41 protein-coding genes and 2 pseudogenes are annotated in these 45,898 nt (G+C 63.8%); 23 read left to right on the top strand and 20 right to left on the bottom strand.

The annotated features are described in order from the left end of the window. Window positions 1-420 precede the first annotated feature (420 nt). Window positions 421-1,083 (bottom strand): HTH-type transcriptional repressor FabR, encoded by a 663-nt coding sequence (fabR, locus tag ACVOLI_RS08210; RefSeq protein WP_282266051.1) that lies wholly within the window; start codon window positions 1,081-1,083, stop codon window positions 421-423. Window positions 1,084-1,176: 93 nt separating this feature from the next. Between fabR and ACVOLI_RS08205 the strand changes: the two genes are divergently transcribed. After that, a complete protein-coding gene (locus ACVOLI_RS08205; protein ID WP_481534217.1) occupies window positions 1,177-2,229 on the top strand; it encodes a ferredoxin reductase in 1,053 nt (350 codons plus the stop codon). Between the two features lie 3 nt (window positions 2,230-2,232). Continuing rightward, window positions 2,233-3,360 carry a fatty acid desaturase family protein gene (locus ACVOLI_RS08200; protein WP_481534216.1) on the top strand — a complete coding sequence of 376 codons (1,128 nt, stop codon included), beginning with the start codon at window positions 2,233-2,235 and terminating at the stop codon, window positions 3,358-3,360. 70 nt (window positions 3,361-3,430) lie between these two features. On the opposite strand, the gene ACVOLI_RS08195 is transcribed toward ACVOLI_RS08200, so the two are convergent. Continuing rightward, on the bottom strand, window positions 3,431-4,633 hold the full coding sequence (locus ACVOLI_RS08195) for an acyltransferase family protein (protein WP_481534215.1): 1,203 nt from the start codon (window positions 4,631-4,633) through the stop codon (window positions 3,431-3,433). 154 nt (window positions 4,634-4,787) lie between these two features. Here ACVOLI_RS08195 and ACVOLI_RS08190 point away from each other — a divergent pair, with 154 nt between their 5' ends. The 4 genes from ACVOLI_RS08190 (at window position 4,788) to ACVOLI_RS08175 (ending at window position 10,208) form a co-directional block, all read left to right on the top strand. Next, window positions 4,788-5,693, top strand: coding sequence for a LytTR family DNA-binding domain-containing protein (locus ACVOLI_RS08190; protein ID WP_481534214.1), 906 nt, complete (start codon window positions 4,788-4,790; stop codon window positions 5,691-5,693). A gap of 79 nt (window positions 5,694-5,772) precedes the next feature. Next, window positions 5,773-6,555: a hypothetical protein gene (locus ACVOLI_RS08185; RefSeq protein WP_481534213.1), complete on the top strand. Its 783-nt coding sequence runs from the start codon at window positions 5,773-5,775 to the stop codon at window positions 6,553-6,555. Between the two features lie 150 nt (window positions 6,556-6,705). Beyond that, window positions 6,706-7,026 carry a hypothetical protein gene (locus tag ACVOLI_RS08180; RefSeq protein WP_481534212.1) on the top strand — a complete coding sequence of 107 codons (321 nt, stop codon included), beginning with the start codon at window positions 6,706-6,708 and terminating at the stop codon, window positions 7,024-7,026. 287 nt (window positions 7,027-7,313) lie between these two features. Further along, window positions 7,314-10,208, top strand: a complete 2,895-nt coding sequence (locus ACVOLI_RS08175) for a VIT domain-containing protein (protein WP_481534211.1) — start codon at window positions 7,314-7,316, stop codon at window positions 10,206-10,208. A gap of 171 nt (window positions 10,209-10,379) precedes the next feature. On the opposite strand, the gene ACVOLI_RS08170 is transcribed toward ACVOLI_RS08175, so the two are convergent. Next, window positions 10,380-11,726, bottom strand: a complete 1,347-nt coding sequence (locus ACVOLI_RS08170) for an ABC transporter substrate-binding protein (protein WP_282266029.1) — start codon at window positions 11,724-11,726, stop codon at window positions 10,380-10,382. Between the two features lie 109 nt (window positions 11,727-11,835). Then, entirely contained in the window at window positions 11,836-13,008 is a 1,173-nt protein-coding gene (locus tag ACVOLI_RS08165) for a PPC domain-containing protein (RefSeq protein ID WP_481534210.1), read from the bottom strand. Window positions 13,009-13,166: 158 nt separating this feature from the next. Between ACVOLI_RS08165 and prfB the strand changes: the two genes are divergently transcribed. Together prfB and lysS are read left to right on the top strand one after the other, a co-directional pair. Continuing rightward, window positions 13,167-14,292, top strand: a protein-coding gene (prfB, locus tag ACVOLI_RS08160) for a peptide chain release factor 2 (RefSeq protein ID WP_481534209.1) whose coding sequence is annotated in 2 segments (ribosomal slippage) — window positions 13,167-13,241 and window positions 13,243-14,292 — 1,125 coding nt in all. Because the reading frame shifts where the segments join, the coding sequence is not laid out codon by codon here. Window positions 14,293-14,392: 100 nt separating this feature from the next. Further along, a complete protein-coding gene (gene lysS / locus ACVOLI_RS08155) occupies window positions 14,393-15,913 on the top strand; it encodes a lysine--tRNA ligase (protein ID WP_481534208.1) in 1,521 nt (506 codons plus the stop codon). A gap of 242 nt (window positions 15,914-16,155) precedes the next feature. On the opposite strand, the gene ACVOLI_RS08150 is transcribed toward lysS, so the two are convergent. Further along, a complete protein-coding gene (locus ACVOLI_RS08150; protein WP_481534207.1) occupies window positions 16,156-17,184 on the bottom strand; it encodes a YeiH family protein in 1,029 nt (342 codons plus the stop codon). A gap of 127 nt (window positions 17,185-17,311) precedes the next feature. On the opposite strand from ACVOLI_RS08150, the gene ACVOLI_RS08145 reads away from it, so the two are divergent. The 4 genes from ACVOLI_RS08145 (at window position 17,312) to ACVOLI_RS08130 (ending at window position 21,730) form a co-directional block, all read left to right on the top strand. Continuing rightward, window positions 17,312-18,217: a LysR family transcriptional regulator gene (locus ACVOLI_RS08145; RefSeq protein WP_481534206.1), complete on the top strand. Its 906-nt coding sequence runs from the start codon at window positions 17,312-17,314 to the stop codon at window positions 18,215-18,217. 35 nt (window positions 18,218-18,252) lie between these two features. Continuing rightward, window positions 18,253-20,142: an ATP-binding cassette domain-containing protein gene (locus tag ACVOLI_RS08140; protein ID WP_481534205.1), complete on the top strand. Its 1,890-nt coding sequence runs from the start codon at window positions 18,253-18,255 to the stop codon at window positions 20,140-20,142. 86 nt (window positions 20,143-20,228) lie between these two features. After that, window positions 20,229-20,657 (top strand): VOC family protein, encoded by a 429-nt coding sequence (locus tag ACVOLI_RS08135; RefSeq protein WP_481534204.1) that lies wholly within the window; start codon window positions 20,229-20,231, stop codon window positions 20,655-20,657. Window positions 20,658-21,202: 545 nt separating this feature from the next. After that, a complete protein-coding gene (locus ACVOLI_RS08130; protein ID WP_481534203.1) occupies window positions 21,203-21,730 on the top strand; it encodes an SRPBCC family protein in 528 nt (175 codons plus the stop codon). Between the two features lie 3 nt (window positions 21,731-21,733). Here the strand turns inward: ACVOLI_RS08130 and ACVOLI_RS08125 are convergent, their stop codons facing one another. Together ACVOLI_RS08125 and ACVOLI_RS08120 are read right to left on the bottom strand one after the other, a co-directional pair. Next, a complete protein-coding gene (locus ACVOLI_RS08125; protein ID WP_481534202.1) occupies window positions 21,734-22,180 on the bottom strand; it encodes a barstar family protein in 447 nt (148 codons plus the stop codon). Continuing rightward, window positions 22,177-22,641, bottom strand: a complete 465-nt coding sequence (locus ACVOLI_RS08120; RefSeq protein ID WP_481534201.1) for a guanyl-specific ribonuclease — start codon at window positions 22,639-22,641, stop codon at window positions 22,177-22,179. The genes ACVOLI_RS08125 and ACVOLI_RS08120 overlap by 4 nt, the downstream gene beginning before the upstream one ends. A gap of 261 nt (window positions 22,642-22,902) precedes the next feature. Here ACVOLI_RS08120 and ACVOLI_RS08115 point away from each other — a divergent pair, with 261 nt between their 5' ends. Then, window positions 22,903-23,514, top strand: coding sequence for a superoxide dismutase (locus tag ACVOLI_RS08115; protein ID WP_303746572.1), 612 nt, complete (start codon window positions 22,903-22,905; stop codon window positions 23,512-23,514). A gap of 223 nt (window positions 23,515-23,737) precedes the next feature. On the opposite strand, the gene ACVOLI_RS08110 is transcribed toward ACVOLI_RS08115, so the two are convergent. Continuing rightward, complete coding sequence (locus ACVOLI_RS08110; RefSeq protein WP_481534200.1) at window positions 23,738-24,547, bottom strand: endonuclease/exonuclease/phosphatase family protein; 810 nt, start codon at window positions 24,545-24,547, stop codon at window positions 23,738-23,740. 178 nt (window positions 24,548-24,725) lie between these two features. Between ACVOLI_RS08110 and ACVOLI_RS08105 the strand changes: the two genes are divergently transcribed. Both ACVOLI_RS08105 and ACVOLI_RS08100 read left to right on the top strand, forming a co-directional pair. Then, entirely contained in the window at window positions 24,726-26,294 is a 1,569-nt protein-coding gene (locus ACVOLI_RS08105; RefSeq protein ID WP_481534199.1) for a POT-type proton-dependent oligopeptide transporter, read from the top strand. Between the two features lie 2 nt (window positions 26,295-26,296). Next, entirely contained in the window at window positions 26,297-26,917 is a 621-nt protein-coding gene (locus ACVOLI_RS08100) for a rhomboid family intramembrane serine protease (RefSeq protein ID WP_282270348.1), read from the top strand. Window positions 26,918-27,049: 132 nt separating this feature from the next. On the opposite strand, the gene ACVOLI_RS08095 is transcribed toward ACVOLI_RS08100, so the two are convergent. Next, window positions 27,050-27,214: a hypothetical protein gene (locus ACVOLI_RS08095; RefSeq protein ID WP_481534218.1), complete on the bottom strand. Its 165-nt coding sequence runs from the start codon at window positions 27,212-27,214 to the stop codon at window positions 27,050-27,052. 199 nt (window positions 27,215-27,413) lie between these two features. Between ACVOLI_RS08095 and ACVOLI_RS08090 the strand changes: the two genes are divergently transcribed. The 7 genes from ACVOLI_RS08090 (at window position 27,414) to ACVOLI_RS08060 (ending at window position 33,669) form a co-directional block, all read left to right on the top strand. Then, on the top strand, window positions 27,414-27,707 hold the full coding sequence (locus ACVOLI_RS08090) for a GNAT family N-acetyltransferase (RefSeq protein ID WP_481534198.1): 294 nt from the start codon (window positions 27,414-27,416) through the stop codon (window positions 27,705-27,707). 60 nt (window positions 27,708-27,767) lie between these two features. Continuing rightward, window positions 27,768-28,595, top strand: a complete 828-nt coding sequence (locus ACVOLI_RS08085; protein ID WP_282270353.1) for a DUF3298 and DUF4163 domain-containing protein — start codon at window positions 27,768-27,770, stop codon at window positions 28,593-28,595. A 17-nt stretch (window positions 28,596-28,612) separates the two neighbouring features. Further along, entirely contained in the window at window positions 28,613-29,728 is a 1,116-nt protein-coding gene (cfa, locus tag ACVOLI_RS08080) for a cyclopropane fatty acyl phospholipid synthase (protein WP_481534197.1), read from the top strand. Window positions 29,729-29,818: 90 nt separating this feature from the next. Further along, a complete protein-coding gene (locus tag ACVOLI_RS08075) occupies window positions 29,819-30,313 on the top strand; it encodes a MarR family winged helix-turn-helix transcriptional regulator (RefSeq protein ID WP_296246596.1) in 495 nt (164 codons plus the stop codon). A gap of 7 nt (window positions 30,314-30,320) precedes the next feature. Then, window positions 30,321-32,465, top strand: coding sequence for an FUSC family protein (locus ACVOLI_RS08070; RefSeq protein WP_481534196.1), 2,145 nt, complete (start codon window positions 30,321-30,323; stop codon window positions 32,463-32,465). Then, window positions 32,455-32,652, top strand: a complete 198-nt coding sequence (locus tag ACVOLI_RS08065) for a DUF1656 domain-containing protein (RefSeq protein WP_481534195.1) — start codon at window positions 32,455-32,457, stop codon at window positions 32,650-32,652. Before ACVOLI_RS08070 ends, ACVOLI_RS08065 begins: the two co-directional genes overlap by 11 nt. Before the next feature lie 9 nt (window positions 32,653-32,661). Next, the gene (locus tag ACVOLI_RS08060) at window positions 32,662-33,669 is read left to right on the top strand and encodes an HlyD family secretion protein (protein WP_481534194.1); all 1,008 of its coding nucleotides are present in this window, start codon (window positions 32,662-32,664) and stop codon (window positions 33,667-33,669) included. A 357-nt stretch (window positions 33,670-34,026) separates the two neighbouring features. Here the strand turns inward: ACVOLI_RS08060 and ACVOLI_RS08055 are convergent, their stop codons facing one another. Beyond that, window positions 34,027-36,198, bottom strand: coding sequence for a M3 family metallopeptidase (locus ACVOLI_RS08055; RefSeq protein ID WP_481534193.1), 2,172 nt, complete (start codon window positions 36,196-36,198; stop codon window positions 34,027-34,029). Between the two features lie 154 nt (window positions 36,199-36,352). Here ACVOLI_RS08055 and ACVOLI_RS08050 point away from each other — a divergent pair, with 154 nt between their 5' ends. Next, window positions 36,353-36,835, top strand: a complete 483-nt coding sequence (locus tag ACVOLI_RS08050) for a glutathione peroxidase (RefSeq protein WP_481534192.1) — start codon at window positions 36,353-36,355, stop codon at window positions 36,833-36,835. A 16-nt stretch (window positions 36,836-36,851) separates the two neighbouring features. Here the strand turns inward: ACVOLI_RS08050 and ACVOLI_RS08045 are convergent, their stop codons facing one another. The 10 genes and pseudogenes from ACVOLI_RS08045 to sigJ form a co-directional block, all read right to left on the bottom strand. Continuing rightward, a complete protein-coding gene (locus tag ACVOLI_RS08045; RefSeq protein ID WP_282270369.1) occupies window positions 36,852-37,145 on the bottom strand; it encodes a HigA family addiction module antitoxin in 294 nt (97 codons plus the stop codon). Beyond that, a pseudogene (locus tag ACVOLI_RS08040) lies at window positions 37,145-37,421 on the bottom strand (type II toxin-antitoxin system RelE/ParE family toxin). The gene ACVOLI_RS08045 and the pseudogene ACVOLI_RS08040 overlap by 1 nt, the downstream one beginning before the upstream one ends. Before the next feature lie 114 nt (window positions 37,422-37,535). Then, window positions 37,536-38,204, bottom strand: coding sequence for an ATP-binding protein (locus ACVOLI_RS08035; protein WP_481534191.1), 669 nt, complete (start codon window positions 38,202-38,204; stop codon window positions 37,536-37,538). A gap of 340 nt (window positions 38,205-38,544) precedes the next feature. Beyond that, window positions 38,545-38,919: pseudogene (locus tag ACVOLI_RS08030) on the bottom strand (AAA family ATPase); the annotation flags it as partial. A gap of 1,135 nt (window positions 38,920-40,054) precedes the next feature. Beyond that, window positions 40,055-40,843, bottom strand: coding sequence for a ferredoxin--NADP reductase (locus tag ACVOLI_RS08025; RefSeq protein WP_481534190.1), 789 nt, complete (start codon window positions 40,841-40,843; stop codon window positions 40,055-40,057). Between the two features lie 186 nt (window positions 40,844-41,029). Next, window positions 41,030-42,889 carry an ABC transporter ATP-binding protein gene (locus tag ACVOLI_RS08020; protein WP_481534189.1) on the bottom strand — a complete coding sequence of 620 codons (1,860 nt, stop codon included), beginning with the start codon at window positions 42,887-42,889 and terminating at the stop codon, window positions 41,030-41,032. Window positions 42,890-42,958: 69 nt separating this feature from the next. Continuing rightward, window positions 42,959-43,276 (bottom strand): BON domain-containing protein, encoded by a 318-nt coding sequence (locus ACVOLI_RS08015; RefSeq protein WP_481534188.1) that lies wholly within the window; start codon window positions 43,274-43,276, stop codon window positions 42,959-42,961. Between the two features lie 331 nt (window positions 43,277-43,607). Continuing rightward, window positions 43,608-44,252: a trimeric intracellular cation channel family protein gene (locus tag ACVOLI_RS08010; RefSeq protein ID WP_481534187.1), complete on the bottom strand. Its 645-nt coding sequence runs from the start codon at window positions 44,250-44,252 to the stop codon at window positions 43,608-43,610. Window positions 44,253-44,329: 77 nt separating this feature from the next. Beyond that, window positions 44,330-44,779, bottom strand: coding sequence for a carboxymuconolactone decarboxylase family protein (locus ACVOLI_RS08005; RefSeq protein WP_296246569.1), 450 nt, complete (start codon window positions 44,777-44,779; stop codon window positions 44,330-44,332). A 36-nt stretch (window positions 44,780-44,815) separates the two neighbouring features. Then, window positions 44,816-45,712 carry an RNA polymerase sigma factor SigJ gene (gene sigJ, locus ACVOLI_RS08000; protein ID WP_481534186.1) on the bottom strand — a complete coding sequence of 299 codons (897 nt, stop codon included), beginning with the start codon at window positions 45,710-45,712 and terminating at the stop codon, window positions 44,816-44,818. Window positions 45,713-45,898: the final 186 nt, after the last annotated feature.

Genomic DNA, 45,898 nt, shown 5'->3' with positions numbered 1-45,898 from the left:
CACACCCGTGGGTTTTCCCACCCGGTACCACCGCGTTACCCGCCGGTGCTTAAAAGGTTCGGGCCGCCCATGCGGGGGCGGCGGGGTAACCTATACCCATATTTTTGGCGCGGCGGCCCCCGCGAAGCCGACGCCAATGAAGTGCAGGGAGAGCTGCGATCTGGCAGATCATCAGCTTCGCGGCTGACGTCGCTCCCACAAAATCCTGGTCCACGCGTCAGCTTGATGACCGCTACGGCCAAGGGCGCAGCGTAGTGCCGAGCCACGCTCGGCAGGGGCTTTACCGATACACAGTCTGTAGGAGCGGCGTAAGCCGCGAAGCCGACGCCAATGAAATTGCAGGAGTAACCGTGATCAGATGGACCACCAGCTTCGCGGCTGACGCCGCTCCTACAACCGCGCAACATCGTTTGGCTTGCTTCAGGCCTTGACCGGGCGCCGTGCCAGTGCGCGGGCGCCGGTGATGATCATGCGGATCATCTGCGACATTTCCTCGATCAATTCAGGGTCGCGTTCTTCGGGCAGATCAATCGCGCTGCCGCCCATCGCGAACACCAGCCGGGTGATGGCTTTGGCAGCCAGCGCGGGCTCGTGCAGGGTTGCACCGTCCAGTGCAGCCAGTCGCACCAGGTCGGCTTTCAGCTCTTCCTCGAAGTACCCCAACTCGCGGTCCACCGCATGCTTGAACGCATCCGAGCCGGCCGTGCCTTCACGCAGCAGCACATGCATCAGCCGGTCGTCGGCGCGCAGCTGCTCCATGAAGGTTTCCACCGACAGGCGGATCACGCCGCGGTTGCTGTCGGCTGCGCGCAACCGCGCCTGACCGATGATGGTGCGCAGCGAACGGCCGGCCAGGTCTATCAGGGCAACCGTCAGTTCATCCATGTCGCGGAACTGGCGATAGAACGAATTCGGGGCGATCCCGGCCTCGCGGGCGACCTCGCGCAGGCTCAGTGTGGACACGCTGCGGTGCGGGCCGATAAGGGCGAGGGCGGCGGCCAGCAGGTCGTCACGCGAGATGGAAGCCTTGCGCGCCGGGTGCAGGTCGTCTTGTGCGGGCAGGGGCTGTTCGCGTGCTGTCATGGGGCTCGGGCCGGTCAGGTGCGTGAATCATAGCCTGTACTGGCAATATACAACTGTATACACAGTCGTATGCTCGGACGTATAGTGCGCCCCATGAGTGCTGTCTACCGCAATACCGCACCGCCACCGATCCCGTGGCTGAGCGAAGGTTTCTTTGATTTCTGGTCCACCCGGGTGCATCCGCTGTGGACGCTGCGGCGGCCAGTGGCCCGGCTGGTGGCGCGCCACAAGGCCAGCGCCGACGCCGTCACCCTGGAATTGCAGCCCAATCGCCACTTCCGTGGCCTGCAGGCCGGGCAGCACGTCAATCTGGGCGCGGAACTGGATGGCCGCCTGACCACGCGCAGCTACAGCCCTGTCCTGCTTGAAAATGGTCGTCTGGCGATCACGGTCAAGCGTATTGCCGGTGGCAAGCTCAGCCAGTACCTGTCTGAACAGGCGGTCATCGGCGAGGTGTTTGCGCTGGGGCAGGCCTTTGGCGAGATGCTGCTGCCAGCAACGCCGCCGCCGAAGCTGCTGATGCTGGCTGCAGGCAGCGGTATCACCCCGATGCGCGCCTTGCTGCGGCAGTTGGATGCACAAGGCATGCCGGGCTCCGTGGACCTGATCTACTGGGCACGTCAGCGCGAGCAGTTGTGCTTCATCGATGAGTTCAATGCCATCGCTGCCCGCCACCCGTCGTTCCGTCTGCATCTGGCGGTGACCGGTGAGGGCGCCGCGCGCGTGGGCAGTCATGATCTCGACTGCCTTGGGGATCTGCACGCAGCGCATGTGCTGGCCTGCGGCCCGGGCGGTTTTGCCAATGCCGCCCGCGCACGTCTGCAGGACCAGGTGGCGCATTTCGACAGCGAGGCGTTCAGCGTGCCGCAGCTGGCCGAGGTGGAGCAGGGCAGTGTGCAGATCCAGCTGCTGAATACCGGTCGCACGCTCACCGTGCCGCGCGGGCTTGCCTTGCTGCCTGCGCTGGAAGCGGCCGGCATCAAGCCAGCCAGTGGCTGCCGAATGGGCATCTGCAACACCTGTGTCTGCGGCAAGGCCTCGGGCATCACCCGCCACACCGTGACTGGTGATTACACCAGCGAACCTTCCGTGCCGCTCAAACTGTGCGTCAGCAGCGCCAGTACCGATCTGACCCTGGAGCTGTAAGTCATGTCTTCCGTGCACAACCGCGTGCTGTCAGCTGCCGAACTGCAGACCTTCGGTGATGAACTCGACGCCGTAAAAGCCCGCCATCAGGCCTTGCTGGGTGCCAGCGATGCCCGCTACATCCGCCGGATCGTCGCGGCGGTGCGTTGGACCGGTGTCGCCGGACGCGCCCTGTTGTTCCTGGGCGCATTCGTGCACAGCGTGCTGGTGCCGGCATGGATTGCCGGCGTGCTGCTGCTGGCGCTGTCCAAGATCCTGGAAAACATGGAGCTGGCGCATAACGTCATCCACGGGCAGTACGACTGGATGGGCGACCCGCAGCTGCAGGGCAAGACCTACGAATGGGATATCGCCGGCACTTCGGAGAACTGGCGCAAGACCCATAACTTCCGCCACCACACCTATACCAATGTGCGCGGGCTGGACGATGACATCGGCTACGGTCTGCTGCGGATCTTCCCGGAGCAGCGTTGGCATCCGTTTTTCCTGGCCCAGCCGTTCGTGGCGGTGGTGTTCGCGCTGCTGTTCGAGTGGGGCATCGCGATACAGGATCTGCGCATCGGTCGCGTGCTGGTCGGCAAGATGACCCTCCAGCAGCTGTGGCACCAGGCCCGCCCGGTTGGTCGCAAGGCGATGCTGCAGGTCCTGAAGGACTACGTGCTGTTCCCCGCATTGGCCGGCCCGTTCTTCCTGCCGGTGCTGCTGGGCAACGTGGCGGCCAATATCATCCGCAACGTCTGGACCTACGTGGTGATCTTCTGTGGTCATTTCACCGCCGATGCCGAGACCTTCCCCAAGGAATGCATCCGCAACGAAGGCCGTGGCCATTGGTACCTGCGCCAGCTGCGCGGATCGTCCAACCTGACCGGCGGCAAGTGGATGGACGTGATGACCGGCAACCTCAGCCATCAGATCGAGCACCATTTCTACCCGGATATCCCCGCGAACCGCTACGCGGCGATGGCGGTGGAGGTGAAGGAGATCTGCGCGCGTTACGGCCAGCACTACAACACCGGTTCGCTGCCGCGCCAGTTCGGCCAGGTGATGTGGCGCATCCTGCGCCATGCCTTCCCGAGCAAGCCGGCACCGGAACGGCCGTTGGTTGCTGAGCCGCGCGCCGAAGTTGGCTGAGTTGCTTGCACCCCCGGCAGGCACGCGGCATGGGTCGGACGAAAGCATGGTTGTCTGGTATGAGCGCCGATCAGTCTCCCAGTTCGCTCACGGCCTTGGCAGGTGTTCGGGAGGTGCGGACTGTCGGCTGGTCGCGCAAGCCAAACAGTGGCCGCAGTAGCCCGCTGCGGCGGATCAGTTCATAGGCGCCAAGGCATAAAGCGAACGTCACTGCGATCAGGATGGCTGCCTCGATGCCAGGGCTCAGCTGCAGCGGCTTGAGATCGTGTGCCAGCACGACAATCACTGTCTGGTGCAGGATGTAGAGCGGGAACACCGCCAGGGTGAGATAGCGCAGGATCGGGCTGTCGGCCTCGCGCCAACGGTAGGCAAAGCCCAGCAAGGCGGCGATCGCGCACCATTGGTCCACCGCCCAGGCAAGCCGGAGCGCAAGGCGAAGCGCCAGCGGCGGCGGTTGCGCGTCGTTGTAGCCGGCGAAGTACCAGGTGTGGATCAGCGCTGCATAGCAGACGCCTGCCAAGGTCAGTGACAGCCAGCGCAGGCGCTGCAGCGACTCCCAGAAGCGGCTGCTGAAGGCGGCGAGATAACCGATCAGGAACACGCTGCCGTACTGGGCATGGTTGTACCAGTCATCGGTCAGCGCATGGGTCTGCTCGAAGCGGTTGACCAGCAACAGACGCGCGATGGCCAGAACCGCCACCGGGACAATCAACGCGCCCCAGCCGTTCAAGGCTAGGCCGGTCCATTGGCGCAGGCGCTGCAATGCGGAGCTGGGCAACAGCCGCCACAACAGCCAGGCCAGAACGGTGTAGCTCCACAGATAGGGCAGGAACCAGAGGTGGTTCCAGGTCGGGACGCGCAGGCAGCCATCGCTGTCGCAGAAACCCTGGTAACCGCTGAGATACTTGCCGTAGAACGCCCAGTAGGACTCGCTGTATCCGCCGGGTAGTTGCTCGACCACCTGGTAGTAGGCCTGTGGTGGCACGATCACCGCCATCCCGAACAGCAATGGCAGCAGCAACTGCCATGAGCGGCGGCGCAGCAGGCCGGCAGACTGGCGTTCGAACATGAAGGCGGTGGCGACACCGGAGATCAGGAACAGCAGCGACATCCGCCATGGCGAGGTCAGCAGCATGAACGGCTCCGGCGCAATGCCCGCGGCCGGGCTTTTGACGTGCCAGTCCCAGCTCACGTAGTACATGCCAACGTGGTAGATGACCAACAAGCCAAAGGCGATTACCCGCAGCCAATCCAGGTCGTGGCGTCTGTGCATTGCGTGTCCAGTGGATGAAGAAGGGCGTCATTGCAACCCGGGACGCGTTCCCGCGGTGCCGGAAGGGCCGATCTGCGGGGGTCTGGGGACGAGTGGCGGCGATCCGGGGACGGGCAGCGACGGCTGCGGCGGCCTCGCCGTCTAGAATGCGCAGATGAATCAAGCTGCGTCATCGACCTTGTTGAATCGCTCCATCCCCTGGCGCCAAAGCATGGAGCTGCTGTTCTGGTTGCTGCTGGTGTTGATCAACTGCAGCGGCAATGCGATCACCACCTGGATGGATGCCAATCGCACCGGTGCGCCCACCATGGAATGGTGGGAACCCTGGGTCTGGGAATTCTCCAGTGGACTGGTCTGGCTGCTGTTGCTGGTACCAGCGATCGTCTGGTTCAGCAGGCGCTGGCCGCTGCATCTGGACAACTGGCGACGACGCCTGCCCTGGTACCTGCTGGCCAGCGTGCCGATCTCCCTGCTGCACGTGCTGGCGATGTTCGGGCTGAGAATGCTCGCTTATGCACTGGTGGGGGAGCGCTATCAGGTCGGCTCCTGGCTGGACGAGCTGCTATACGAATACCTCAAGGATGTGCGCACCTACGCCGCCATCCTGTTCTGCATCGATGGCTACCGCTTTCTGCTTCGCCGTCTGCAGGGCGAGGCACAGCTGCTGGCCGAGCCTGATGAAGGGCCGCCGGTGGAGCCCATCGATCATCCGGAGCGGCTGCTGGTCCGCAAGCTGGGCCGTGACTTCCTGATCGCAACGGCCGATATCGAATGGGCGCAGGCCGCCGGCAACTACGTCAACCTGCACCTGCGCGGACACGACTACCCGCTGCGGATCACCATGGCTGCACTGGAGCAGAAACTGGATGCGGCCTGTTTCGTCCGCGTCCATCGCAGTTGGTTGATCAACCTGGCACATCTGGTATCGATCGAACCGCTCGAAGGCGGCGAGGCCTTGCTGCATATGGCTGATGGCAAGCAAGTCGCCTGTAGTCGGCGTTATCTGTCGGCGCTCAAATCAAGGTTGAGCAACCGCCGGGAGGAAGCTGCCTCGGCTTGAGCACGTCTGGGGCGGGGCTCTTGGCGCGCTGGCAAAAAGCGGCACAATGCGTTCATCCGGTCCACACGAAGCCATCACGATGCAGAAGTCGGTTCTTGCAGCAGTATTGGCGGCAACGGTTTCGCTCGCTGCGCTTGTCGTCCAGGCGCAGGAGACACAGCCCTTGTTGAACGAGATGCAGGTGATGGCGGAGGCAGATAAGGCGCTGAACGCAAGGTTTGGCCGCGCTGACTCGATGGTCAATGGACCGCGTTTTGACTCAGCCAACAACGCGTGGACGCTGTTGATCGAGCGTGGTGAGTCCAGTGCGCTCCACCGTTACCAGATATCCGTCAACGAAACCTCGGGTGAGGTCTGCGTGCGCGAACTACCAGCCACCGATTGCGTCACCAAGGGCAACGCGGAAGCTGCATTGCAGGCAGCACGTGACAAGCGGCAGGCGCTGGCAGAGGCAATGCTGCATCCGGCGCCTGATCTGCAGGGCGTGATGAAGGCGGTCTTGCGGCATCAAACAGCGCCCGGAGGCTATCTGGCAAGCAACCGCATGCCGGTTTATGTCTCCATCCGTTCACCCAAGGGCGAAAGCGCAATTGACCTGTCGCCCGAGTCGATCCGGGACCTTGGAGACCTCGGCGTCAAGCTGATGCCGGGCTCGGCGTGGCAATCACCGAGAGAGGACGCGCGTGTAGACACTTCGATGACGATGGGCTTGGGCATTCCTACCCGGCGTCCGGATGGCGATTACGACCTTGGCTTTGGGTTCTGGTGCGGCGGAACCTGCGGATCGCAGCACGCTGCCGTGCTGCGCCGCGACGCGTCAGGTTGGCGTGTTCTCTCTTCGACGATGACCATGATCTTCTGAGCTGCGTTTGTTCATGCGCGCTTCGCATATACGTGAGTAGTGCGCAACTTGGCGCATGTTGGCTTTACTTGGGCAAGAGGGATTTTCATGAGGCATCAGCGTGCACGTGCAAAAGCCGACTTGGCACCCTTGGATGCAAGGACCATTGGCATGGTGGTACGACCGCTGTTCCGGCGCCGTAATGACTACAGCCAAGCCACTCTCGATGAGCTCCCTTCTGAACTCAGCAGGTTTGGGGTTCTGACCGTCAAAGATCTGCGGCTCCTCATGAAGAAGCACAGACGGACCCTCCTGGAAAACGAGAAGACCAGAATGCGTCATGCGGAGGTGTCATGGCTGGGTCAGCAGGCGGATTCTGCCGATTTCGATGCGTTTGCGGGGAAGTCCTGGTACGCCCTTCCCGGCCTCGTAAGGCAAGCCATGGAGCTGGAATATGGCGAGGAAGCTGCGGTGTATGTTCTGGAACGCTAGTTCCAGCAACTTTGTACGTAGTCACTCCGCAACGGCCGGCTAACAGTGTTCTGGCCTTCTGTGTGGATGCACGCCATCGGATGATGTTCATGTAATGTCAAGACTGTTGCCGGAGGACAGGTCTCACTGGATTTTTTACCGCCAAATCCCGGCGCAATGCCGAAAGGGGAACTTGAGTTGGGCAGCCCTGTGAGGGAGGCTGGCGCCAGGAGCGGAATGATCGATCCGCCAACCCCGTTGCGGCTGTTGGTGCGTTTGATCTCCCAACCCTTGGACGGAGTGCTGCGATGAGCCTGGTTATCTGGCGGCGTTGTTGGATGGTTTTCCTGGTGCTGGGCGGGGTAGTGACGCCGGTCGCCGCGCAGCAGGGCAGGGAGGTGACCCAGCCGCCGGTACTGATTGCCATCTCCAAGGACGAGCAGCCGATCCAGCTGCAACGGGCGATCATCGACGGCGAAGTGCAGGCCGGTGTCGCCCAGACCCGGATCGAGCTGGTGTTCCACAACCCCAATCAGCGGGTGATGGAGGGGGAACTTCAGTTCCCCTTGGCCGATGGCCAGCAGATCAGTGGCTTCGCCCTGGATATCGATGGGCAGCTGCGTGACGCTGTGCCAGTGCCGAAGGAACGTGGGCGGCAGGTGTTCGAGGCGATCACCCGCCAAGGCCAGGACCCGGCGCTGCTTGAGCAGACCGCCGGCAGCCAGTTCCGTCTTCGCGTGTATCCGTTGCCTGCTGGCGGCAGCCGTCGGGTGCAGTTGACCATCCGGGAGGCGATGCCCATGTCCAGCGCGGGCTGGCAGTGGCGTTTGCCATTGCAGTTTGCCGCCGGTGCCGGCGAGGTCAGTCTGCGCTTGCGCGCGAGCGGCGCGGACAAGCTTGGGCAGGCGCCGTTCCGGCTGATGGCCGGCGCGTTGGACTGGCAAGGCAGCGGTCGCCAGTTGCCGGCGCAGCTGCAATGGCAGCTGCCAGCCAAGCCGCAGGCGGCGCTGCGGGCCGCGCGCCACGACGGACAACAGTATCTGCTTGCCCAGCTGCCGGTGGCAGCGCTGGCTGCGCGCCGCATTCCGTCAAAGGTCGGCCTGCTATGGGATGCATCGGGATCGGCGGGTACACGCAACCGGGTGCGCGAGTTCGCGCTGCTCGATCACTATTTCGCAGCGATGGGCGAGGGCAGTGTCGTGTTGACGGTGCTGCGCGATACGCCTGAAGCGGAGCGGCGTTTCAGCATCCGCAACGGTGACTGGAGCGCGTTGCGGCGCGTGCTGGAGCAGACGCCCAACGATGGTGCCAGCGCGCTGGCATCCTGGAAGCCGGATGCAGCGCTCGGCGAATACCTGCTGCTCAGTGATGGCCTGTCCAACTGGGGGGCATCGGTTTCGCCAGTGTTGGCGGCAGACCAGCGCTTGTTCGCAATCAGCAGTGCAGCCGCCGGCGCCGACACGGCGCGCCTGCGTGGTTGGAGCGAGGCGAATGGTGGCAGCCTGGTGCAGCTCGAAATCGACGATGTCGGTGCGGCGGCGAGGCGCTTGCTGGCTGAGCCGACGGCGGTGGAAGTGGCGCCCGCGCCAGATCTGCATGATGTGGTGATCGACCGCCGCAGCCTGGAGCAAGGCTGGCTGTGGCTGTATGCACGTGCCGATGCGGTGCAGAGCAAGGTGCAGGTGCGGATCAACGGCGGCCAGTGGCAGACACTGAGCGTTGCGCCTGACAACGCTGATGCCGGTCTGATGGCCGGGTTGTGGGCGCAGGCGCGCCTGCAGCAATTGGCGGCGGACCCGCGCGGCAATCGCGAGGCGATGCAGTTGCTGTCGCAGCAGTTTGGCATGGTCAGCGAAGGCAGCTCGCTGCTGGTGCTGGACACGATCGAGGACTACCTGCGTTATGCGATCCGTCCGCCGGCTGCGTTGCGTGCTGAATATGAGCGCCGATTTGCCCGTCAGCTTGCTGACCGCGATGCTGCGCGTAAAGCCCATCTCGATGATGTGGCCGAGCAATGGAAACAGCGTCAGGCATGGTGGGACAAGCGTTGGCCGAAAGATGCACCGCCGAAGGTGGCGCAGGCTGCGCAGTCGGAGAGGCTTCGTTTGCACGACGCGCCGGCACCGGCAATGGCGTCGCCTTTGCCGGCGCCGCCACCGCCACCTCCGCCCGCCTCGCCCGCTCCACCCGTGTACGTCGAGGCCGAATCATCGTCATTGGACAGGGTAGTGGTTACCGGCAGCGCTGCTGCTCCGCGCCAGTACCCTGCCGTCGATATGCCGGTCAATTCCGGCGAGGTCCAGATCAAGCTCGGCGCCTGGGAGCCGGACTCGCCGATCGCACAGCGCCTGCGCAAGGCACCTGCCGCCGAGTTGTATGCGTGGTATCTGGACGAGCGCGAGGCCAATGCCAGCAGCAGCGCGTTCTTTCTGGATGTGGCCGACCTGCTGCTTGCTGCTGGGCAGCGTGAGCTCGCGCTGCGGGTATTGTCCAACCTGGCCGAGATGGAACTGGACAACAGGCATCTGCTGCGCGTATTGGGCTATCGCTTGATGCAGGCCGATGCGCCCGCGCTTGCGGTGCCGGTGTTCGAGCAGGTGCTGGTGATGGCTGAGGATGAGCCGCAGAGCTTCCGCGATCTGGGTCTGGCGCTGGAAGCGGCAGGGCGTCCGCAGCAGGCGGTTGATCCGCTCTACCAGGTGGTGCAGCGGCCATGGGACGGTCGCTTCGATGGCGTCGCGTTGATCGCGCTGGATGAGCTGGCGAATCTGCTTGCACGTGGTGGCCAGTCGCTGGAAGCAAGCCAGGTGGACCCGCGCCTGCGCAAGGCGATGCCACTGGACCTGCGCGTGGTGCTGGCCTGGGACGCGGATAACAGCGACATGGATCTATGGGTGACCGACCCCAACGGCGAACGAGCGTACTACGGCAATCGTTTGACCTATCAAGGTGGGCAGATGTCGCAGGACTTCACCGGTGGTTATGGTCCAGAGCAGTTCTCGCTGCGTGATGCCAAGCCGGGCATCTACAAGGTGGAGGCAAACTATTTTGGCAGCCGTCAGCAGTTGGTGACTGGTGCGGCTACTTTGATGCTGCGCTTGAGTACCCATTGGGGTACGCCGAAGCAGAAGGATCAGGCGGTGACCATGCGCCTGCAGGGCGCCACCGATACCGTGTTGGTGGGTGAGTTCGAAGTGCGTTGAGTCAGTGGCTGCACCAATCTGCGCTTTGTTTGTGGGAGCGGCTTAAGCCGCGAAGCAGACGATGCGTCAGTAGGAAGGGTTGGCAGTGCCAGCTTCGCGGCTTACGCCGCTCCCACAAAAAAGAAAAGGCCGATGCCAGAGTGCTGGCATCGGCCGTTCGGCGCTGTTTGCTTACTTGCGACGTGCCAGCAGGCGGTAGCTGCCGGTGGCGTTCGGATCGAAGCTGTGCGCGAACACGATGTAGCGGCCGGCTTCCAGGTCGATCTCAAGGTTCGGATCGAGGCTGGATTCGCTGTCGTCCTGCTGGGCGACTTCTTCGCCGTTGCGCATCAGCGTGATCATGCCATCCAGGCTGGACGAGCCCGCGGTCATGCTGATCACGTACTTGCCCTTGCGCGGGATCTCCAGCGTGTACATGTCGCGGTTGCCAGCACGCAGCTGGCCCTGTACTTCGCGACCGATCTTCAGCTCGGGGCGAATCGGGCCATCGGGCGCGGCTGCAGTGGCGGTAGCCAGCTGGAACACGCCGCCACGGCTGTTCACCGAGCGCACCGAGACGTTGTACTCGCCGGCATCCAGCACCTGGCTGATGCGCGAATTGACACCGCCGCCGCCATCGTCATCACTCAGGGTGATGTCGCCGCCCTGGATGGTCAGCATGGTGTCTAGCTCCTTGCCACTGGCATCGAGCTGCACACGACGCCGTTCCGGCAGGTTCAGCACGAAGCTGCGGGTGTCGTCGGCACCAATGAAGCCACTGACGGTGCCTTCGAGCGGCAGGTTGGTGCCGTCGTTGAATACCAGGCCTTCGGGGAAATCCGACTGCTCGACGCCCAGGTAGAACGCACCGGAAGCTTCGCCCAGGCCGCCTGCGGTCAGCGTGTAGCGGCCCGGTTGCAGGGGAGCGACCAGGCGCGAGTTGAGGTTGCTGCCACCGTCATCGTCTTCCAGGTTGAGGCCGTTGCCGCTCAGTTCGAGACGGGCATCGAACTCGCTGGATTCGAGGTTGATGGTGTACAGGCCGGGCTTGTCGACCTGCAGGACGAAGGTCTTGTCGCCGTTGCTCAGCCAATCGGTGACCCGGCGGCCAGCGGTCAGCGGCTTGCCGTCATAGGCGACGATGGGTTCGGCGGACAGCTGGAACGGGCCGAAGGCGCGTGCATCGGCGCCGCTGACGGCGACCAGGTACTGGCCGGCCTTGTCGGCGCGCATGCTCAGCGTGGCATTGCCTTCGTCACTGCCATCGGTGCGGGATACCAGTACGTCGCGGTTGAACACGGCCAGCGAGCCTTTGAGCGCGCCGTTGAGCTTCAGCGATACCGCCTGGCCGGCGCCCATCTGCAGCGAGAACAGCTGGCTGCGGGTGCCGTCGCTGTAATTGATCTGGCTGGAAGAGGTGATTTCGCCGGATACATCGCCGTCAACGGCGAGTGGGCGGGCAGGGCCGGCGGCATGCGCGGGGGCGTGCACGGCGGCGGCAATGGCAAGGGACAGCAGTCCGGCTGCAAGTCGCTTCACTTTAACTCCTTGATATTGGAAGCAGAGGTAAAAAGCAGCCACGCTGCTTGCGGGGGCAGGCAGCGTGGCGTTGGCCCACTACGCCAGTTGGCGGAATGGGCGGTGTGGCTTAGTTGATTACCGCAGCGGCCGCATCAGCAGCGGCGCTGGCAGCCTCTTCGGCAGCATCCTTGCGGTTGCTGTTCGGTGCGGCGACATCACCACCGAGGTCGGTGGTTTCCAGCTCGAACACGCCCTGCTGGCTGCCCAGGCTGGTGACCGCAACGATGTAACGGCCGGCGCGCAGGTTCAGGGTCAGCTGGGCGTTGGTGCCGTTGCCGCCGTCGTCGTTCTCTTCGTCGACGCCCGGGCCGGTGATGTGCAGCACCGAATCGAATCCATCGGCGATCGCGTCGAACTGGATGTGCTTGGGGGCGTCCAGATTCAGCACGAAGGTGCGGCGGCCACGCGAATCCATCATCGATTGAGCGGTCTGGCCCACGGTCAGCGCAGTGCCGTCACGGGTAACCAGGCCATTCTCGGTCGGGGTCAGCTTGACGTTGAGCTTGAACGAGCCGGTGTTGCCGTTCACCGAGGAAGCAGCGACGGTGTACTCGCCCGGCTCCAGGTAGGTGCGGATGCGGGCGTTGAGGTTGCCGCCGTTGTCATCGTCTTCCAGCTCGACGTTGCGGCCGTTCAGGCGCAGGTAGGAGTCGAATGCGCTGGACTCCAGGGTAATGGCATACAGCCCGGCCTTGTCGACCTTGAGCTTGTATTCCTGCTTGTCACCCATCAGCCAGTCGGTGATCTCGCTTTCGGCGCCCAGCGGCTTGCCGTCATACGGCACGACCTTGGCGCTCTTGAGCTTGAACGGGCCAAACGCGTCGGCGCTGGCGCTGTTGACTGCGACCAGGTAAGTGCCGTCCTTGGGGGCGCGGAAGGCCAGGTTGACCGAGCTGGAGGAGTCGCCTTCGCTCGTGCCCGAGGAAGAGGCATTGGCGATCATGTTCTGGCCGTCGAACACCGCCAGCTGGCCGCTGAGCGAGCCACCCAGTTCCAGAGAGACGGCTTCGCCGTTCTTCATGGTGATCTTGTAGCCCTGGTGACGGCTGCCGTCGTTGTAGTTCAGGGTGCTGGACGAGGTGATCTCACCAGAGACCGTTTCCCCGACGGTCAGGTTCGAGGCCTTGTCGCCGCCGCTGGAGGCGATGCCGCCCAGCTTCTGGCAGGCAGCAAGTGCCAGGGTCAAGGTGATGGCTGCAAACAGGCGGGCGTGTCTGGCGTTCAAGCTTAGGTCCTTCATGGTCAGAAATGTCTCCTTTTCCCGTCTTCGCGGGTCAGGGGGCGATTCTAACGTTAAGTTGTGTCTATTCAGCGAGAACGTCTTTACGCCCCAAAGCCCCAATTCAGGAGGCAGCTGGATGCTAGAATTGACAGCTTGTCTGCCTCACTAGACCGACCATGATCGAACTCAATCCCATCCGCCAGCGAATCACCGATCTCACCGATCGCGTGCTATCGCTCAGGGGGTATCTTTGACTACGACGTCAAGAAAGAACGCCTCGAAGAAGTAACCCGCGAACTCGAGAATCCGGACATCTGGAACAATCCCGAGTACGCCCAGACGCTGGGCCGTGAACGCTCGATGCTGGACAAGACCGTCACCGGCATCGCCGATGTACTGGACGGCCTGTCCGAGGCCACCGAACTGCTTGAGCTTGCCGAAAGCGAGCAGGACGAGGACACGGCGCTGGCCGTGGTGGCCGACCTGGACAAGTTCCAGTCGCACATCGAGAAGCTCGAATTCCAGCGCATGTTCTCCGGCGAGATGGACAGCTGCAATGCGTTCGTCGACATCCAGGCTGGTGCCGGTGGTACCGAAGCCCAGGACTGGGCGGAAATGATGCTGCGCATGTACCTGCGCTGGTGCGAATCGCGCGGCTGGAAGACCGAGCTGATGGAAGTGTCCGGTGGCGACGTCGCCGGTATCAAGTCGGCCACCTTCCGCGTCGAAGGCGAGTTCGCCTACGGCTGGCTGAAGACCGAGATCGGCGTGCACCGCCTGGTGCGCAAGTCGCCGTTCGACTCGGACAACCGCCGCCACACCAGCTTCACCTCCGTGTTCGTGTCGCCCGAAGTCGATGACAACATCGAGATCGACATCAACCCGGCTGACCTGCGCACCGACGTATACCGTTCCTCCGGTGCCGGTGGTCAGCACGTCAACAAGACCGAGTCGGCGGTGCGTATCACCCACATCCCGACCAATACCGTGGTTGCCTGCCAGACCGGCCGCAGCCAGCACCAGAACCGTGATACCGCGATGAAGATGCTGGCCGCCAAGCTCTATGAGCTGGAAGTGCAGAAGCGCAACAGCGAGCGTGATGCGCTGGAAGCGACCAAGTCGGACATCGGCTGGGGTAGCCAGATCCGTAACTACGTGCTCGACCAGAGCCGTATCAAGGACCTGCGCACCGGCGTTGAACGTACCGATACGCAGAAGGTGCTGGACGGCGACCTGGATGAGTTCATCGAGGCCAGCCTCAAGTCGGGCCTGGAAGCTGGCGCCAAACGCAGCGACGCGTGATCCGGAATGGCCCTGTGCGGGCCATTCCCTTGTTGTACGGTGCGGTTTCACCAGGCGGTGGCCGCACTTTGGTTATCTCCCCCAAATAGAAATCAAAGCCATGACCGAACAGACCCCTGAAACGCAGCAGCTCCCCGTCGACGAGAACAGCCTCATCGCCGAGCGCCGTGCGAAACTCACGGCGCTGCGCGGGCAGGGCATCGCCTACCCGAACGACTTCCGCCGCGAAGACTTCGCCGGCACGTTGCAGGCCGAGTACGCCGATGCCGAGGCCTGGACCAGCGAAGCGCTGGAAGCCACTGGCCGCACGGTGAAGATAGCCGGTCGCTTGATGGCCAAGCGCATCATGGGCAAGGCCAGCTTCGCCCAGATCCAGGACGAGAGCGGCCGCATCCAGCTGTTCCTGCAGGCCACCGCGCTGGGCGACATCTACGCCGCGTTCAAGGGCTGGGACGTGGGTGACATCATCGCCGTCGAGGGCGGCCTGACCCGTACCAAGACCGGCGAGCTGTCGGTCAAGGCGACCAGCATCCGCCTGCTGACCAAGTCGCTGCGCCCGCTGCCGGACAAGTGGCATGGCCTGGCCGACGTCGAGCAGCGCTATCGCCAGCGTTACGTCGACCTGATCGTCACCCCGGAATCGCGCGACGTCTTCATCAAGCGCTCCAAGATCATCCGCGCGATGCGCGCATGGCTGGACAACCGCGACTTCCTCGAAGTCGAGACGCCGATGATGCATTACATCCCCGGTGGCGCCACGGCCAAGCCGTTCACCACCCACCACAATGCGCTGGACCTGGACCTCTACCTGCGCGTTGCACCGGAGCTGTACCTGAAGCGTCTGGTGGTTGGTGGCCTTGAGCGCGTCTACGAAATCAACCGCAACTTCCGCAACGAAGGCGTCAGCACCCGCCACAACCCGGAATTCACCATGATGGAGCTGTACGAGGCCTATGCCACGTACAACGAAGTGATGGACCTGACCGAAGGCGTGATCCGCGATGTGGCGCAGAGCGTGCTCGGCACCACCGTCGTCGAATGGGATGGCGCGCAGATCGACCTGGCCCCGGCGTTCCGCCGCTGGCGCATGGACGAAGCCGTGCGTCACCACAACCCGGAGATTTCGGCCGCCGACTGCACTGATCGTGATGCGCTGCTGCGCCACTGCGAACGCCTGAAGATCCGCGTCAAGCCGAGCTACGGCTGGGGCAAGCTGCTGCTGGAGATCTTCGAAGCCACGGTCGAGCACACCTTGATCCAGCCGACCTTCATCACCGACCACCCGGTCGAGGTCTCGCCGCTGGCCCGCGCCAGCGACAACGACGCTGGTTACACCGACCGCTTCGAACTGTTCGTCAACGGCAAGGAGCTGGCCAATGGCTTCTCCGAATTGAACGATCCGGAAGACCAGGCTGCACGTTTCCAGGCCCAGGTCGAAGCCAAGGACGGTGGTGACGACGAAGCCATGCATTACGACGCCGACTACATCCGTGCGCTGGAATATGGCATGGCACCGACCGGCGGCCTGGGCATCGGCATCGACCGCCTGGTGATGATGCTGACCGGCCGTGCCTCGATCCGCGACGTGTTGTTGTTCCCGTACATGCGCCCGGAAGCCTGATCCAGGGCGACCCGACTGCAGCCGCAAGAACAAAGGCCTTCCCCTGACCGGGAAGGCCTTTTTTTGCAATGTAGTGCCGAGCCATGCTCGGCAGAGGCTTTACCAGCGAAAAGCTGCCCTCACCCCCAACCCCTCTCCCGTGAACGGGAGAGGGGCTAAGCCGCGGCCAATCGGCCTCCTGCGCGCGTGAGACGGGTTTGTAGTGCCGAGCCATGCTCGGCAGAGGCCTTCCCGATACCACTTCAGCCCAGCACAGCCTGCACCCCCAGATTGATCAGCATGCCGCCAGCCAACAACCAGACGAACAACAGCAGAGCCAACAGCATCGGCTTGGCGCCGGCCTGACGCAGTGCCGAAGCATGCGTGGTCAGGCCCAACGCAGCCATCGCCATCGCCAGCAGCACGGTGTCCAGGTCAACCAGCACCTTGACCAGTTCGGCCGGCAGCAACTGCAGCGAGTTGAAACCAACCATCGCGATGAAGCCAAACGCGAACCACGGAATGGTGATCTTCGAGCGCTCACCAGTGGCGCTGTTCTGGCCGCGGGCAAGCAAGGCAGAAAGGCCAACCAGGAACGGCGCCAACATCATCACCCGCACCATCTTGGTGATGACGGCAGCATCGGCGGCGGGCTCACTGACCGCACGGCCGGCAGCCACCACTTGCGCAACTTCATGCACGGTAGAGCCGGTAAACACGCCGAACGCGGTTTCATCCAGCGGCATCCAGCCCGCCGACACGCCCCACTGGTACAGCAGCGGGTACAGGAACATCGCGATCGTGCCGAACACCACCACCGTGGCCACGGCGACGGCCACCTGTTCGGCGCGGCCCTTGATCACCGGTTCTGCCGCCATCACCGCTGCAGCGCCACAGATCGAACTGCCGGCGCCGATCAGCAGGGCCGAATTGCGGTCCATGCCCAACAGCTTGGTGCCCAGCCACCAAGCCAGACCGAAGGTCGAGCACAACACCAGCGCATCGATTGCCACACCAGCAATGCCAACCTGGCCGATGTCCTGCAGGGTCAGTCGCAGGCCATAGAGAATGATGCCGGCGCGCAGCAAGGTGGCCTTGGAGAAACCAACGCCAGCGTCCGCGCGCGCCGCCAGGCTGCGATAAACCGTGTTGCCCAGCACGATACCGATGACGATGGCCAGGGTCAGCGCGCTGATGCCGTGGTTCTGCATCCACGGCAAGGTGCCCAGCCAGATCGACAGGCCGGCGACGGCGGCCGTCAGCAGCAGGCCGGGGAGGCGGGAGAGGGGCATTGAGGTCAGCCCATGGGTCGAGGTGTTCATAACGTTGGGTTATTAGAGGATGGCCCATGCTGCACCCACGGTTATTACCTGTAAAACGGATAATATTGGTTGAATCAACCGATTTTCGAGATAGGTTATGCATCTATCCCTGCGCCAGTTGCAGATCTTTTCCGGCATTGCCGAAGCCGGTACCACGACGGCAGCGGGCGAGTTGCTGGGCTTGTCGCAATCGGCGGTCAGTGCTGCGCTGGTCGAATTGGAGAGCCTGCTCGGGTTGGCCTTGTTTGACCGGATTGGCCGCAGATTGGTGCTGAACGGCCATGGCCGGGCATTGCTGCCACAGGCGCGGGCCCTGCTCGCGGGGATGACCGATATCGAGCGGCGGTTCCGTGCCGACAGCCAGACCGGCGCCGCCGTGCGTTGGCAGGTCGGCGCCAGCACCACCATCGGCAACTACCTGATGCCGGCACGTATCGCCGACCTGCAGGCCTCCAATCCACATGCCCATGTCGAGTTGGTGATCGGCAATACCCGCGAGGTCACCACCGCCGTGCAGCGGCTGGAAGTGGATGTCGGCTTGATCGAAGGGCCAAGCCACGAACCGGGGCTGGAAGTGGCGCACTGGCAGCAGGACGAACTGGTGGTGGTGTTTGGCGAACGACATCCGCTTGCCGCGCAGTTCAGCAAGGGAGCCGACCTGGCAACACTGCGGCAGGCGCGTTGGCTGCTGCGCGAACCCGGTTCAGGCACTCGTGAAGCTGCCGAGCAGGCCTTGTTGCCGCATCTGCATGGATTTGCCGAGGTGTTGCAGCTCGGTGGTACCGAGGCGATCAAGCAGGGTGCGGTCGCCGGGCTGGGCCTGGCCTGCCTGTCGCGGCATGCGGTGGCCGACCTAGTGACGCTGGGCAAGCTGCAGGTGCTGGCCACGCCCTTGCCGCCCTTGCAGCGTCAGTTGTGGGTGGTGCGCCATCCCGGCAAGCGGATTCCGTCCAGCCTGCGCCAGCTGCTGGGCCTGCCGGCGGAAGTGTTTAGCGACGATTGAGCGCGGTCGACCGCCGGACCCCGTACAATACGCCCATGCCTTTGATTACCTTGCAGAACGTCGACTACAGCGTCGGCGGCCCGTTGTTGCTGGAAAAAGCCGAACTGTCGATCGAGACTGGTGAGCGTATCGCCCTGATCGGCCGCAACGGCGCCGGCAAATCCACTCTCATGAAGCTGATGGCTGGCGAGCTCAAGCCCGATGACGGCGAGGTGCGCGTGCAGCAGGGCGTGCGCGTCACCCGGCTCGAGCAGGAAGTGCCGCATGGCGCTGCCGGCAGCGTGTTCGACGTGGTCGCCGATGGTCTTGGCGAGCTCGGCCATTGGCTGGCCGAGTTCCACCGCCTGAGCCACGCCGAGGTCTTCGATGGCGAGGCCATGGGCAATGTGCAGGCCAAGATCGACGCCGCCGATGGCTGGGGTCTGGACCAGCGCGTCGAGGAAACCTTGACCAAGCTCGACCTGGATGGCGACGCCGAATTCGGCCGTCTGTCCGGCGGCATGAAGCGCCGTGTGCTGCTGGCGCGTGCGCTGGTCGCCGGCCCTGATGTGCTGCTGCTCGACGAGCCGACCAACCACCTGGACATCGAAGCCATCGATTGGCTGGAAACCTTCCTCAAGGGCTGGAACGGCTGCGTGGTGTTTGTCACCCATGACCGCCGCTTCCTGCGCGCCCTGGCTACCCGCATCGTCGAGATCGACCGTGGCCAGGTGACCAGCTGGCCGGGCGACTGGGACAACTACGAGCGCCGCCGCGAAGAGCGCCTCAACGCGCAGGCGCAGGAAAACGCCCGCTTCGACAAGCTGCTGGCGCAGGAAGAAGTCTGGATCCGCCAAGGCATCAAAGCCCGCCGTACCCGCGACGAAGGCCGCGTGCGCCGGCTCAAGGCGATGCGCAACGAGCGCAGCCAGCGCCGTGAGCTCGGTGGCAACGTCAAGCTGGAAGCGGCCGGTGCCGAGAACTCCGGCAAGAAGGTCATCGACATCAAGAACATCTCCTTCTCGTTCGGCGAGCGGGTGATGGTCAAGGACTTCGAAACCACCATCCTGCGCGGTGACCGCATAGGCCTGATCGGCCCCAACGGCAGCGGCAAGACCACCTTGCTGAAGCTGCTGCTGGGCGAACTGCAGCCGGACAGCGGCGAAGTGCGTCAGGGCACCAACCTGCAGATCGCCTATTTCGACCAGTACCGTGCCACCTTGCGCGAGGACTGGAGCGCGATCGAGAACGTGGCCGAAGGCGCGGACTTCATCGACCTCAACGGCAAGCGCAAGCATGTGCATGCCTATCTGCAGGACTTCCTGTTCACCCCGGAACGCGCACGCGCGCCGATCACCCGCCTGTCCGGCGGTGAGCGCAACCGCCTGCTGCTGGCCAAGCTGTTCGCACAGCCGTCCAACCTGCTGGTGATGGATGAGCCGACCAACGACCTGGACGTGGAAACCTTGGAGCTGCTGGAAGAGCTGCTGGCCGACTACACCGGCACCTTGCTGCTGGTCAGCCATGACCGTGACTTCCTCGACAACGTGGTGACCTCCACGCTGGTGCTGGAAGGCGAAGGCAAGGTAGGTGACTACATCGGCGGTTACAGCGACTCGCTGCGCCAGCGCCCGGCACCGACCCAGACCGCGATGGCGGTGGCCAAGGCCTCGGCGACGGCAGCACCTGTCGCTGCACCTGCCGCGCCGGTTGCTGATGCCGCGCCCAAGCGCAAGCTGAGCTTCAAGGACGCGCGCGAATTGGAGCAGCTGCCGGCCAAGATCGAACAGCTGGAACTGGACGTGGAAGGCCTGACCTCGGCAATGAACGATCCCTCGTTCTACACCCGCAGCAGCGCTGAAGTCACGGCCCACACCCAGCAGCTGACCAAGGTGCAGGCCGAGCTGGATGCCGCCTACGCCCGTTGGCAGGAACTGGACGCCTGAACCGGTTCTGATGGGCCACGCCTTGCTTCACCTGCCGTCCTCGCCGAGGGCGGCAGGATGGTGTCCATGGATGCGGTGAGGTGATGATGAAACGGCCGTTCGACGTTGCACGTATCGACCATGTGGTGTTCCGGGTCCGCGACCTGGAGCGCAGCATTACGTTCTATTCAACCGTGCTCGGCTGCGAGGTGGTGCGTCGACGCGACCATCTTGGCCTGGTGCATCTGCGTGCCGGAGCGTCGATGATCGACTTGATCACTCTGGATGGCACGTTGGGTGCGCGCGGTGGTGCCGGGCCGGGACAGGAGGCGCGCAATGTTGATCATTTGTGCCTGCGCGTCGAGCCTTTCGATGAGGCAGGCCTGGTTGCGTATCTGTCCCTGCACGGTGCAACGCCGTTGGCGGCAGCCGAGGTGAACTTCGGTGCTGAAGGGGATGGCTTGTCGCTGTATTTCAGAGATCCGGATGGCAACACCATAGAATTGAAGGGGCCGGTTTCGGCGGACGTGCGCTGACGCTCTGCCCCCTCCCTTGCGCCGAAGGCGTAGGGGAGGGCTGGGGAGGGGTGCTTTGAGCTGTTGATCCGCAGGTTTCACGGAGTTCAGCTGCCGCGCCGATGGATTGCTGGGAAGGCTTCTGCCGAGCATGGCTCGGCACTACAACCGCGTTGGGGAGGGGGCGTCTCGCAGTAGTCCTGCAATCGCGCAATTGGCGAAGATCAAACGCACCCCTCCCAACCCTCCCCTTCGCTGCGCGAAAGGGAGGGCTCAGCTGCTCGGCCGAAGGGGGGGGCTCTCCGCTTCGCTCCCCCCCTTGCACCGCAGGTGCAGGGGAGGGCTGGGGAGGGGTGCTTTGAGCTTTTGATTTTGGTTTTTTGGGGGGGGCTTGCAGCTGTAGCGCTGATGGATGGCTGGGAAGGCCCCTGGCGAGCATGGCTCGGCACTACGCCACCTCCCTTGTGGCGAAGGTCCGAGGGAGGGGGCTCTTCGCCATGAGCCCAAGCGCTTGCGGCCCAACCACGCTCCGCGCATGCTGATGCCATTCAACAAGAGCAGCAGCCATGCACCGCAGACTCAATACGCTCCTGCTGCTCGCAATAGCTTTCGCCTTACCGGCCTACGCCGAAGTCAAAGACGCCACACCCAGTGGCTTCACCGTCGAAAACAGTGTCCAGATCGCAGCCACGCCTACGCGCGTTTGGCAGGCGATGACCGCCGATATCGATCATTGGTGGCCAAAAGATCACAGTTGGTGGGGCAAGGCAGCAAAACTGTCCATCGATGCCCGCGCCGGTGGCTGTTTCTGTGAAATTGCCGGCGCGCAACAGGCGCAGCACCTGCAGGTAGTGTTCGTCGATCCGCAGAAAACCTTGCGGATGACCGGCGGGCTGGGGCCAATGCAAGGCATGGGCCTGCATGGCGTCGCCGAATGGACGTTGCAGGCAGAAGGTACATCTACCCGGGTGACGTGGCGCTACCGGGCTGGCGGCTACAGCCCAGACGACCTCAGCGCCTTGGCGCCGGTGGTGGACAAGGTCCAGGCGCAGCAATTGGACGGCCTGGCACGCTGGCTGCAGGCCACCCGCTGAGGATCATTCTTCCTCGTCGGCAGTTGCTTCTTCGCCACCGCCCGGCAGTTCCAGGAAAGCCCAGAACGCCACCTTGTCCTCGGCCCAGCTGGCGGAGGCTTCGGAGAGCACATCCAGCAAGGTATCGAAGTCCGCCGGGCTGCCCTGGCGCAGGTCGTTGGCATCGCTGAACAGCAATGCATAGCCGTTGGCCGGCAACCAGGACAGGTCACGCAGGCCATCGGACAGGGCATCCCAGTTGCGGCTCCAGCCTGCGGGGAAGTCGAGTTGCGTGCCGAGTCGCATCAGCAAGGTGCGCTTGTCGGCGCAGTCTTCCAGGTCGATGCGGCACACACGCAGCCCTGCATCGCGTGCAACCGCCGCCAAGCCACCAAGGTCGCCATCGCCGACGCCGTAGACGCCGGCCTGGCTGACATCCTCCAGGCCCATATCGAAACCGCTGTCACTCATGGCGTACTCCTGGCGGGGACTTCAAAGCTGCGGAAGCTCTCGTAGTGGTCGTCGGTGTAGTACCAGGCATCCGGCGGGTCACCGCCGGTGACGATGCGTCTGGCGCCACGATGGCTTAGACCGGGGGTATCCACGGTGTATTCGCGGTAATAGCCACGCGGGCGCTGTGGCAGCTGGCGCTCGCGGTTGCCGAAGGTGCTGCCGTCCTGGCGATGCGGGTACGGTCCGCCGCGCTGGATCAAGTCGATGGTCGCGCGCGCTTCTGCCGGCAGGAAAGCCGGGAGCGGATCTTTGCTGCGCTCGTCGCTACGTCCGTTCTGGCTGGTCTCGGCCGCTACAGGCAAATCCTGCGACAGCGACGGTGCGAACTGCGGTGGTGCAGGTTGCTGCAGCACGCGCATGCCCCACAGTCCGGCGATCAGCAGGACAATGGCGACGACCAGGAGTAAGGGCTTGCGCATGGGCAGTAGGAAAATTCCGGGACAGGTGACGATTATCACGCCATGACAGCGGGTTTGTTGAACAGATGGTTCAGTAGGCTGGCTTCACGCAACGGTAACAACGATCGCGCAGATCGCCCCTGCGGTGTCCATCGCCCAAGCGCGGGACAAAGTTTCCTCTACAACACCCTTGGTAAGTTGCTGCATCGTCCCTACCATTGATAGCGCACCGTCTGGTTTTTCGACCAGACACAGAAACCGGCTATCCAAAGGAGATCCCTCATGGCTTACACCCTGCCCAAGCTGCCTTACGCCTACGACGCCCTGGAACCGCATATCGATGCGGCCACGATGGAGATCCACCACAGCAAGCACCACCAGACCTACATCAACAACGTCAATGCTGCGCTGGAAGGCACCGAATACGCCGATCTGCCGGTTGATGAGCTGGTGAAGAAGACCAAGTCGCTGCCGGAAAACCTGCAGGGCCCGGTGCGCAACAACGGTGGCGGCCATGCCAACCATTCGCTGTTCTGGACCGTGATGTCGCCCAATGGCGGCGGCGAGCCGGTCGGTGACGTGGGCAAGGCCATCGAATCGCAGCTGGGCGGTTTCGAGAAGTTCAAGGAAGCCTTCACCAAGGCCGCGCTGACCCGTTTCGGCAGCGGCTGGGCGTGGCTGAGCGTCACCCCGGACAAGAAGGTTGTCGTCGAGTCCTCGGCCAACCAGGACAGCCCGCTGATGGACGGCAACACCCCGATCCTGGCGCTGGACGTGTGGGAACATGCCTATTACCTGAAGTACCAGAACCGTCGCCCGGAATACATTGGCGCGTTCTTCAACGTGGTCGACTGGAACGAGGTCGAGCGTCGTTACCAGGAAGCGATTGCCTGATAGCGGTGACCTGAGGCGGTCGCCCCATGTCGGGGCGGTCGCCAGTACAAAGGCCGGGCATAGCCCGGCCTTTGTCGTTGATGGCGCCGCGAAGGCGATGTTGTGGGAGCGGCGTCAGTCGCGAAGCCGGAACTGCTCCGGCTGCGGCCAAACTGGCAACCTGATGACGCTCCAGCTTCGCGGCTGACGCCGCGCCCACAAGCGACCGTCGGCAACTGCCGCGTCAGGGTTGCTCGGCGTCATCGGCGGCGGGGAGGCGGGTGATGCGCAGCGTTGCCATCATGCCCAGTGGCTCGGGTGCGGATTGCGCGTCAGTGGCGGGTAGCTGGATCGCCTGCTGGGTGATGTCGGCGAAGCTGCGGACCTGGTACAGCACATCCAGCCCATGCTGCGCATCGCTTGCTAGGCGGGCATCGCCTCGACGGTTGGACGGATTCCTGCGTGCGGGCTGATACCCCGGCAGTTGCCGAACAAGCTCCTCGGTGGGCGCAGCAAAGTCACCGATGATCAGCGACGGCAGGCCATCAGCCGTGGCATCCATCCATGAGCGCAGGTCGGCAGCCTGATGGCCGCGTGCGATCGGACTGTTGTCGCCGGGGCACATGCTGGCGGCGTAGATGTTCAGTTGCGCCTGTTGCAGTTGCAGGCGCTGCATGCCGGCGGCAGTGGGGGCGTCGTCACCGTGCAGCAGGGTGATGCCATCCTGCTGTGCCTGCAGGCGGGTCAGCACCGCATTGCCGCGGCGCACCGGTTGGCTGGGTCGGTCGGCACTGATGAAGTCGCAGCTGTATTTGAGGCGGCTACCGAGCCAGCAGGCGGGGTTGGGGGTGTTGGCCAGCTGGCGCACGTCCTGTACCACAATCACGTCCGGCCGCAGGTCCTGGATCAGTGCGGCGATCCGGTCGCGCTGGCCGGTCCAGATCTCACCACTGTCGGGGAGACGCAGGTTGGCTACCTTGATGACCGGCAACACCGGCTCGGCCATGACACCAAATGACAGGACAAGCAGTCCAAAACAGCCCCAGCGCAGCATTGCAACGCCTCAAGATGAGGGGCTGTCATGCTAATGCTTTCCGCGTGGAAGGGGCGTGCATGCGCTGGCACTGAGGTTTTGCTGGTGCAGGCGGTAGGTGTTTTGCTGGGCTGAACCGGTCTGGCGGGCGGCTTGATGCGTTACGCTTGCAACCTTTGTATTCACGGATCGCCCGCAGATGACGACCAACGACGTGGCAGCAGCCCCGAACCCCAAGGCAAAGATGCCGCGCCAGATCGGCTACATCATCGGTAACGAGGCGTGCGAACGCTTCAGCTTCTACGGGATGCGCAACATCCTGGTGCAGTTCCTGATCACCTCGCTGCTGTTGCAGGAGATCACCGCCGAAGGCCGTGCTGGCGAGGCGAAGGACATCATGCACAGCTTCATGATCGGCGTGTATTTCTTCCCGCTGCTCGGTGGCTGGTTGGCCGACCGCTTTTTCGGCAAGTACCACACCATCCTCTGGTTCAGCCTGATCTACTGCGTTGGCCATCTGTGCTTGGCCTTGTTCGAGGGCAACCGCCAGGGCTTCTTCCTGGGCCTGGGCCTGATTGCGCTGGGCGCAGGTGGCATCAAGCCGCTGGTGGCTTCGTTCATGGGTGACCAGTTCGACCAGGGCAACAAGCACCTGGCCAAGATCGTGTTTGACGCGTTCTACTGGATCATCAATTTTGGCTCGCTGTTCGCCTCGCTGCTGATTCCGCTGGCGCTGAAGAACCTCGGCCCGCAGTGGGCGTTCGGTATTCCCGGCATCCTGATGTTCGTGGCCACCTTCGTGTTCTGGCTGGGACGCAAGCGCTACGTGCTGGTGCCGCTGCCGCCCAAGGACCCGCATTCCTTCGCCAACGTGGTGCGTACCGCGCTGCTGGCACAAGCCCCGGGCCAGGGCCGCATGGGTCTGGTGGTGGCGGTGCTGGGCGTGGTGCTGGCGCTGGCTTCGTTCGCGTTGGTGCCCAGCCTGGGCATCGTGATCTGCCTGTGTCTGGCGCTGGTCTCGGTGCTGGCCGGTATTGGCGGCGGCACCATGCTGCAGCTGGACCGCGCCCGCGGCGTGCACCCGGAGGCGGCTGTCGAGGGCGTGCGTTCGGTGCTGAAGGTGCTGGTGATCTTCGCTCTGACCACCCCGTTCTTCTCCTTGTTCGACCAGAAGGCCTCGACCTGGGTGCTGCAGGGCCAGCAGATGAGCATGCCCAGCTGGTTCACCGCCTCGCAGATGCAGGCGCTCAATCCGCTGCTGGTGATGATCCTGATCCCGTTCAACAATCTGGTGCTGTACCCGGCGCTGCGTCGTTTCGGCTTCGAGCCGACCGCGCTGCGGCGCATGACCGCCGGTATCGCCTTCAGCGGTCTGGCCTGGATCGTGGTGGGCGGCATCCAGGTGGTAATGGACGGTGGTGATGCCATGTCGATCTTCTGGCAGGTGCTGCCCTATGCGCTGTTGACCTTCGGTGAAGTGCTGGTCTCGGCTACCGGTCTGGAGTTCGCCTACAGTCAGGCACCGGCATCCATGAAGGGGGTGGTGATGAGCTTCTGGAACCTGACCACCACCATCGGTAACCTGTGGGTGCTGCTGTCCAACGCGGCGGTGCGCAACCATGCAGTCACCGACCGTATTGCCAGTACCGGCTTGAGCGAAACGGCGTTCCTGATGTTCTTCTTCGCTGGCTTTGCCTTCATCGCGGCGCTGGCGTTCGGCATCTACGCGCGCCGTTACAAGATGGTCGACAACTACCGGGCGGTTTGAATATGCAAGGACCGATAACCCTGATCCTGATCGCCATCACCGCGCTGGTGTCGTGGATGGCGTTCAACAACCGCAAGCTGGCTGACCGGCTGATCCTGTGGCCGCCGGCGATCGACAAGCACAAGCAGTACGACCGGCTGGTGACCTACGGGTTCATCCATGCTGATTTCGGCCACCTGTTATTCAACATGGTGACCCTGTACTTCTTCGGCCGCTCGATCGAGGTCATCATGCTCGGTACCACCGGGCAGTGGTGGGTCTATCCGCTGTTCTACCTGTCGGCGCTGGTGGTATCGATCCTGCCGACCTACCTGAAGAACCAGAAGAATCCGAACTATCTGAGCCTGGGTGCTTCAGGGGCGGTGTCGGCTGTGCTGTTTGCCTACATCCTGATCGCGCCGTGGAAGCTGATCCTGGTGATGTTCATCCCGGCGCCGGCCATTCTGTATGCTGCGTTCTACGTCGGCTACAGCATCTGGATGGACAAGAAGGGCGGGGACAACGTCAATCACAGCGCACACCTTGCCGGTGCCGCTTTCGGTGTGATGTTCATGCTGATCATGGAGCCGGAGCTGCTGCAGCACTTCCTGCAGAGTCTGATGAATCCTACTTTCCGCTTCTGATCAGCGGAGAGGGAGCTGGGGGCTGTATCGCCCCTCATGCCGGGGGCCGCGCGCATCGTGTCGTCGCGGCCCCGTTTCGTTCATGGCAGCTGCGCCCTGGACGCACCGCACGCGTGAACGCTGGTGGCTGGCTCAGGCGGTGTAGCTGTCGAGCAGACGCGAATAGACTTCGTTGTCGATTTTCTTGAATTCCCAGCCGTCGGTGTCGCCAGCGACGGCCAACTGGAACAGGCCTTCCAGCAGGGTGGAGTCATGGTCGTTGGACGGGATCTGCATCGTGCGGTCGTTGTCGAACACGGGACACCTCGGCTGTCAGCTGTTGTTTGCGGGTATACGCAGCAAATCCCGTGCCAGCTTTTGAGACGCAGTCCATGCTTTGATGGCAGTGGCGCTGCTGGCGCCGATGTCGGAAAGTGACGCAAAGTGGCGCTTCCGACCGCCAGCTCGCGTCATCACCTCGCTTTCACCACGTCCACCGCGTTCCGCAGGAGTCCTCATGAGCTTGAGCAAACCACCAGTTCCAGATATCGAACATGACGCGGCTGCAAGCCGCTTCCAGACCCTGGTTGATGGTCAGCGCGCGGTGCTGGATTACGAACTGGACGGCGGCGTGATGGTCATCACCCATACCGGGGTGCCCGAGGCCATCGGCGGGCGTGGTGTTGCCGCGGCATTGACCCGGTTCGCGCTGGAGCATGCACGCGCTGCAGGCTGGAAGGTGATACCGGCTTGCGCCTATGCCGCAGCTTTCATGCAACGTCATGGCGAATATGCAGACCTGCTGGGATAATTCGCTGGCATGGCCAAGCCCGACCGGGCGGCCGCACACACCTCCAAGGGATCAAAGGGCATGAACAGGTTGGTACGGGGATCGTCTGCCGCAGCGGTATTGCTGCTGGCATTGGCTGGTTGCAAGCAGGATGAGCAAGGTGCGCCGGTCGCACCGGCCGCGGAACCGGTGCAGGCACCGGTTGCGGTCGCACCTGCGGCAGCTGATCTGCGCGATGTGATTGAAAACACCCCAAGCTATGTCATTGGTATCAGCTACCCACCGGCAGCCGCCAAGTACCCGGGTCTGGCCAATGCGCTGAGCGATTATGCAGGCCATGCCAAGGCTGACCTGTTGAAGTCGGTGTCCGAGCTGGGCAATGACAAGCCCACCGCCCCGTATGAACTGTCACTGGCCTTCGACATGCTGGTGGAATCGCCGGCGGTTGTCGCGGTTTCGGCCGATGGCAGCAGTTACACCGGTGGCGCCCACGGCCAGCCGTTGGTAGCCCGTTTTGTATGGCTGCCCGAGCAGCAGCAACTGCTCAAGGCAGAAGATCTGATCACCACGACCAAGGGCTGGCAGGCGATCAGCGATTTCACCGAGGACAAGCTGCTGGAGCAGGCCACCGTGCGTGCGCAGGGCGAGGACATGTCGCCGGAAGAACAGCAGGCCCAGGTCCGCAACCTGTCCAAGATGATCGACGAAGGCACCACCGCCGACGCCACCAACTTCGGTCAGTTCCAGCCCGTGCTGGATGCGGCCGGCAAGATCTCAGCGCTGCGCTTCGTGTTCCCACCCTACCAGGTGGGGCCGTACTCGGATGGCACGCAGACGGTGGACGTGCCGGCGGCCGTGTTGTTGCCCCATGTGGCGGCGGCTTACCAGGGGCTGTTCGCACGCCCCTGAAACACAGGAGGTCAGTGATGGATGCGGGGCTGCAACGACGTGTGGAAGCACTGCTGCAGGATGCCGATATCACCCCCGGTGGTGACAGGCCGCAGGACCTGGACATCCTCGACCCGCGCTTTTATGCGCGGGTGCTGGCCGACGGTTCGCTCGGTCTGGGCGAGAGCTACATGGAAGGTTGGTGGCAGGCGCATTCGCTGGATGGCCTGCTCACCCACCTGCTGGATGCGCGACTGGACGAGCGCGTGCATGGCAGTGGTGAAGTCTGGGACGCGCTCAAGGCCAAGCTGTTCAACCTGCAGAGCGGGCAGGGCAGCTACGAGGTTGGCAAGCGGCATTACGACCTGGGCAACGACCTTTACCGGGCCATGCTTGGCAAGCGGCTGGTCTACAGCTGCGGATACTGGCGCAATGCCAGCAATCTTGACGACGCGCAGGAAGCCAAGCTCGAACTGATCTGCCGCAAGCTCGGCCTGCAGCCGGGTATGCGCGTGCTGGATATCGGCTGTGGCTGGGGCGAGGCACTGAAGTTCGCGGCCGAGCGTTATGGCGTGCGCGGCGTGGGCGTAACCATCTCGCAGGAGCAGGCCGCGTTTGCCCGTGAGCTGTGTGCCGGCCAGCCGGTCGAGATTCGCCTGCAGGACTACCGCGAGCTGGACGAGCACTTCGACGCCGTGTTCTCGGTGGGTATGTTCGAGCATGTCGGGGTCAAGAACTACCGCAGTTACTTCGAGGTTGCGAGGCGCTGCCTGGGTGAGCAGGGCCTGTTCCTGCTGCACAGCATCGGCACCAACATCAGTCGCGACCGCACCGATCCGTGGATCGCCAAGTACATCTTCCCCAACTCGATGCTGCCCTCAGCGGCGCAGATCACCCATGCGATGGAAGGGTTGTTCGTGCTGGAGGACTGGCACAACTTCGGCACCGACTACGACCGTACCCTGCAGGCCTGGCGCGACAACGTCGAGGCGGCGTGGGAGCAGCTGGACGCGCGCTACGACGAGCGCTTCCGGCGCATGTGGCGTTTCTACCTGGCTGCGTCGATGGCGACCTTCCGTACCCGCCACTCGCAGTTGTGGCAGCTGCTGTTGTCGCCGCGCGGGGTTCGTGAGGGTTATCTGGCCCCACGCTGAACGTGGAACGCTGTCAGCGCAAAATTTATTTAAAAGTTTATATTACATATGTGTATTATCTGCCTCATCTCAGAATGAGCCGGATAGCCCATGAGCAGCTTCGACGCGACCGAGACCCGGATTGATGCCACTTGCGCCCGCTGGCCGGGCTTTCCCCGTGAGCCGGCGGTGCTGGTGCGCCTGGTCAAGGGCATCTACAAGACCGTCCATGACCGCGCCAACGCGGTGTTGCGTGATTTCGACCTCAGTCACGCCGAATACAACATCCTGATGATGCTGTACGGCACGCCGGACCGCCCGCTGAACCCGTCGGAACTGGCCGAGGCCGCCACCGAAAAGTCCGCCAACATCACCCGCCTCACCGACCAGCTCTGCAACAAGGGCCTGCTGGAGAGGATTCCGGACACCAGTGACCGGCGCAAACTGGGGCTGCACCTGACCGACAAAGGCCTGGCCTGCATCCAGAGTCTGCTGCCGGAGATGGCCGAACTGCTGGTCCTGCAGGTACAGGGCCTGGATGAGAGTGAGCAGCACCAGCTCGAACGGCTGCTGAAAAAGATGCTTGATGGCATCGAGGCCATCTGAGTACGCCATGTCTGCCATCCCTTCATCGGTAAGCGCGTCGGCGACGACGCCCTGGCATGCCGGCATGCGCGGCTTCCTCAAGGGCGAGGCTGACACCTGGCTGTTCGTGTTGCGCACGACCGTGGCCTTCTTCCTGACCGGTTGGTTGGCCATGCGCCTGCAGCTGCCGCAGCCGGGTACCGCAATGATGACCACGGTCATCGTCATGCACCGGCAAAGCGGCATGGTGCTGGCCAAGGCGTTCTACCGGGTGCTCGGCACCTTCGCCGGTGCCGCAGGTGCGTTGCTTATCGTGGCTTTGTTCCCGCAGCAACGTGAGCCCTTCCTGCTGCTGATGGCGCTGTGGATCGCTGGCTGTGTGGCCGGCGCTACCCTGCATCGCAACTTCAAGTCCTATGCCTTCGTGCTTGCCGGTTACACCGCGGCCATCATTGCCTTGCCGGTGATCTCCAGCCATCCCGGGCAGATCTTCGATTCGGCGGTGGCGCGCATCAGCGAGGTGCTGTTGGGCCTGCTGGTGACCGCGGTGATCAGCGATACCATTTTCCCGGTGCGCCTGCGTGACACCTTGCGCACGGCGGTGAACAACCAGTATGAGAGTTTCCTTGGTTTCATGCGTGGCGCCCTGCTTGGCGAGGTACCACGCGAGCGCATGGAGCAGGCACATCTGCGCGTGGTGCGCGACGCGGTGACGCTGGAGGATCTGCGCAGCTCGGTGATCTTCGAAGACGGGGAAGCGCGTGCGCGCAGCGCGCACCTGCAGGGCTTCAACCAGCGCTTCATGGCGGCGTCGACCACGTTCCAGTCCCTGCACCATCTGATCAACCGCTTGCTTCGCCAGCCCGACCCGGCCGCGGGCCAGGCGCTGCAGGCCTTGTACCTGCCATTGGGTGCCGCCCTGCAAGCCAGTGAACAATCGCCGGCGCAACTGGCAGAGCAGATCCACGCCGTACGCAAAGGCCTTGCTGCGCGCTCGGTCGAGCTGCGGGCTGCCCTGGGCGACGTCACCCAGGTCGAGGACTTCGATGTGGGGGCGCAGTTGTTGCGGCGCTTCGTCAAGGAGCTTGAACACTACGTGCATGCACGTCGGCAGCTGACGCTGCAGGTCGCACCGACCGAAGACGATGCACGTGCGCAGTTCATCCGCGGCAATGATTATCTCGGTGCCGCGGTGGCGTTCACCCGCACAGCCATCACCATGCTGCTGTTGGGTGCGCTATGGGCCGCCAGTGGCTGGGCGATGGCGGTCAACGTGATGTTGCTGGCAACCATCTTCTCCGGCTTGTTCGCCACCATGCCAAATGCGGCGCGGATGACCGGCAAAGTCGCCTGGGGCTATCTGCTTGGCGTGTTCGCAGCCTATGTCTGTGACTACATGGTGCTGACCCGGATGGAAGGTTTCGTCCTGCTGGTTGCGGGGTTGCTGCCGTTCTTTGTGGTCGGCCCCTATATGGTCAGCCGCCCCAAGCTGTCGGTGTTCGGGCTGGGCTATACGATGGGCCTGGTCAATATCCTGGCCATCACCAGCGTGCACGCTTTCGACCCGGTGCGCTTCTTCAACGAAGGCACCTCACAGATGATGGCGATGGGCGCGGCGGTACTGAGCTTCGCGTTGATGCCACCGCTGGTGGGCACGGCATGGTTGCGGCGGCGACAGATGGCGGGCTTGCGCGCACAGGTGCGCTTGGCGGCGCAGGCGCCGTTGCGTGGGCTCCAGCACCGTTTCGAAAGCATCAACAGCGACCTGCTGCACCAGATCGTCACCCACACGGCGGCGGGCAGCGAGGAGTCCCGCCAGCAGCTGGCCTGGGCCTTGGCGGTCAACGAAACCGGCCGCGCCCTGATCCACCTGCGGCAGGATGTGGCGCGTGAACCGGCATCGACGCAACTGCGCCAGTGCGTGGATTCGGTGGTACGGGCCTTGGCCGATTTCTTCGCCCTGCCGGATGCAACGGCATGGCAACGCGCCGACACCGCGCTGACCGAGGCCATCGCGCTGGCGCGCGCACAGGCCGTCGACGGCGGTGTCGCCGCGCGGGTGCTGCTGCACCTGCGCCTGGTGCGATTGGCGATGGTGGATGACAGCTCAGTCATGGCCGCCTACATCGCACCCACTGATTCAAAGCCGGAGGCACCTCGCCATGCCCATTGAGATTGCATTCGCGGGAACCCTGTTTCCCGGCCTGCTGTTGTTGTTCGTACTGGTCTGCATCGCGCTGTGGGCGCTGGACACGCTGGCTGGCCGTCGCGGTTGGTACCGCAACGTCTGGCACCCGGCCTTGTTCCGCACCGCGGTCTTCATCTGTCTGTTTGGCAGCTTCGGCCTGCTGCTGTTCTGAGAACTCCCCATGACCCCCAAAGTCCAATCCATTCTTCGTTTCTCCATCACCGCCGTGGTGGTGGTGATAGCTGCCTTGATCGCGATGGCGATGTGGCGGCATTACATGTACTCGCCGTGGACCCGGGAAGGCCGCCTGCGCGCGGAAGTGGTACGCGTGGCGCCGGATGTCTCCGGCCCGGTCAGCGCGGTCGCGGTGCGTGACAACCAGTTGGTGAAGCGCGGCGACGTGCTGTACCAGATCGACCCGGCGCGCTACCAGAACGCCTTGAACCAGGCACGCGGCAACCTGGCCGCCGCACAGGCAGCGGCGCGTGCGGCAGGTGCAAGCATCCAGGTCGCGGCAGCCGGCGCTGCACAGCAGAGCGCCAATGCCAGCCGCTACCAACAGCAGTACGAGCGACGCCAGCGCATCACTGGCAGTTTGATTTCCGAAGAAGCGCGCACCGATGCGTTCAGTGCTGTGCAGGCAGCGCGCGCCGGGGTGGCACAGGCGCAGGCCAGCCGTCAGCAGGCCAGTGCCTCGCAGCAGCAGGCACTGGCCGCGGTGGAGCAGGCGCAGGCAGCATTGGATACGGCCGAATTGAACCTGGAGCGTACCCAGGTGCGGGCGCCGGTGGATGGCTATGTGACCAACCTAGAAGTGCGGCAGGGTGATTACGCTACCGCCGGCGCGGCCAAACTGGCGGTGATCGATACCAATTCGTTCTGGGTCTACGGTTATTTCGAAGAGACCAAGCTGGCGCAGTTGCATGTGGGTGACGGCACCCGCGTGCAGTTGATGAGCGGACAGGAGCTGCACGGCCATATCGAGAGCATCTCGCATGGCATCACCGATGCGGATAGCCCGACCGGCAGTGACCTGCTGGCGAATGTGAACCCGACCTACAACTGGGTGCGGCTGGCGCAACGGATTCCGGTTCGGATCAAGCTGGACGCGGGTTCGTTTGCGAAGGGCGTCGTGCTGGCCAATGGCATGACCGCTACGGTGATTGTGGAGCGGGGGCGGCAAGGCTGAGTTGGGTTTGCTTTGTGACTGGGGCGGGTTGGTTGTACGGAGCCAGAAGCACAAAGCCAGAAGCGAAAAGCCAGAAGCGCAAAGCCAGAAGCGCAAAGCCCCCTCATCCGCCCTCCGGGCACCTTCTCCCGCGAGCGGGAGAAGGGAATGCTGGTGCTGCTTGAGCTGAAGGTTGGCCGCGCCATGCTTGCGCGCAAGCAATGCATCAGAGCCCCGCAGCGTCGGACCACTCCCTTCTCCCGCCTGCGGGAGAAGGTGCCCGGAGGGCGGATGAGGGGGCTTTTGATCTGCCGCACGAAGCAAAAGAAAACGCCCGGCAAAGCCGGGCGTTTTCATTCCATCAAGACCAGCGACTGCTTACTTGGCAGCAGCGCCGGTGGTCAAACCACGCTTCTCCAGCAGCGGCTCGATCTGCGGCTCATGGCCGGCGAAGTTGCGGAACAGCTCCATCGCATCGACGCTGCCGCCCTTGGAGAGCAGGGTCTTGCGGAAGTGGTCGCCATTGGCGCGCGACAGGCCGCCGTTCTCGCGGAACCACTTCTGGGTGTTGGCATCCAGCACTTCCGACCAGATGTAGGCGTAGTAGCCAGCCGAGTAGCCGCCCATGATGTGGCTGAAGTACGGGGTCTTGTAGCGCGGCGGGACCGGCGCGTAGTAGATGCCGTCCTTGACCAGTGCTTCATGCTCGAACTTCATCACGTCCTTCGGTGCCGGGATCTGGCCAACACCGATCTGGTGCCAGTTCTGGTCCAGCATCGCTGCGCCCAGGTACTCGGTGGTGGCAAAGCCCTGGTTGAACTTGGACGCGGCGATCACCTTGTCCAGCAGCGCCTGCGGCATCGCCGAGCCGTTCTGGTAGTGCTTGGCGTAGTTGGCCAGGATGGTCGGCTCGTCGGACCACATCTCGTTCACCTGCGACGGGAACTCGACGAAGTCGCGCGGTACCGCGGTGCCGGCGAAGTAGGGGTACTTCACGTCCGAGAACATGCCGTGCAGGGCGTGGCCGAACTCGTGGAAGGTGGTGGTCACTTCGTCCCAGGTCAGCAGGGTCGGCTTGCCGGCCGGCGGCTTGGGGATGTTGAGGTGGTTGGCGACCACCGGCTTGTCGCCGGTCAGGCCCGACTGCGACACGTAGGCATTCATCCATGCACCGCCACGCTTGGACTCGCGTGCATACGGATCGAAGATGAAGATCGCCAGCTGGCTGCCGTCGGCATCGAACACGTCATAGACGGTGACGTCGTCGTGGTAGACCGGCAGGTCGGTGCGCTGCTTGAAGCTCAGGCCGAATTCCTTGCCGGCGGCGAAGAACACGCCGTTCTCCAGCACGTTCTTCAGCTCGAAGTAGGGCTTGAGCTGGGATTCGTCGAAGTTGTACTTGGCCTGGCGCACCTTCTCGCTGTAGAAGGCCCAGTCCCACGGCTGCAGTTCGAACGTCGGCTTGCCGGCGGCCTTCTGCTCGCTGTCGATCATCGCCTGCAGGTCGGCGGCTTCGCGCTTGGCGTTGGTGACGGCGGCCGGGGCCAGCTGGCCAAGCATGGCATTGACCGCTTCCGGGGTCTTGGCGGTCTGGTTGCCCAGCGAGTAGCTGGCGAAGTTCGGGAAGCCCATCAGCGCGGCCTTCTCGGCGCGCAGGGTCATGATGCGCGAGACGAGCGCGGTGTTGTCGTACTCGCCACCCTTGCTGCCACGGGAGATCGAGGCTTCGTAGATCTTCTGGCGCAGCTCGCGGTTGGCCAGGTTGGTCAGCGGCGGCTGGCCGGTGGTGTTGAGCAGGGCGATGACGTACTTGCCATCCAGCTTGCGGGCCTTGGCAGCTTCGGCGGCGGCAGCGATCTGCTCGGCCGACAGGCCATCAAGCTGCTTGACGTCATCAACCACGATGTAGGAAGCGTTGACCTCGGCCAGCACGTTCTGGCTGAACTTGGTGCCCAGGTTGGCCAGCTCCGCGTTCATGTCCTTGAGCTTGGCCTTGTCGGCGTCGCCCAGCTTGGCACCGGCGCGGACGAAGTTGTCGCGGTACTTCTCGACCAGACGCAGGCTTTCAGCGTCCAGGCCCAGGTTGGCGCGGTTGTTGTACAGGGTCTCGATACGCGAGAACAGCTTGCCGTTGAGATTGATGGCATCGCTGTGCGCGGCGAATTTGGCCGAATAGTCGGCCTGCAGCTTCTTGCGCGCATCGTTGGTGTCGGCGCCGATCAGCGCGAAGAACACGGTGGTGGCGCGGTCCAGCACGGCGCCGCTGTTTTCCAGCGCGATCAGCGTGTTTTCAAAGGTCGGGGCGGCCGGATTGTTGGCGATCGCTTCCACTTCCTGCAGCTGCTGGGCCATGCCAGCGTCGAAAGCCGGCGCGAAATCGGCGTCCTTGATCTTGTCGAACTGCGGGTAGTGCAGCGGCAGCGGGCTTTCAGCGAAGAACGGATTGGCCTGCTGGGCCGACTGGGTGGTCGCAGTGGGTGCGGCCTGGCTGTAGGCCGGCAGTGCAAGACCCAGGGTCGCGGCAAGGGCGAGGGCGAGACGGGTGTTCAAGGCGGAAACTCCGGTAAAAAGACTGATCTTTCAGGGTACCTGCAGGCGCGCTCGTACGGGTGTGTCGAATGGCATGGTTGCGCTGAAAGGCCACATCTTGCATGCCGTTGGCGCCGCGATGGCGTACGCTGGCGGTTCTGTCAGGAGCCGTGCCATGCCCAATGCCTTTGATTTCGAGTTGACCGCACTGGATGGCCGTCCGCTGCCGCTGGCCGCCTTTGATGGCAAGGTGCTGCTGATAGTGAACACAGCGTCCAAGTGCGGCTTCACCCCACAGTACGAAGGGCTGGAGCAGCTGTGGCAGGAGCTGGGTCCGCAGGGGCTGGTGGTGCTGGGCTGCCCCTGCGACCAGTTCGGCCACCAGGAGCCGGGCGATGCCGCCGCCATCCAGGACTTCTGCAGCATCAACTACGGGGTGAGTTTCCCGCTGTCGGCCAAGCTCAAGGTCAATGGCGCCGACGCTGATCCGCTATGGCAGTGGCTGCAGCGGCAGAAGCGCGGCGCGCTGGGCATCGCCGCGATCAAATGGAACTTCAGCAAGTTCCTGATCGGCCGCAACGGGCAGGTGCTTGCCCGCTACGCGCCGACCGCACGCCCGGAGGCGCTGGAGGCGGATATCCGGGCCGCGCTGGGCTGAAGCGAGCGCTGCGTCATCAAGCCGCAGCCAGCTGCAGGCGGCCTACAGACTTCAGATCGATATGCTGGCGGGCGACCCAGAGATCATGCGCGTCCTGCATGGCCAGCCAGCTTTCCGGGCTGCGACCAAGGGCGACAGATAGGCGCAAAGCCATTTCAGGGCTGACCCGACTGCTGCCGTTCAACACCCGACTCAACGTCGAGGCGGAAACCCCAAGTGCCTGTGCGAGTTCGCGGCCGCTGACATTGTTCGGCTCCAGATAGATGCCGGAAATGAAGGCGCCCGGATGCGGCGGGTTATGCATGTTCATCAATGATAGTCCTCGTAGTCCAGCACGTGGCAATTGCCATCCTTGAATTCAAAGGTGACGCGCCAGTTGCCGTTGACGGCAATCGACCAGCGTCCCTTCATCTCACCCCTCAGTGCGTGCAGGCGAAATCCGGGGATATCCATGTCCTCGATTGTGTGCTGTATCAAGTGCGGCCAGCTGCAGGCGCAGTCGATTCGCATGACTTGCCTGTATGCCTGCGGTGCTTCCGGTTTCATAGAGCTTGCGCAGCCCTTTGTGGCGGAATGACTTGATCATGCCGGATTGTAGCATGTTGCGCATCGCGCAACATTCACTGGGAGGGCAGGGGCGGTAGCGGGGTCAGTCGGGGTGCGGCAATGCCCGGCGCTGGACTGCGCCGGGCAAGCTTGCTTAGACCGGATCGGTCGCCGCTTCGTCCAGCAGGTCTTTCTGCTGCAGCTGCACCTTGGTCGGGTCGCCGTGTTCGGCCATGGCCCGTTGCAGGGCGCGGCGGGTGGCGGCGGTGACCAGTGACTGCAGGTCGCGGCCGGAGCTGCCTTCGGTGGCGGCTGCCAGGGTGCCCAGTACCTCGTCCACGGCGAAATCCAGCGGCTTGCCGGCCAGTTGCAGGCGCAGGATGGCGGCGCGTGCGTCGATGTCGGGCAGGCCGATCTGGATCTTGCGCTCCAGGCGCGACAGCAGGGCGCTGTCGATGGCTTCGAGGTGGTTGCTGGCAGCCAGCAGGAATACCTGGCCTTGTCTGGTGCTGATGCCATCCAGTTCCTGCAGCAGCTGGGCGACGATTTCGGCGTTCAACTTGTCGGAATTGCCGCTGCCGCGCGGTGGGGCAATGGTGTCGATCTCATCGAGGAACAGGATGCACGGTGCCTGCGCCCGGGCTTTCTCGAACAGTTGCTTGACCCGTGCAGCGCCGTCGCCGAGGAACTGGCCCTTGACCTCCGCCGATGAGGCGGCGATGAAGGACAGCCCGGACTGGCTGGCCAGTACGCGCGCGATCTGGGTCTTGCCGGTGCCGGGAGGGCCATACAGCAGGATGCCGCGTGGCACCGGGATGTTCATCCGCGCCAGTTCTTCGGCATGCAGCAGTTCCTTGCCGAGGCTTTTGAACTCGGCACGGGTGCTGGCCGGCACGATCACGTCGTCCCAGCCCAAGGTCTGCACCGAGGTGGAGCTCTTGCCGCGCAGGCGGGCGATGGCGGCGCTGAAATCGCTTTGCGCGGGGCGCCCGGCCGGATGGGTGGCGACGACGCTGGTGATCAGGGTGGACATCGCGCCCGGACATGCCGGCGGTTTCGCGCACCAGCGCCTCGGTCACCGGCAATGCCAGCTGGGCCTTGCCGAACTCGGCCAGCAGGATGCGTTCGCGCGCTTCTGCATTGGGTGCGGCAAGCTCGATGGAGACGGTGAAGCGCGACAGCACCGCATCATCGATCAACTCCTGGCGGTTGGTGGCACCAATCACCAGCACATTGCCGCTGCCCTGGTTGAAGCCATCCCATTCGGCGATGAAGGTCTGCACCAGCTCGTTGCCGAAGTTGTCGGTGTCGCGGCTACCACGGCGGGCAAAGGCACTTTCACATTCGTCCACGAACAGGATGGTCGGCCCCTTGCTGCGCGCGTTCTCCCAGATCTTCTTGACCTTGGGTCCGGTCTGGCCGATGTGTTCACCCTTCAGGTCGGCGATGGTCACCGCGACGAAGTTGCAGTCCACGTGTTCGGCCAGCTTGCGCGCAATCAGGGTCTTGCCGGTGCCGGGCGGCCCCCACAGCAACATGCCCTTGGGCAGCGGCGGGGTGCCGGCGGCAAAACGGTCCACCAGCTTGATCACCTGTTCCAGGGTCTGCTCCGGGATGGCGACGTCCTTCCAGTTGGCTTCCAGCTTGTCCAGCGAGGCCAGCCGGACCAGCAGCGATTGCTGAAGCTGCAGCTCGCGCTCGTGCGGTGCGCTCAATGCCTGCAGGTCGAGGATGGGCTGGGCCAGCGGTGCCAGCACGGGTGCCAGTTCGGCGGCCAGTGGAGTCCAGGTCGCGGCATGTTCATCCGCTTCGGCACGGACACGTACGAGGCCGCCGGGGTGGCCATTGAGCGGCAGGCGGATGAAGATGTCGGGGTCCTTGTCGTTGGCGACATCGGTGCTTACGCCAACCATCACCGCGTTGGAGTTGTCGTGCTTGTCACCGAGCTGCCAGCTGTTGCCCATCTTCTCCACCGAGGGTGCGGGCGCGCGGATGACGGGGTAGGGGTGGCTGCGGCCATCATCGTTCTTCTTGCCGAAGGCGTGCAGCTGCAGCTGGCGTTTGCCCAGCGCATCGATCGATGCCAGCCCTGCAGCGGCATTGCGCTTTGACATGCGCTTGCGGCCCAGCCAGACCAACAGTGCATAAAAGACCAGGCCAGGCGGAATGTAGGCGAACAACAGGAACAGTGTGCTGGCCGGGAAGGGCAGCGTGTACGACAGGTGGCCGCAGAAGTTCCGAACCGGCCCATACAGCGCCAGGCTGCCGAGCAGCAGCAGCCAGGCCACGGTGCGGACGCCGCCGCTGCCCAAGGTCGCGCGCAAACTCAGCGCTGGTCCCAAGGTGCCTTTGCGGCCGTGTTGCTGCGTGTTGCGGCGTGCCTGCGCCAGACCTTCTTCGAACGCCGGGCGCATGGCCTGGGCGGCCTGGCATGCGGCGGGGTAGGCAGCGCCCATCGCCTGCTTCGCGGTCTGGGCACGTTGCTGGCATTGCGCCAGCTCCTCAAGCAACACACTGCGCTGGTTGTCGATGAAGCTGCTGCGGGAACTACCTGGAACCATGAATCCTTTCCCCTGAACTGAAAACGGCCGGATCAGTGTGATCCGGCCGTTAAGCTACGCCATCATTGTCCGGGTTCATAGCCGCCAATGGTCGGTAAAAACCCTACACACCTTACTTCTCGACGAAGGCGCGCTCGAACACGTAGTGGCCTGCGGTGCCGATGCGCGTGGACACCTCAAAACCGCGTGCGTCCAGCACGCTGCGCAGGTCGGCCAGCATCTGCGGGCTGCCGCAGATCATGAAGCGGTCGTTGGCCGGATCCAGCTGCGGCAGGCCGAGTGTTTCCTGCATCTGGCCGCTTTCCATCAGCGAGGTCAGGCGGCCCTGGTTGGGGAAGGGCTCGCGGGTGACCGCCGGGTAGTACAGCAGCTTGTCGCGGACGATATCGCCGAGGATCTCGTCGTTCGGCAGTTCCTGTTCGAAGTACTCGCGGTAGGCCAGGTCCTTCTCGTAGCGCACGCCGTGGCAGACGATCACCTTGTCGAAGCGCTCGTAGGTTTCCGGGTCCTTGACCACGCTCAACCACGGCGCCAGGCCGGTGCCGGTGCCCAGCAGGTAGAGATGCTTGCCGGGGTGCAGATCGCTGATCAGCAGGGTGCCGGTGGGCTTCTTGCCAACCAACACCTTGTCGCCGGGCTTGAGGTGCTGCAGACGCGAGGTCAGCGCACCTTCCTGCACCTTGATGCTGAAGAAGTGCAGCTGCTCTTCCCAGTTGGCGCTGGCGATGGAATAGGCACGCAACACCGGGCGGGCGCCTTCGTTTTCGTTTTCCAGCCCGATCATCACGAACTGGCCATTCTCGAAGCGGAAGCCGCTGTCGCGGGTGGTGGAGAAGCTGAAGTAGGCGTCCGTCCAATGACGGACTTCAAGCACCGTTTCGGCGCCAAAAGCGGAAGACATGCCGTGATTCGTAGATTGGAGACCGCTCTATTCTAGCCGATTTCCCATAAATGGGAATGAATCTCATTTGACCGGAGTGTGGGTAGTGGGGGGGGGGGCGGGGGGGGGGGGGGGGGGGGGGGGGGGGCGGGGGGTGTGGCTTCCATCGCGGGGGGCCGCCCCGGCGGCCCCACTACATGGGGTGGCTTATCTGTAGCCGGCTGCCTGCAGCTCGAACAACTCCGCGTAACGGCCGCCTTCGATCATCAGCTCTTCGTGGGTGCCGCTGGCTTCGATGCGACCGTCGGCCAGCACCAGGATGCGGTCGGCCATGCGCACCGATGAAAAACGATGTGAGATCAGCACCGCGGTGCGGTTATCCGACAGCTCCTTGAATCGCTGGAATACCTCGAACTCGGCACGCGCATCCAGGGCTGCGGTCGGCTCGTCGAGGATCATCACCTGCGCATCGCGCATATAAGCACGGGCGATGGCGATCTTCTGCCACTGGCCGCCGGACAGGTCCACGCCAGTCTTGAAGCGGCGCCCGATAAGCTGGTCATAACCTGCCGGCAAACCATCGATCACTTCATCGGCCAGTGCACGTCGTGCGGCATTGCGGATACGCTCCTTGTCGCTCATGGCTTCGACCAAGCCAACGCCGATGTTCTCGCCAGCGGACAAGTGGTAGCGCACGAAGTCCTGGAAGATCACGCCCATGTTGGCGCGCAGGTCGTCGAGGTCGTAATCGCGCAGGTCGCGGCCATCAAGCAGGATGCGGCCTTCGTCCGGGTCGTACAGGCGGGCCAGCAGCTTGACCAGGGTGGTCTTGCCGGCGCCGTTCTCGCCAACCAGGGCAATCACCTCACCGGCTTGCAGATGGAAGCTGAGGTTGCGGACGGCCCAGCGCTCGGCGTCCGGATAGCGGAAGCCGACGTTGTCGAAGACAAAGCCTTCGTGGATCGGCCGCGGTACAGCGATGGCATCCGGACGCGAGCGGATCTCCGGTTCGATGGCATAGAACGAGAACAGATCATCCAGGTACAGCGCCTGCCCTGCGACTTGCGAGAAACCGGTAAGCAGGCCCTCCAGCAATTGGCGCAAGCGTAGGAAACTGCCGGACAGGAAGGTCAGGTCGCCGATGCTGAAGTCGCCGCGGATGGTGCGCCAGGCGATATAGCCATAGGCGGCGTAATAGCCCAGGGTGCCCAAGGCGGCCAGCAGCGTGCCCCAGATCGCACGCTTGCGGGCCAGCGCACGGTTGGCCTTGTAGAAGCGTTCGGCCAGCAGCTTGTAGCGATCAATCAGGAAACGGTTGAGGTTGAATATCTTCACCTCCTTGGCCGTCTCCGCGCTGGCGCCGACCTGGCGCAGGTAGTCAAGCTGGCGGCGCTCGGGCGTCCAGCTGAAGTTGAGCGAGTAGCCCAGGGTGTTGAAGTGCGATTCGCCGATAAAGGCCGGGACCAGGGCAATCGCCAGCAGCACGATCAACCAGGGGGCGTAGACGATCAGGCCGGCGGCGAAGCTGATGACGGTGATGGTGTCCTGCACCTGGCCGAACAGCTGGCTCATCAGGCTCATGCGGCCCATGGTCTGGCGGCGTGCACGGTCCAGCTTGTCCTGCAGGTCGGGGTCCTCGAAATCCTCCAGGTCGAGCTCGGCGGCGTGCTCCATCAGCCGCACGCTGGTGGCGTTGGTGAACAGCTCGGACAGCAGCGAATCGGCGTAGTTGATCAGTCGGCCAAGCAGGTCCGAGCCGATCGCGATGGCCAACTCCAGCAACAGCAACTCAAGCAGGAGATTGAGATGGCCGCTGGAGAACGCCTCTGCCAGCGGCGGCATTGGACCAGCACCAGCCAGGCGCACTGCTTCATCGATGATCAGCTTGCCCACGTACAGCATCGCCACCGGCATCAACGCGCGGACCAGTCGCAGGCCGAGGCTGGCGAGTGTCAGCCAGCGGCTGGTCTGCCACACCTGTCGCAGGAAGGGCGGCAGGTTGCGCATCGCATCGACGCGCTCGCGGAAGCTGGGTTTCTTGGTGGGAGCGGGCTCGGGGTGGGGCATGGGGGACTCAAGCGGCGAGGTGCGGGTTCAGGTTACCTGCAATGTGTTTAGCCCGCTGCCTCAAGGTGCTCAACCGTCCTTGCCCAGGTCGATATCGCCCATCTGGGCATCGTCGCGACCGTCCGGGTTGTCACGGACAGCCTCGCCTGCGCTACCGAACGATCGCTTGCCGTTGTCGACATTGAGATGGCTGACCAGGGTGCGCACGCCTTCGATGGCGGCGATGACCGCTTCAACCTTGTGCTTGACCTCGGAGCTGGGAACATCGCCGGACAAGGTCACCTGACCATCCCTGACCTGTGCCAGTACCTGCGAGGTCTGCGCCTGCTGGCCAAGGGTGTGGACGACTTCATCGCCGATCAGGGTGTCAGAGCGTTCTGCGGCCATGGTTGGGTCCTTTTGATGCGGGACTTCCACGATGGCGGATGGGGTGTGAGTTTGTTGTTACTTTGGAGGTTTTGCTTCGCTCCCTCCCTTTGCCGAAGGCAAGGGGAGGGTCGGGGAGGGGGGCTTTGGCTTTGGCTCGTGCTTCTGCTTGTGCCGTCATTCCCGCGAAGGCGGGAATCGCTCGTGCTCTGCTTTTGCCTTGGAAATGGCAGGGACTGGCATAGAAGCGCAACAGCAACGGCAAATTCAAATGCAGGAGCGATTCCCGCCTTCGCGGGAATGACGATATAAAAACGAGGGGCGAAAATCCCCCAAGCCCACACCGCTTACTTCAAGTCCGCGGCCCTTCCGGCGGCGGTGGCTCCGACGACTGCAAGGCCACCGGCAGGTGCCAACCGAAATGCATCGCCATCATCCGCAAACCAAAGCACAAGCCAGCGCCAACCAAGGCACAGGGCAGCGGCGGCAATCCCAGCCAGTAACCCACCGCAACCACCGCAGCACCCGCCAACGCAGCAACCGCATACAACTCGGCCTGCAGCACCAGCGGCACCTGCGCCAACAACACATCGCGGGCAATGCCGCCACCAATGCCGGTCAACATGCCCAAGGCAGCCGCCATCGGCGGATCGATGCCATACGCCAATGCCTTCTGCGTACCGGCCACGGCAAACAGCGCCAGTCCCATCGCATCAAACATGCGCACCGGGTACTGCATACGCTCGATCAAGGGCGCCCAGAAGAAGGTGACGATGCCTGCAGCCAAGGTGATGGCCGGGTAGCGCCAATCACTGATCGCCGCCACCGGGGTGGCGCCGATCAGCAGGTCGCGGGTGATGCCGCCGGCCAGTGCCGCCGCGAACGACAGCACCAGCACGCCGAAGATATCCAGCCGCCGGCGCACGCCCATCGTTGCCCCGGACAGGGCGAAGACGAAGGTGCCGATGAGGTCGAGGATCAGTACAAGGGTTCCCATGCGCCGTATTGTGCGGTGTGGCGCCGGTTGCGGCCATCAGCCCGGTCTGGATTGATGGCCTTGGGTTGTTCAAACGATCAAGGCAGCGGCGGCAGCAGGCTGGCTCCAAGCCGGTTCCAGGCGTTGATCACCGCCACGGCCATGCTCAGGTCGCTGATGCCCTTGTCGTCGAAATGCGGCCTCAACGCGTCAAAGGCGGCCTGCGAGGGCGCGCCATCCGGCAGCCGGGTCATCGCCTCGGCCCAGCCCAGCGCGGCGCGCTCGCGCTCATCAAAGAAGCGGCTCTCGTGCCAGGCAGGCAGCGTGTCGAGTTTGCGCGGTTCGATGCCGGATTTGCGCAGTGCGGTGGCATGCATGTCCATGCAGTAGCCGCAGCCGTTGATCTGCGATACGCGCAGGAACACCAGCTCCTGTAGCTCGTGCTCGATGGAGCTGTCATGCACGGCCTTGCTGGTGGCCAGCAGGCCCTTGAAGGCATCGGCGGCGAGACGGGTGTAGGGCACGCGGGGGAAAGTAGTAGCAGACATCAGATTTCTCCAGACGGCCACGATGGCCGTCTTTCGTTACAAGGACGCAGCAGCGGCTTCGTGCGTGACAAGTGGGGGCAACTTTTCTGGATTGAGCACGCTGTAGAGGGCCGCGATGCGCCCATCCACCACTTCGATGGTGGTGAATGAGGCCAGCCTGCCTTCGGCGAAGCGCAGGATTGCCAGTTCGCCGTTGACGTAGCCAAGTTGGGCGGGCAGGGCAGCGCCGCGGCGGGCGATGGCCCAGTACAGGCGACCGATGCGCTCGGCGCCCCGCAGTGGGCGGATGGCAGCGGTGACGATGCCGCCACCGTCGGAGAACTGGGCGGCATTGGCATGCAGCAGGGCCTGGATGGCGGGGCTGTCACCACGCTGGGCCGCGTCCATGAAACGCTGCAGCAGCTGCCTATGCTGTCCCGGCGCCGGCTGGAAGCGTGGTGCACCGGCCTGCAGGCGCTGCTTTGCCCGACGCACCAGTTGCCGGCAGTTTGCCTCGCTATGGCCAAGCAGGCTGCCGATCTGGCGGTAGTCGTGGTCGAAGGCTTCTTTCAGCAGGAAAGCGGCGCGCTCGTCCGGGCTCAGTTGCTCCAGCAGGGTAAGGAAGGCGACGGAGACTTCATTGGCGACGGCATGGATCTGTGCAGGGTCGGTTGCGGGGTCGGGCGACAGTTCGACCTGCAATGGTTCCGGCAGCCACGGGCCGGGGTAGTGCTGGCGCTCACGCTTGGCCGCGCGCAGGCGGTCCAGGCTGAGTCGGGTGGTGGCGGTGACCAGCCAGGCCTCGGCGTCGCGGATGTCGGCGGTGTCGCTGCCCGCCCAGCGCAGCCAGGCGTCCTGCAGCACGTCCTCGGCATCTGCACGGCTGCCCAGCATGCGGTAGGCCAGTGCCAGCAGGCGCGGGCGATGGGTCTGGAAGATGGATTCGGCGTTCATGGAGGCAGGACGGCGCAGGGCGGGCTGGCGTGACAGCGCCACTTTGCCTGAACAAGATCCGGCTGTTGTAGGAGCGGCGTGGGCCGCGCAGCCGGGGAAGAGTAGGGTAGGCCGCTACGCCGGGGAGGGGGCGCCGGCCCACAACTGGCGGGCCGCCAGAGCGCCCGCCCGCCGTGAAAATGTGGG

This window comes from Stenotrophomonas sp. STEN029, assembly GCF_056760015.1.
The sequence above is the reverse complement of the archived record's forward strand: the minus strand, read 5'-3'. Positions and strand labels throughout refer to the sequence as shown.

Bases quoted from the DNA above. Each gene is read 5' to 3' on its own strand.
- ACVOLI_RS08085 (WP_282270353.1), top strand. From the start codon at position 27,768: ATGAACAGGTTGGTACGGGGATCGTCTGCCGCAGCGGTATTGCTGCTG.
- ACVOLI_RS08150 (WP_481534207.1), bottom strand. From the start codon at position 17,184: ATGCCCCTCTCCCGCCTCCCCGGCCTGCTGCTGACGGCCGCCGTCGCC.
- ACVOLI_RS08175 (WP_481534211.1), top strand. From the start codon at position 7,314: ATGAGCCTGGTTATCTGGCGGCGTTGTTGGATGGTTTTCCTGGTGCTG.
- ACVOLI_RS08090 (WP_481534198.1), top strand. From the start codon at position 27,414: ATGAGCTTGAGCAAACCACCAGTTCCAGATATCGAACATGACGCGGCT.
- lysS (WP_481534208.1), top strand. From the start codon at position 14,393: ATGACCGAACAGACCCCTGAAACGCAGCAGCTCCCCGTCGACGAGAAC.
- ACVOLI_RS08005 (WP_296246569.1), bottom strand. From the start codon at position 44,779: ATGTCTGCTACTACTTTCCCCCGCGTGCCCTACACCCGTCTCGCCGCC.
- ACVOLI_RS08035 (WP_481534191.1), bottom strand. From the start codon at position 38,204: ATGAACATCCCGGTGCCACGCGGCATCCTGCTGTATGGCCCTCCCGGC.
- ACVOLI_RS08060 (WP_481534194.1), top strand. From the start codon at position 32,662: ATGACCCCCAAAGTCCAATCCATTCTTCGTTTCTCCATCACCGCCGTG.
- ACVOLI_RS08010 (WP_481534187.1), bottom strand. From the start codon at position 44,252: ATGGGAACCCTTGTACTGATCCTCGACCTCATCGGCACCTTCGTCTTC.
- ACVOLI_RS08100 (WP_282270348.1), top strand. From the start codon at position 26,297: ATGCAAGGACCGATAACCCTGATCCTGATCGCCATCACCGCGCTGGTG.
- ACVOLI_RS08145 (WP_481534206.1), top strand. From the start codon at position 17,312: ATGCATCTATCCCTGCGCCAGTTGCAGATCTTTTCCGGCATTGCCGAA.
- ACVOLI_RS08140 (WP_481534205.1), top strand. From the start codon at position 18,253: ATGCCTTTGATTACCTTGCAGAACGTCGACTACAGCGTCGGCGGCCCG.
- ACVOLI_RS08045 (WP_282270369.1), bottom strand. From the start codon at position 37,145: ATGAACATGCATAACCCGCCGCATCCGGGCGCCTTCATTTCCGGCATC.
- ACVOLI_RS08065 (WP_481534195.1), top strand. From the start codon at position 32,455: ATGCCCATTGAGATTGCATTCGCGGGAACCCTGTTTCCCGGCCTGCTG.
- ACVOLI_RS08050 (WP_481534192.1), top strand. From the start codon at position 36,353: ATGCCCAATGCCTTTGATTTCGAGTTGACCGCACTGGATGGCCGTCCG.
- ACVOLI_RS08070 (WP_481534196.1), top strand. From the start codon at position 30,321: ATGTCTGCCATCCCTTCATCGGTAAGCGCGTCGGCGACGACGCCCTGG.
- ACVOLI_RS08185 (WP_481534213.1), top strand. From the start codon at position 5,773: ATGCAGAAGTCGGTTCTTGCAGCAGTATTGGCGGCAACGGTTTCGCTC.
- ACVOLI_RS08180 (WP_481534212.1), top strand. From the start codon at position 6,706: ATGGTGGTACGACCGCTGTTCCGGCGCCGTAATGACTACAGCCAAGCC.
- ACVOLI_RS08115 (WP_303746572.1), top strand. From the start codon at position 22,903: ATGGCTTACACCCTGCCCAAGCTGCCTTACGCCTACGACGCCCTGGAA.
- fabR (WP_282266051.1), bottom strand. From the start codon at position 1,083: ATGACAGCACGCGAACAGCCCCTGCCCGCACAAGACGACCTGCACCCG.
- ACVOLI_RS08195 (WP_481534215.1), bottom strand. From the start codon at position 4,633: ATGCACAGACGCCACGACCTGGATTGGCTGCGGGTAATCGCCTTTGGC.
- ACVOLI_RS08200 (WP_481534216.1), top strand. From the start codon at position 2,233: ATGTCTTCCGTGCACAACCGCGTGCTGTCAGCTGCCGAACTGCAGACC.
- ACVOLI_RS08105 (WP_481534199.1), top strand. From the start codon at position 24,726: ATGACGACCAACGACGTGGCAGCAGCCCCGAACCCCAAGGCAAAGATG.
- cfa (WP_481534197.1), top strand. From the start codon at position 28,613: ATGGATGCGGGGCTGCAACGACGTGTGGAAGCACTGCTGCAGGATGCC.
- ACVOLI_RS08020 (WP_481534189.1), bottom strand. From the start codon at position 42,889: ATGCCCCACCCCGAGCCCGCTCCCACCAAGAAACCCAGCTTCCGCGAG.
- ACVOLI_RS08130 (WP_481534203.1), top strand. From the start codon at position 21,203: ATGCACCGCAGACTCAATACGCTCCTGCTGCTCGCAATAGCTTTCGCC.
- sigJ (WP_481534186.1), bottom strand. From the start codon at position 45,712: ATGAACGCCGAATCCATCTTCCAGACCCATCGCCCGCGCCTGCTGGCA.
- ACVOLI_RS08135 (WP_481534204.1), top strand. From the start codon at position 20,229: ATGAAACGGCCGTTCGACGTTGCACGTATCGACCATGTGGTGTTCCGG.
- ACVOLI_RS08025 (WP_481534190.1), bottom strand. From the start codon at position 40,843: ATGTCTTCCGCTTTTGGCGCCGAAACGGTGCTTGAAGTCCGTCATTGG.
- ACVOLI_RS08075 (WP_296246596.1), top strand. From the start codon at position 29,819: ATGAGCAGCTTCGACGCGACCGAGACCCGGATTGATGCCACTTGCGCC.
- ACVOLI_RS08125 (WP_481534202.1), bottom strand. From the start codon at position 22,180: ATGAGTGACAGCGGTTTCGATATGGGCCTGGAGGATGTCAGCCAGGCC.
- ACVOLI_RS08110 (WP_481534200.1), bottom strand. From the start codon at position 24,547: ATGCTGCGCTGGGGCTGTTTTGGACTGCTTGTCCTGTCATTTGGTGTC.
- ACVOLI_RS08120 (WP_481534201.1), bottom strand. From the start codon at position 22,641: ATGCGCAAGCCCTTACTCCTGGTCGTCGCCATTGTCCTGCTGATCGCC.
- ACVOLI_RS08205 (WP_481534217.1), top strand. From the start codon at position 1,177: ATGAGTGCTGTCTACCGCAATACCGCACCGCCACCGATCCCGTGGCTG.
- ACVOLI_RS08190 (WP_481534214.1), top strand. From the start codon at position 4,788: ATGAATCAAGCTGCGTCATCGACCTTGTTGAATCGCTCCATCCCCTGG.
- ACVOLI_RS08015 (WP_481534188.1), bottom strand. From the start codon at position 43,276: ATGGCCGCAGAACGCTCTGACACCCTGATCGGCGATGAAGTCGTCCAC.
- ACVOLI_RS08165 (WP_481534210.1), bottom strand. From the start codon at position 13,008: ATGAAGGACCTAAGCTTGAACGCCAGACACGCCCGCCTGTTTGCAGCC.